At 39.2% G+C, this 57,671-nt stretch carries 67 protein-coding genes, 1 pseudogene and 2 other annotated features (2 of these 70 cut by a window edge); of the genes and pseudogenes, 3 read left to right on the top strand and 65 right to left on the bottom strand.

Annotation, left to right across the window (positions count from 1 at the left end; translation table 11 throughout):
- From infA to ACQKII_RS15310, 60 genes and pseudogenes are all read right to left on the bottom strand, one after another.
- On the bottom strand, positions 1-32 hold the beginning of the coding sequence (gene infA / locus ACQKII_RS15605; protein WP_004233690.1) for a translation initiation factor IF-1. It extends 187 nt beyond the left edge of the window; the window shows 32 of its 219 coding nt (coding positions 1-32); its start codon is at positions 30-32; its stop codon lies off the left edge, out of view.
- Positions 33-120: 88 nt separating this feature from the next.
- A pseudogene (locus ACQKII_RS15600) lies at positions 121-198 on the bottom strand (type I methionyl aminopeptidase); the annotation flags it as partial.
- A gap of 249 nt (positions 199-447) precedes the next feature.
- Entirely contained in the window at positions 448-1,101 is a 654-nt protein-coding gene (locus ACQKII_RS15595; RefSeq protein WP_427460739.1) for an adenylate kinase, read from the bottom strand.
- 68 nt (positions 1,102-1,169) lie between these two features.
- Positions 1,170-2,465 carry a preprotein translocase subunit SecY gene (secY, locus tag ACQKII_RS15590; protein ID WP_427460737.1) on the bottom strand — a complete coding sequence of 432 codons (1,296 nt, stop codon included), beginning with the start codon at positions 2,463-2,465 and terminating at the stop codon, positions 1,170-1,172.
- Positions 2,465-2,905, bottom strand: a complete 441-nt coding sequence (rplO, locus tag ACQKII_RS15585; RefSeq protein ID WP_010860592.1) for a 50S ribosomal protein L15 — start codon at positions 2,903-2,905, stop codon at positions 2,465-2,467. The genes secY and rplO overlap by 1 nt, the downstream gene beginning before the upstream one ends.
- 34 nt (positions 2,906-2,939) lie before the next feature.
- Positions 2,940-3,122, bottom strand: coding sequence for a 50S ribosomal protein L30 (rpmD, locus tag ACQKII_RS15580; RefSeq protein ID WP_010860593.1), 183 nt, complete (start codon positions 3,120-3,122; stop codon positions 2,940-2,942).
- Positions 3,123-3,135: 13 nt separating this feature from the next.
- Positions 3,136-3,639, bottom strand: a complete 504-nt coding sequence (gene rpsE / locus ACQKII_RS15575) for a 30S ribosomal protein S5 (RefSeq protein ID WP_008181711.1) — start codon at positions 3,637-3,639, stop codon at positions 3,136-3,138.
- A gap of 21 nt (positions 3,640-3,660) precedes the next feature.
- Positions 3,661-4,020: a 50S ribosomal protein L18 gene (rplR, locus tag ACQKII_RS15570; RefSeq protein WP_427460736.1), complete on the bottom strand. Its 360-nt coding sequence runs from the start codon at positions 4,018-4,020 to the stop codon at positions 3,661-3,663.
- A gap of 32 nt (positions 4,021-4,052) precedes the next feature.
- Positions 4,053-4,592: a 50S ribosomal protein L6 gene (gene rplF / locus ACQKII_RS15565; protein WP_427460734.1), complete on the bottom strand. Its 540-nt coding sequence runs from the start codon at positions 4,590-4,592 to the stop codon at positions 4,053-4,055.
- Between the two features lie 30 nt (positions 4,593-4,622).
- Positions 4,623-5,021 (bottom strand): 30S ribosomal protein S8, encoded by a 399-nt coding sequence (gene rpsH, locus ACQKII_RS15560; protein WP_008181717.1) that lies wholly within the window; start codon positions 5,019-5,021, stop codon positions 4,623-4,625.
- 29 nt (positions 5,022-5,050) lie between these two features.
- Entirely contained in the window at positions 5,051-5,236 is a 186-nt protein-coding gene (locus tag ACQKII_RS15555; RefSeq protein ID WP_004233656.1) for a type Z 30S ribosomal protein S14, read from the bottom strand.
- 22 nt (positions 5,237-5,258) lie between these two features.
- Positions 5,259-5,798, bottom strand: coding sequence for a 50S ribosomal protein L5 (rplE, locus tag ACQKII_RS15550; RefSeq protein WP_427460732.1), 540 nt, complete (start codon positions 5,796-5,798; stop codon positions 5,259-5,261).
- Positions 5,799-5,827: 29 nt separating this feature from the next.
- Positions 5,828-6,136 carry a 50S ribosomal protein L24 gene (gene rplX / locus ACQKII_RS15545; protein WP_427460730.1) on the bottom strand — a complete coding sequence of 103 codons (309 nt, stop codon included), beginning with the start codon at positions 6,134-6,136 and terminating at the stop codon, positions 5,828-5,830.
- Between the two features lie 35 nt (positions 6,137-6,171).
- Complete coding sequence (gene rplN / locus ACQKII_RS15540) at positions 6,172-6,540, bottom strand: 50S ribosomal protein L14 (RefSeq protein ID WP_004233650.1); 369 nt, start codon at positions 6,538-6,540, stop codon at positions 6,172-6,174.
- Between the two features lie 43 nt (positions 6,541-6,583).
- A complete protein-coding gene (gene rpsQ / locus ACQKII_RS15535; RefSeq protein ID WP_024364366.1) occupies positions 6,584-6,847 on the bottom strand; it encodes a 30S ribosomal protein S17 in 264 nt (87 codons plus the stop codon).
- A gap of 18 nt (positions 6,848-6,865) precedes the next feature.
- On the bottom strand, positions 6,866-7,066 hold the full coding sequence (gene rpmC, locus ACQKII_RS15530; RefSeq protein ID WP_010860598.1) for a 50S ribosomal protein L29: 201 nt from the start codon (positions 7,064-7,066) through the stop codon (positions 6,866-6,868).
- Entirely contained in the window at positions 7,056-7,490 is a 435-nt protein-coding gene (gene rplP / locus ACQKII_RS15525) for a 50S ribosomal protein L16 (protein ID WP_053596061.1), read from the bottom strand. The genes rpmC and rplP overlap by 11 nt, the downstream gene beginning before the upstream one ends.
- Before the next feature lies 1 nt (position 7,491).
- Entirely contained in the window at positions 7,492-8,145 is a 654-nt protein-coding gene (rpsC, locus tag ACQKII_RS15520; protein WP_427460728.1) for a 30S ribosomal protein S3, read from the bottom strand.
- Positions 8,146-8,148: 3 nt separating this feature from the next.
- Entirely contained in the window at positions 8,149-8,493 is a 345-nt protein-coding gene (rplV, locus tag ACQKII_RS15515; protein WP_219361374.1) for a 50S ribosomal protein L22, read from the bottom strand.
- Between the two features lie 22 nt (positions 8,494-8,515).
- Positions 8,516-8,794, bottom strand: coding sequence for a 30S ribosomal protein S19 (gene rpsS, locus ACQKII_RS15510; protein WP_010860601.1), 279 nt, complete (start codon positions 8,792-8,794; stop codon positions 8,516-8,518).
- A gap of 60 nt (positions 8,795-8,854) precedes the next feature.
- Entirely contained in the window at positions 8,855-9,685 is an 831-nt protein-coding gene (gene rplB, locus ACQKII_RS15505) for a 50S ribosomal protein L2 (protein ID WP_427460725.1), read from the bottom strand.
- Between the two features lie 47 nt (positions 9,686-9,732).
- Positions 9,733-10,017 carry a 50S ribosomal protein L23 gene (gene rplW, locus ACQKII_RS15500; protein ID WP_054767903.1) on the bottom strand — a complete coding sequence of 95 codons (285 nt, stop codon included), beginning with the start codon at positions 10,015-10,017 and terminating at the stop codon, positions 9,733-9,735.
- Complete coding sequence (gene rplD / locus ACQKII_RS15495; RefSeq protein ID WP_427460723.1) at positions 10,017-10,640, bottom strand: 50S ribosomal protein L4; 624 nt, start codon at positions 10,638-10,640, stop codon at positions 10,017-10,019. The genes rplW and rplD overlap by 1 nt, the downstream gene beginning before the upstream one ends.
- Positions 10,641-10,666: 26 nt before the next feature.
- The gene (gene rplC, locus ACQKII_RS15490) at positions 10,667-11,296 is read right to left on the bottom strand and encodes a 50S ribosomal protein L3 (RefSeq protein ID WP_427460721.1); all 630 of its coding nucleotides are present in this window, start codon (positions 11,294-11,296) and stop codon (positions 10,667-10,669) included.
- A gap of 46 nt (positions 11,297-11,342) precedes the next feature.
- Complete coding sequence (rpsJ, locus tag ACQKII_RS15485; protein WP_004233624.1) at positions 11,343-11,651, bottom strand: 30S ribosomal protein S10; 309 nt, start codon at positions 11,649-11,651, stop codon at positions 11,343-11,345.
- A 487-nt stretch (positions 11,652-12,138) separates the two neighbouring features.
- A complete protein-coding gene (locus tag ACQKII_RS15480) occupies positions 12,139-14,118 on the bottom strand; it encodes an FtsX-like permease family protein (RefSeq protein WP_427460719.1) in 1,980 nt (659 codons plus the stop codon).
- Entirely contained in the window at positions 14,108-14,869 is a 762-nt protein-coding gene (locus tag ACQKII_RS15475; protein ID WP_427460716.1) for an ABC transporter ATP-binding protein, read from the bottom strand. The genes ACQKII_RS15480 and ACQKII_RS15475 overlap by 11 nt, the downstream gene beginning before the upstream one ends.
- Positions 14,870-14,965: 96 nt before the next feature.
- Positions 14,966-15,982 (bottom strand): sensor histidine kinase, encoded by a 1,017-nt coding sequence (locus ACQKII_RS15470; RefSeq protein ID WP_427460714.1) that lies wholly within the window; start codon positions 15,980-15,982, stop codon positions 14,966-14,968.
- A 6-nt stretch (positions 15,983-15,988) separates the two neighbouring features.
- Positions 15,989-16,672 carry a response regulator gene (locus ACQKII_RS15465; protein ID WP_427460766.1) on the bottom strand — a complete coding sequence of 228 codons (684 nt, stop codon included), beginning with the start codon at positions 16,670-16,672 and terminating at the stop codon, positions 15,989-15,991.
- A gap of 100 nt (positions 16,673-16,772) precedes the next feature.
- Positions 16,773-17,960 carry an elongation factor Tu gene (gene tuf / locus ACQKII_RS15460; protein ID WP_427460712.1) on the bottom strand — a complete coding sequence of 396 codons (1,188 nt, stop codon included), beginning with the start codon at positions 17,958-17,960 and terminating at the stop codon, positions 16,773-16,775.
- 136 nt (positions 17,961-18,096) lie between these two features.
- Positions 18,097-20,175 (bottom strand): elongation factor G, encoded by a 2,079-nt coding sequence (gene fusA, locus ACQKII_RS15455; protein ID WP_427460710.1) that lies wholly within the window; start codon positions 20,173-20,175, stop codon positions 18,097-18,099.
- 80 nt (positions 20,176-20,255) lie between these two features.
- Positions 20,256-20,726 (bottom strand): 30S ribosomal protein S7, encoded by a 471-nt coding sequence (gene rpsG / locus ACQKII_RS15450; protein ID WP_010860612.1) that lies wholly within the window; start codon positions 20,724-20,726, stop codon positions 20,256-20,258.
- A gap of 150 nt (positions 20,727-20,876) precedes the next feature.
- Complete coding sequence (gene rpsL / locus ACQKII_RS15445; protein WP_010860613.1) at positions 20,877-21,296, bottom strand: 30S ribosomal protein S12; 420 nt, start codon at positions 21,294-21,296, stop codon at positions 20,877-20,879.
- 98 nt (positions 21,297-21,394) lie between these two features.
- Positions 21,395-21,643: a ribosomal L7Ae/L30e/S12e/Gadd45 family protein gene (locus ACQKII_RS15440; RefSeq protein ID WP_427460708.1), complete on the bottom strand. Its 249-nt coding sequence runs from the start codon at positions 21,641-21,643 to the stop codon at positions 21,395-21,397.
- A gap of 138 nt (positions 21,644-21,781) precedes the next feature.
- The gene (gene rpoC / locus ACQKII_RS15435; protein ID WP_427460706.1) at positions 21,782-25,468 is read right to left on the bottom strand and encodes a DNA-directed RNA polymerase subunit beta'; all 3,687 of its coding nucleotides are present in this window, start codon (positions 25,466-25,468) and stop codon (positions 21,782-21,784) included.
- Positions 25,469-25,636: 168 nt separating this feature from the next.
- Positions 25,637-29,212, bottom strand: coding sequence for a DNA-directed RNA polymerase subunit beta (gene rpoB, locus ACQKII_RS15430; protein ID WP_427460704.1), 3,576 nt, complete (start codon positions 29,210-29,212; stop codon positions 25,637-25,639).
- Positions 29,213-29,453: 241 nt separating this feature from the next.
- Positions 29,454-30,056, bottom strand: coding sequence for a class I SAM-dependent methyltransferase (locus ACQKII_RS15425; RefSeq protein ID WP_427460702.1), 603 nt, complete (start codon positions 30,054-30,056; stop codon positions 29,454-29,456).
- 76 nt (positions 30,057-30,132) lie between these two features.
- Entirely contained in the window at positions 30,133-30,492 is a 360-nt protein-coding gene (gene rplL, locus ACQKII_RS15420) for a 50S ribosomal protein L7/L12 (RefSeq protein WP_427460700.1), read from the bottom strand.
- Between the two features lie 73 nt (positions 30,493-30,565).
- Positions 30,566-31,066: a 50S ribosomal protein L10 gene (gene rplJ, locus ACQKII_RS15415; protein ID WP_427460698.1), complete on the bottom strand. Its 501-nt coding sequence runs from the start codon at positions 31,064-31,066 to the stop codon at positions 30,566-30,568.
- 32 nt (positions 31,067-31,098) lie between these two features.
- Positions 31,099-31,245: a sequence feature (ribosomal protein L10 leader region), on the bottom strand.
- Between the two features lie 102 nt (positions 31,246-31,347).
- Positions 31,348-32,046, bottom strand: coding sequence for a 50S ribosomal protein L1 (gene rplA / locus ACQKII_RS15410; RefSeq protein ID WP_427460696.1), 699 nt, complete (start codon positions 32,044-32,046; stop codon positions 31,348-31,350).
- A gap of 119 nt (positions 32,047-32,165) precedes the next feature.
- Positions 32,166-32,591: a 50S ribosomal protein L11 gene (rplK, locus tag ACQKII_RS15405; protein ID WP_004233593.1), complete on the bottom strand. Its 426-nt coding sequence runs from the start codon at positions 32,589-32,591 to the stop codon at positions 32,166-32,168.
- Between the two features lie 235 nt (positions 32,592-32,826).
- Positions 32,827-33,360 (bottom strand): transcription termination/antitermination protein NusG, encoded by a 534-nt coding sequence (gene nusG, locus ACQKII_RS15400; protein WP_427460694.1) that lies wholly within the window; start codon positions 33,358-33,360, stop codon positions 32,827-32,829.
- 312 nt (positions 33,361-33,672) lie between these two features.
- Positions 33,673-33,858: a preprotein translocase subunit SecE gene (gene secE / locus ACQKII_RS15395; protein ID WP_010860622.1), complete on the bottom strand. Its 186-nt coding sequence runs from the start codon at positions 33,856-33,858 to the stop codon at positions 33,673-33,675.
- Positions 33,859-33,905: 47 nt separating this feature from the next.
- The gene (rpmG, locus tag ACQKII_RS15390) at positions 33,906-34,052 is read right to left on the bottom strand and encodes a 50S ribosomal protein L33 (RefSeq protein ID WP_427460692.1); all 147 of its coding nucleotides are present in this window, start codon (positions 34,050-34,052) and stop codon (positions 33,906-33,908) included.
- A gap of 76 nt (positions 34,053-34,128) precedes the next feature.
- Positions 34,129-34,776, bottom strand: a complete 648-nt coding sequence (gene sigH / locus ACQKII_RS15385; protein ID WP_143996799.1) for an RNA polymerase sporulation sigma factor SigH — start codon at positions 34,774-34,776, stop codon at positions 34,129-34,131.
- Positions 34,777-34,844: 68 nt separating this feature from the next.
- Entirely contained in the window at positions 34,845-35,357 is a 513-nt protein-coding gene (locus ACQKII_RS15380; protein ID WP_427460690.1) for an NYN domain-containing protein, read from the bottom strand.
- Positions 35,358-35,359: 2 nt separating this feature from the next.
- Positions 35,360-36,112, bottom strand: a complete 753-nt coding sequence (gene rlmB, locus ACQKII_RS15375; protein ID WP_427460688.1) for a 23S rRNA (guanosine(2251)-2'-O)-methyltransferase RlmB — start codon at positions 36,110-36,112, stop codon at positions 35,360-35,362.
- Positions 36,112-36,531: a Mini-ribonuclease 3 gene (locus ACQKII_RS15370; RefSeq protein ID WP_427460686.1), complete on the bottom strand. Its 420-nt coding sequence runs from the start codon at positions 36,529-36,531 to the stop codon at positions 36,112-36,114. The genes rlmB and ACQKII_RS15370 overlap by 1 nt, the downstream gene beginning before the upstream one ends.
- A gap of 5 nt (positions 36,532-36,536) precedes the next feature.
- Positions 36,537-37,937 carry a cysteine--tRNA ligase gene (gene cysS, locus ACQKII_RS15365; RefSeq protein ID WP_427460684.1) on the bottom strand — a complete coding sequence of 467 codons (1,401 nt, stop codon included), beginning with the start codon at positions 37,935-37,937 and terminating at the stop codon, positions 36,537-36,539.
- The gene (epsC, locus tag ACQKII_RS15360; protein WP_427460682.1) at positions 37,934-38,584 is read right to left on the bottom strand and encodes a serine O-acetyltransferase EpsC; all 651 of its coding nucleotides are present in this window, start codon (positions 38,582-38,584) and stop codon (positions 37,934-37,936) included. The genes cysS and epsC overlap by 4 nt, the downstream gene beginning before the upstream one ends.
- A 113-nt stretch (positions 38,585-38,697) precedes the next feature.
- Positions 38,698-38,916, bottom strand: a binding site (T-box leader).
- An 84-nt stretch (positions 38,917-39,000) separates the two neighbouring features.
- Complete coding sequence (gene gltX, locus ACQKII_RS15355; protein ID WP_427460680.1) at positions 39,001-40,461, bottom strand: glutamate--tRNA ligase; 1,461 nt, start codon at positions 40,459-40,461, stop codon at positions 39,001-39,003.
- Between the two features lie 123 nt (positions 40,462-40,584).
- Positions 40,585-41,061 carry a 2-C-methyl-D-erythritol 2,4-cyclodiphosphate synthase gene (gene ispF / locus ACQKII_RS15350; protein ID WP_427460679.1) on the bottom strand — a complete coding sequence of 159 codons (477 nt, stop codon included), beginning with the start codon at positions 41,059-41,061 and terminating at the stop codon, positions 40,585-40,587.
- 315 nt (positions 41,062-41,376) lie between these two features.
- Complete coding sequence (gene ispD / locus ACQKII_RS15345; protein WP_427460764.1) at positions 41,377-42,069, bottom strand: 2-C-methyl-D-erythritol 4-phosphate cytidylyltransferase; 693 nt, start codon at positions 42,067-42,069, stop codon at positions 41,377-41,379.
- 12 nt (positions 42,070-42,081) lie between these two features.
- On the bottom strand, positions 42,082-43,176 hold the full coding sequence (locus tag ACQKII_RS15340) for a PIN/TRAM domain-containing protein (protein WP_427460677.1): 1,095 nt from the start codon (positions 43,174-43,176) through the stop codon (positions 42,082-42,084).
- Between the two features lie 239 nt (positions 43,177-43,415).
- A complete protein-coding gene (radA, locus tag ACQKII_RS15335) occupies positions 43,416-44,792 on the bottom strand; it encodes a DNA repair protein RadA (protein ID WP_427460675.1) in 1,377 nt (458 codons plus the stop codon).
- Positions 44,793-44,933: 141 nt separating this feature from the next.
- On the bottom strand, positions 44,934-47,378 hold the full coding sequence (locus tag ACQKII_RS15330) for an ATP-dependent Clp protease ATP-binding subunit (RefSeq protein ID WP_427460673.1): 2,445 nt from the start codon (positions 47,376-47,378) through the stop codon (positions 44,934-44,936).
- Positions 47,368-48,477 (bottom strand): protein arginine kinase, encoded by a 1,110-nt coding sequence (locus ACQKII_RS15325; RefSeq protein WP_427460671.1) that lies wholly within the window; start codon positions 48,475-48,477, stop codon positions 47,368-47,370. The genes ACQKII_RS15330 and ACQKII_RS15325 overlap by 11 nt, the downstream gene beginning before the upstream one ends.
- Positions 48,474-49,019, bottom strand: a complete 546-nt coding sequence (locus ACQKII_RS15320; RefSeq protein WP_427460669.1) for a UvrB/UvrC motif-containing protein — start codon at positions 49,017-49,019, stop codon at positions 48,474-48,476. The genes ACQKII_RS15325 and ACQKII_RS15320 overlap by 4 nt, the downstream gene beginning before the upstream one ends.
- Positions 49,020-49,032: 13 nt before the next feature.
- A complete protein-coding gene (locus ACQKII_RS15315) occupies positions 49,033-49,503 on the bottom strand; it encodes a CtsR family transcriptional regulator (RefSeq protein ID WP_143996786.1) in 471 nt (156 codons plus the stop codon).
- Between the two features lie 359 nt (positions 49,504-49,862).
- Positions 49,863-50,168 carry a DUF4870 domain-containing protein gene (locus ACQKII_RS15310; RefSeq protein WP_427460667.1) on the bottom strand — a complete coding sequence of 102 codons (306 nt, stop codon included), beginning with the start codon at positions 50,166-50,168 and terminating at the stop codon, positions 49,863-49,865.
- Between the two features lie 126 nt (positions 50,169-50,294).
- Between ACQKII_RS15310 and ACQKII_RS15305 the strand changes: the two genes are divergently transcribed.
- Both ACQKII_RS15305 and corA read left to right on the top strand, forming a co-directional pair.
- Positions 50,295-50,981, top strand: a complete 687-nt coding sequence (locus tag ACQKII_RS15305; protein ID WP_427460665.1) for a class I SAM-dependent methyltransferase — start codon at positions 50,295-50,297, stop codon at positions 50,979-50,981.
- A 212-nt stretch (positions 50,982-51,193) separates the two neighbouring features.
- The gene (corA, locus tag ACQKII_RS15300; RefSeq protein ID WP_427460663.1) at positions 51,194-52,156 is read left to right on the top strand and encodes a magnesium/cobalt transporter CorA; all 963 of its coding nucleotides are present in this window, start codon (positions 51,194-51,196) and stop codon (positions 52,154-52,156) included.
- Between the two features lie 157 nt (positions 52,157-52,313).
- Here corA and ACQKII_RS15295 read toward each other — a convergent pair whose 3' ends face one another.
- A complete protein-coding gene (locus ACQKII_RS15295) occupies positions 52,314-52,523 on the bottom strand; it encodes a hypothetical protein (RefSeq protein WP_427460661.1) in 210 nt (69 codons plus the stop codon).
- Between the two features lie 317 nt (positions 52,524-52,840).
- On the opposite strand from ACQKII_RS15295, the gene ACQKII_RS15290 reads away from it, so the two are divergent.
- Positions 52,841-54,151 (top strand): protoglobin domain-containing protein, encoded by a 1,311-nt coding sequence (locus ACQKII_RS15290; RefSeq protein ID WP_427460659.1) that lies wholly within the window; start codon positions 52,841-52,843, stop codon positions 54,149-54,151.
- Between the two features lie 79 nt (positions 54,152-54,230).
- Here ACQKII_RS15290 and ACQKII_RS15285 read toward each other — a convergent pair whose 3' ends face one another.
- From ACQKII_RS15285 to ACQKII_RS15270, 4 genes are all read right to left on the bottom strand, one after another.
- Positions 54,231-54,710 carry an acyl-CoA thioesterase gene (locus ACQKII_RS15285; protein ID WP_427460657.1) on the bottom strand — a complete coding sequence of 160 codons (480 nt, stop codon included), beginning with the start codon at positions 54,708-54,710 and terminating at the stop codon, positions 54,231-54,233.
- A 68-nt stretch (positions 54,711-54,778) separates the two neighbouring features.
- Positions 54,779-56,206: an aldehyde dehydrogenase family protein gene (locus tag ACQKII_RS15280; RefSeq protein WP_427460655.1), complete on the bottom strand. Its 1,428-nt coding sequence runs from the start codon at positions 56,204-56,206 to the stop codon at positions 54,779-54,781.
- 43 nt (positions 56,207-56,249) lie between these two features.
- Positions 56,250-57,218 carry a DUF4003 family protein gene (locus ACQKII_RS15275; protein ID WP_427460653.1) on the bottom strand — a complete coding sequence of 323 codons (969 nt, stop codon included), beginning with the start codon at positions 57,216-57,218 and terminating at the stop codon, positions 56,250-56,252.
- 382 nt (positions 57,219-57,600) lie between these two features.
- On the bottom strand, positions 57,601-57,671 hold the final stretch of the coding sequence (locus ACQKII_RS15270; RefSeq protein ID WP_427460651.1) for a DUF779 domain-containing protein. The gene runs 292 nt beyond the window's last position; the window shows 71 of its 363 coding nt (coding positions 293-363); its start codon lies beyond the right edge, outside the window — the gene reads right to left on this strand; it ends in the stop codon at positions 57,601-57,603.

Genomic DNA, 57,671 nt, shown 5'->3' with positions numbered 1-57,671 from the left:
CCTTCGACTTCAATTACATCATCTTTCGCCATCTACTCTGTCTCCTCTCTATATGCAAATTAAAGTTCTCATCGTTACATCAAACGGATATATCTGCTGCAACTATAGAAGCAACCTCGTTTCAACATATGTTTGGATTGTATGAGAGATGTTTGAAAGACGCTCGTCTGGTTTCGCTTCACACAATCCACGGAATAGACAGAACCAGTAAGAGCACTGAATCTTCCATGTTTACACGAATACCGGAATGTCTTGGATGAGATATTCATACCCGTTACACAGATGCTTCCACGAAACCCATTATACCCTCTCAAAAGTAATGTTGCACTTTTTAAAAGAAATATATACCGGGCACAATATGCTTTTGCAACTCTCAAAAAAATTATGTTTCGTTGTTGCTTCCGCATGCCTCCCGCGGAAGCAGTACTCTGCGCCCGGAGCCGGGTATCAGCTGCGGCTGCTCCGTAATAGAGCATCAAGATCAGCAAACACTTTATTAATATCTTGCTGTCCATCTATATTTGTTAACACACCTTTTGCTTCATAGAAGTCAAGTAAAGGTTGTGCTTGATTCATATTTACTTCCAGACGGTTTGTAACCGTTTCAGGATTATCATCCGCACGTGTATAAAGCTCGCCACCATCTTTATCACATTTTCCTTCCTCAGCTGGAGGATTGAAAATTAGGTGATAAGAAGTTCCGCAAGTTTTACAAATACGACGACCTGTTAAACGAGCAATTAGCTCCTCTTTTTCAACTTGAATGTTTAACGTATGCTCAATCGCTTTGCCCAGATCAGCAAGAATGCTATCTAAAGCTTCAGCTTGAGGAACAGTACGTGGGAAACCATCTAATAAGAATCCCTTTTCACAATCAGGTTTAGCAAGTCGCTCACGAACAATACCAATCGTCACTTCATCAGGTACTAGTGCACCTTGATCCATAAACGATTTAGCCTGTAAGCCTAGTTCTGTACCATCTTTAATAGCAGTACGGAACATATCGCCTGTAGAAATATGAGGAATCGCGTACTTCTCAACAATTTTATCTGCCTGTGTACCTTTACCAGCACCTGGCAGACCCATTAAAATGATATTCATACGGAAATATTCCTCCCACAAAGTTTGCTGATTTCAGGAAACGAGCAAACGTTCCCTAAAAACCAACGTTATTTCATAAAGCCTTTGTAGTGACGTTTAACAAGTTGAGACTCTAGCTGTTTCATCGTTTCTAGCGCTACGCCGACTACGATAATTATACTAGTACCACCGATTTGCACTGATGCAGGTAGATTCATAAAGTTTATGAATATAATCGGCATTACAGAAATAACAGTTAAGAAAATCGCTCCGACAAATGTCAAACGATATAACACACTTGTTAAATACGTTTGAGTGTTTTCACCCGGACGAATACCTGGAATGTAAGCACCCTGTTTTTTCAAGTTATCTGCCACATTTTCTGGGTTCACTTGTACGAACGCATAGAAATATGTGAACGCGATGATCAATGCAACGTAAACAATCATCCCAACAGGTTTTGTATTATCAAACGTGCTTTCAATGAATGTTGTCACAGCATTTTCACCAAAGAACGGAACTAACGTACGAGGTGTCATAATAAACGCTGATGCAAAGATTACCGGAATAACCCCTGCAGCATTTACTTTTAACGGTAAGTGCGTTTGTTGACCACCTGTTTGTTGATTACGTCCAGTAACTCGTTTAGCATATTGAATTGGAATTTTACGTAGTGCTTGTTGCACATAGATAACACCAACTACAATAGCAAGTAAGATTAAAACAAGTAATGCAAGGACAATGATGTTAATAAACAGTTCATCACCTGCACCCTCGATTTGTTGTGCGTAAATTTGGTTTGCTGCTGTAGGTAATGCGGCAACGATACCTGCGAAGATAACAACGGAAATACCATTACCTACACCATGAGCAGTAATTTGTTCAGCAAGCCATACAAGGAATGCTGTACCCGCTGTCAATACGATTGAAATTGTAACATATGTTAAAATTCCTTCTTCTTTAATCAATGATCCGCCATACATTTTATTGAAACCAAATGACATCGCGAATGATTGGATAAAAGCAAGAACAATAGTAAAGTAACGAGTAAATTGTGCAAGTTTACGTCTTCCGACTTCACCTTGCTTTGCCCACTCAGCAAATTTCGGTACTACGTCCATTTGCAATAACTGAACAATGATTGAAGCTGTGATGTAAGGCATAATCCCCATCGCAAAGATAGAGAAGTTGCTCAGAGCACCACCGCCGAAAGTATTGAGGAAACCAACGAGGTTAAACTCATCAGTTGCCTTTAATACATTAGCGTCAACGTTCGGTACTGGAACGAAAGTTCCAATACGAAAAACGATTAACATTAAAAGAGTGAAAATGATTTTATTTCTTATATCTCGAACACGCATAAAGTTAGAGATTGTCTGAAACATTAAATCACCTCAGTAGTTCCGCCGGCATTTTCAATTGCTTCTTTAGCCGAAGCTGAGAATTTATGAGCTTTTACTGTAAGCTTTTTGTTAAGAGTTCCGTTTCCAAGAACTTTAATTCCAGCTTTTTCATTGCTCACTAAACCTGTTTCAAGTAATAATGCAGTTGTTACTTCTGCACCATCTTCGAAACGATTTAATGTGTCAAGATTAACGATCGCGTACTCTTTACGGTTAATGTTAGTAAAGCCGCGTTTCGGTAAACGACGGAATAAAGGGTTTTGACCACCTTCGAATCCTGGGCGTACACCGCCGCCAGAACGAGAGTTTTGACCTTTATGACCTCTACCTGCAGTTTTACCGTTACCAGAACCGATACCGCGACCTACGCGGTTACGTACTTTACGGGAACCTTCTGCTGGTTTTAACTCATGAAGTTTCATATTGGATGGCACCTCCTTGTTCGTTAATTAAAAATTAGTTTTCTTTTACAGTAACTAAGTGAGCTACTACATCAAGCATACCGCGAGTTGCTGCATTATCAGCTTTCTCTACAGTTTGGTTTAATTTACGTAAACCTAAAGCTTCAATAGTTTTGCGTTGTGCTGGTTTAGAACCAATCACAGATTTTGTAAGGGTAATTTCTAATTTGTTAGCCATTATTATTCCCCCCTTATCCTAATATTTCTTCCACTGATTTACCACGTAATTTTGCTACGTCCTCTACGCGTTTTAATTCAGTTAAACCTTGAACAGTTGCACGAACCATGTTGATTGGTGTATTTGATCCAAGTGATTTTGAAAGAATATCAGTAATACCAGCTAGTTCTAGTACAGCACGTACTGGACCACCAGCGATAACCCCTGTACCAGGAGCAGCAGGTTTGATTAGGATTTCTCCCGCACCGAAGCGACCAAGCACTAAGTGTGGAGTTGTTCCACCAACACGTGGCACTTCTACTAAGTTTTTCTTCGCATCTTCAACAGCTTTACGGATAGCATCTGGAACCTCTTGAGCTTTACCAGTACCAAAACCTACATGACCGTTTCTATCGCCAACAACAACTAGTGCTGTGAAGCGGAAGCGACGTCCACCTTTAACAACTTTTGCAACACGGTTAATAGTAACTACGCGTTCTTCAAGTTCTCCAAGTTTGTTTGCGTCAATTCGACTCATGAAATGTGTCCCTCCTTCTTATTAAAATTCTAAACCGTTCTCACGTGCAGCTTCAGCTAAAGCTTTCACACGTCCATGATATAAGTAACCACCACGGTCAAAAACTATAGCAGTAATATTTTTTTCCGCAGCGCGTTTCGCGATTGTTTCACCGATTTTTGATGCAGCTTCTACGTTGCTACCAACACCTTCAAAACCATTTTCTTGAGAAGATGCGCTAACAATAGTTACGCCTGCTACGTCATCGATAAGTTGAGCGTAGATGTTCTTGTTAGAACGGAATACGTTTAAGCGAGGAAGCTCAGCAGTACCCGAAATTTTAGAACGAACTCGCGCATGACGTTTTTTACGAACTTGATTTTTATCCTGTTTCGTAATCACAAGGGTCACTCCTTTCTAATGCTTAAGCAGCATTATTTACCTGTTTTACCTTCTTTACGACGAACGTATTCGCCTTCGTAACGGATACCTTTACCTTTGTAAGGCTCTGGTGGACGAACGTCACGGATGTTAGATGCAAGAGCGCCAACGCGTTCTTTGCTAATACCTTTAACGATGATTTTAGTATTAGTAGGAACTTCTACTTCTAGACCATCTTCAGGTGTGAACTCAACTGGGTGAGAGTAACCTACGTTAAGAACAAGTTTTTTCCCTTGTAATTGCGCACGGTAACCTACACCGATTAGTTCTAATGATTTTTCGAAACCTGCAGAAACACCAGTAATCATGTTCGCTAAAAGCGCACGAGTTGTACCGTGGTTTGTGCGGTGTTCTTTTGAATCAGAAGGACGAGATACAGAGATCGCATTACCTTCTTGCTCAATTTTCATATCTTGGTGGAAAGAACGAACAAGTTCGCCTTTAGGACCTTTAACAGTAACAGTGTTGTCAGCTGCAACAGTAACAGTTACGTTAGCTGGTACCTCGATAATTTTTTTACCTACACGAGACATTTAGTTGCACCTCCATTCATTTATAGCTAATTACCAAACGTATGCTAGAACTTCGCCGCCAACTTGTTTAGCGCGAGCTTCTTTATCTGTTAATAAACCTTGTGAAGTTGACACTAAAGCGATACCAAGACCGTTCAGTACTTTAGGAACTTCATTTGTTTTAGCATATACACGTAGACCTGGTTTAGAAATACGTTTTAAGCCAGTGATAACGCGTTCGTTATCTTTACCGTATTTTAAGAAGATACGGATAATTCCTTGCTTGTTGTCTTCCACGTATTCTACGTCACGTACGAAACCTTCACGCTTTAAAATTTCAGCGATTTCTTTTTTCACGTTGGAAGCCGGTACTTCTAACTTCTCGTGACGAACCATGTTCGCATTACGAATGCGAGTCAGCATATCTGCAATCGGATCAGTCATTGTCATTACATTTACCTCCTTCCCAAATTAGGGGATTACCAGCTGGCTTTTTTCACGCCAGGAATTTGTCCCTTATATGCAAGTTCTCGGAAACAAATACGGCAAAGTTTGAATTTGCGATATACAGAGTGTGGACGGCCACAGCGTTCACAACGTGTATATTCTTGCACTTTAAACTTTTGCTTACGTTGTTGTTTAACGATCATAGATTTTTTAGCCACGTTTTCGCCCTCCTTGTTTAAATTACTTTTGGAACGGCATACCGAATTGTGTCAATAACTCGCGAGATTCTTCGTCAGAGTTCGCTGTCGTTACGATCACGATGTCCATACCGCGTACTTTTGAAACTTTATCGTAATCGATTTCTGGGAAAATTAGTTGCTCTTTAACACCTAAAGTGTAGTTACCGCGACCATCGAATGCTTTTTTAGAAACACCACGGAAGTCACGTACACGAGGAAGTGAAATTGAAATTAATTTGTCCAAGAATTCATACATACGCTCACCGCGTAATGTAACTTTAGCACCGATAGGCATACCTTCACGTAAACGGAAACCAGCGATCGATTTTTTCGCTTTAGTTACAACTGGTTTTTGACCAGTGATAATTGTTAATTCTTCTACAGCTGCATCTAATGCTTTTGAGTTTTGAACAGCGTCACCAACACCCATGTTGATAACGATTTTGTCAACTTTCGGCAATTGCATAACTGATTTATAACCAAACTTGCTCATAAGAGCAGGTGAAACTTCATTTAAATATTTTTCTTTTAGGCGGCTCATGTGTGTACCTCCCTTCTTTTATTTACTAATTAGTCGATTACTGCACCTGTTTTTTTTGCAACACGAACTTTTTTACCGTTTTCGATTTTATAACCTACACGAGTCGGCTCGCCAGATTTAGGATCGATTAGCATTACGTTCGAAACGTGAATTGCAGCCTCTTGGCTTACAATCCCACCTTGTGGATTCAATTGATTAGGTTTAACGTGTTTTTTCACGATATTTACACCTTCAACAAGAACGCGATCTTGTTTAGGGAAAGCAGCTAGGATTACTCCTTCTTTGCCTTTGTCCTTACCAGTGATAACCTTAACCTTGTCACCTTTTTTTACATGCATGCTGTCGCACCTCCTTGATTGGCACTATCATGAAATTAAAGAACTTCTGGAGCTAGAGAAACGATTTTCATGAAGTTGCTGTCACGTAATTCACGTGCAACAGGTCCGAAAATACGAGTTCCGCGTGGTGATTTATCATCACGAATAATTACACAAGCATTTTCATCAAATTTGATGTACGTACCGTCTTTACGACGAACGCCTGATTTAGTACGAACGATAACAGCTTTAACAACGTCACCCTTCTTGACAACGCCACCTGGTGTTGCTTTCTTAACTGTACAAACAACGATATCACCGATGTTAGCAGTTTTACGGCCAGAGCCACCAAGCACTTTAATTGTAAGAACTTCACGTGCACCTGAGTTGTCAGCAACTTTCATACGACTTTCTTGTTGGATCACTTAGGTTACCTCCCTTCGGAAATTGGTTGTTCCGAAATAGTTATTAAATAATAACCGCTTTTTCTACAACTTCAACTAGACGGAATCGTTTAGTAGCTGATAGCGGGCGAGTCTCCATGATACGTACGATATCACCGATTTTCGCTTGGTTTTGCTCATCATGAGCCTTAAACTTTTTAGAGTATTTTACACGTTTACCATAAAGCTTATGCTTTTTGTGAGTTTCAACTAAAACAGAAATAGTTTTGTCCATTTTATCTGAAACTACGCGGCCCGTGTAAACTTTGCGTTGATTACGCTCAGTCATACTTGAAAACCTCCTTTATCAGTTATTTTCACTGATTTCTCTTTCACGAATAACAGTTTTCATACGCGCGATTGCTTTACGCACTTCGCGAATACGAGCTGTGTTTTCTAATTGACCAGTCGCCAATTGGAAGCGAAGGTTGAAAAGCTCTTCTTTCAGTGATTTCACTTTTAATTCAATTTCAGAAGTGGCAAGGTCACGGATTTCATTAGCTTTCATTAGATTCACCACCAGTTTCTTGACGTTTTACGATCTTACATTTCACAGGAAGCTTATGTGATGCTAAACGAAGTGCTTCACGTGCGATCTCTTCAGATACACCAGCAATTTCGAACATTACTTTTCCTGGTTTTACTACTGCTACCCAACCTTCAGGAGAACCTTTACCAGAACCCATGCGGACTTCTAGAGGTTTTTTAGTGTAAGGTTTATGTGGGAAGATTTTAATCCAAACTTTACCGCCACGTTTCATGTAACGAGTCATCGCGATACGAGCAGCTTCGATTTGACGGTTAGTAATCCAGCTAGCAGTTTGAGCTTGTAAGCCCCACTCGCCGAATGATACTTCTTTACCGCCTTTCGCTTCGCCACGCATGTTTCCGCGGTGTTCACGACGGTATTTTACGCGTTTAGGCAATAACATATTATTTGCCTCCTTCCACAGATTTCTTCGTAGGAAGAACTTCACCACGGTAGATCCATACTTTAACGCCTAATTTACCGTAAGTAGTGTCAGCTTCTGCGTGTGCATAATCAATGTCAGCACGTAGAGTATGAAGTGGAACAGTTCCTTCGCTATAGTGTTCAGCACGCGCGATATCAGCGCCACCTAAACGACCAGATACTTGTGTTTTAATTCCTTTTGCACCAGCACGGATTGTGCGTTGGATCGCTTGCTTTTGCGCACGACGGAATGATACACGGTTTTCTAATTGACGAGCGATGTTTTCAGCTACTAGACGAGCGTCAAGATCAGCACGTTTAATTTCGATGATGTTGATGTGTACACGTTTACCAGTTAAATCGCCAAGGTATTTACGAAGATTTTCAACTTCAGTACCACCTTTACCGATTACCATACCTGGTTTCGCAGTGTGAATTGTAATGTTTACACGGTTTGCAGCACGTTCGATTTCAACTTTAGAAACTGAAGCGTCTTTAAGAGCCGTTTCAATATATTTACGCACTTTGATGTCTTCGTGAAGTAGAGTTGCATAGTCTTTTTCAGCGTACCATTTTGACTCCCAGTCACGAATAATACCAATGCGCAGTCCTATTGGATGTACTTTTTGACCCACGGATTAGCCCTCCTTCTTCTCAGATACCACTAGAGTAATGTGGCTTGTGCGTTTGTTAATTGCGCTTGCACGTCCTTGTGCACGTGGACGGAAACGTTTTAATGTTGGACCTTCATCAACGAATACTTCAGAAACTACTAAAGAGTTGATGTCAAGATCGTAGTTGTGCTCAGCATTAGCAACTGCAGATTTTAATACTTTCTCAACGACTGGAGACGCCGCTTTTGGAGTATGACGTAAAATCGCAACTGCTTCACCAACTTGCTTACCTCGGATTAAGTCTACAACTAGACGTACTTTACGAGGAGCAATGCGTATTGTGCGAGCGATAGCTTTAGCTTGTGTCATTAGGATTTACCTCCTCTCAAAATTAGCGTCTTGTTTTCTTGTCGTCTGCACCGTGACCTTTGTAAGTACGTGTCGGTGCGAATTCACCAAGTTTGTGACCTACCATATCTTCTGTTACGTATACAGGAACATGTTTACGTCCATCATATACAGCAATCGTTAAACCGATGAAAGTCGGGAAAATTGTAGAACGGCGAGACCAAGTTTTGATAACTTGTTTTTTCTCAGAAGCCTCTTGTGCTTCCACTTTTTTCATTAAGTGGTCATCGACAAAAGGTCCTTTTTTCAAGCTGCGACCCATGTAGGAACCTCCCTCTGTGATTCCACCACGGCTCTCACATAGAACCGTAGTTTAACCACTTTATTTTTTACGACTACGGATGATGAATTTATCCGATTTGTTTTTCTTCTTGCGAGTTTTGTAACCAAGTGTTGGTTTACCCCAAGGAGTCATTGGTGATTTACGTCCGATTGGAGAACGTCCTTCACCACCACCGTGTGGGTGATCGTTAGGGTTCATTACAGAACCACGAACAGTTGGGCGTTTACCTAACCAACGAGAACGACCAGCTTTACCGATGTTTACAAGTTCGTGTTGTTCGTTACCAACTTGACCGATTGTAGCGCGGCAAGTAGCAAGAATTAAACGTACTTCACCTGATTGAAGACGTACGATAACGTATTTATCTTCACGACCAAGTACTTGAGCTGAAGTACCAGCTGAACGTACTAATTGGCCACCTTTACCAGGTTTTAACTCGATGTTATGGATTGTTGTACCCATTGGAATGTTTGCTAATGGTAATGCATTACCTGCTTTAATATCAGCATCTGGACCAGATACGATTGTTTGACCAACCTCTAGACCTTTTGGTGCTAAGATGTAAGCTTTTGCTCCATCAGCGTAGTTGATTAATGCGATATTCGCAGAGCGGTTTGGATCATATTCAATAGTAGCAACTTTTGCCGGAATGCCATCTTTAATTCGTTTGAAATCGATGACACGGTATTGCTTCTTATGACCACCACCGTGATGACGAACAGTGATTTTACCTTGGTTGTTACGACCAGCTTTGCGTTTAATTGGTGCAAGCAACGATTTCTCAGGCTTGTTAGTTGTAATTTCCGCAAAGTCTAATGACGTCATATTACGACGCCCATTAGTGGTAGGTTTATACTTTTTAATCGCCATGTGTTTTCCCTCCTTCTTGATTGTTCAAATCATATATCCCTAAAGGATTACATTTCGAATAATTCGATGTCTTTGCTGTCCGCAGTTAATTTAACAATCGCTTTACGACGTTTGTTAGTGTAACCACCATAACGGCCAACGCGTTTGAATTTACCTTTGTAGTTAAGAACGTTTACTTTCTCAACTTCTACACCAAAGATTTCTTCTACAGCGTCTTTTACTTGAGTTTTGTTAGCGCGAGTGTCTACTTCGAAAGTATACTTTTTCTCTGCCATAAGTTCTGAAGAACGCTCAGTAATGACCGGACGTTTTAAAATATCACGTGCTTCCATTATCCAAGCACCTCCTCAACTTTTTCTACTGCAGCTTTAGTGAATACAACTTTTTCATGACCTAAAAGATCAAGAACGTTGATTCCGTTTGCAGTTAAAACTGTTATACCAGGGATGTTACGAGCAGATAGTGCTACGTTTTCATCTAGGTCAGCAGTTACGAATAAAGATTTTTTCTCTAAAGAAAGATCTTTAAGGATTTTTGTGAATTCTTTTGTTTTTGGTGCTGCTAGTGTAAGAGCATCAAGAACTAAGAAGTTTTGTTCTACAACTTTAGCTGATAAAGCCGATTTAAGAGCTAAGCGACGAACTTTTTTAGGTAATTTATAAGAGTAGCTACGTGGAGTTGGACCGAATACGATACCACCGCCGCGCCATTGTGGAGAACGGATAGAACCTTGACGAGCACGACCAGTTCCTTTTTGACGCCATGGTTTACGACCACCACCAGCAACTTCAGAACGGTTTTTAACCTTATGATTACCTTGACGAAGAGAAGCGCGTTGTGCAACTACTGCGTCGAATAATACTGCTTCATTTGGCTCGATTCCGAAGATCGCTTCGTTTAACTCGATTTCACCAACTGAAGCACCTGTTTGACTAAGTACAGATACTTTTGTCATTCCTGTTTCCTCCTTTCTCGAAGTGATTAGTTAGCTTTAATTGCAGTTTTAACTGTAATTAGAGCTTTTTTAGAACCAGGAACATTACCTTTAACAAGTAGTAGGTTACGTTCCGCATCAACTTTCACGATTTCTAAGTTTTGGATTGTAACTACTGTGCCACCCATTTGACCAGGTAATTTCTTTTGTTTAAATACGCGGTTCGGAGCAACTGGACCCATTGAACCAGGACGACGGTGGTAACGAGAACCGTGGGCCATAGGACCACGAGATTGTCCGTGGCGTTTGATAACACCTTGGAAACCTTTACCTTTAGTAACGCCTGTTACATCAATTGCATCGCCTTCTGCGAAAATTTCTACTTTGACTTCTTGACCAACTTCGTATTCTTCAACGTTCACGTTGCGGAATTCACGAATGAAGCGCTTAGGAGCAGTATTCGCTTTTGCTACGTGACCTTGTTCTGGTTTGTTAGAAAGCTTCACTCGCTTATCTTCAAAACCAACTTGGATAGCTTCGTAGCCATCTGTATCAACAGTTTTCTTTTGAAGAACTACGTTTGGAGCAGCTTCGATAACTGTTACCGGGATTAAATCGCCGTTTTCAGCGAAAACTTGAGTCATACCAATTTTTCTACCTAAGATTCCTTTAGCCATTTGTCACACCTCCTGTAAGTTTAAAAAAGTTATATTGTTTTTACCATTAAAGTTTGATTTCGATATCAACGCCAGATGGTAAATCAAGTTTCATTAACGCATCAACAGTTTGTGGTGTTGGGTTAACGATATCGATCAGACGTTTATGCGTACGCATTTCGAATTGTTCACGAGAATCTTTGTACTTGTGAACAGCACGAAGAATTGTGTACACAGACTTCTCAGTTGGAAGTGGAATCGGACCTGATACACTTGCACCTGAACGTTTTGCAGTTTCCACAATTTTCTCAGCAGACTGATCTAAAATACGGTGATCATACGCTTTTAAACGGATACGAATCTTTTGTTTTGCCATTATTTTCCCTCCTTCTCGCCTATTTTCTAGACATTCTCCACGAAAATTTTCCCACACACCGCCATGGCAAAGCGGCCGGGTGTGTCGGCAACCTCTCGTTTCATCGCAGTCAAAGACCAACATTCAACATTATATACAATAAAAAAAGAATAAGCAAGTCTTTTCGCTAAATTCTTTTAAATGTTGTAGATATTCTTAACTACTAATATTTCTCGCTTATTTAAGCCGTTTACTAGTATATAAAATTTCTACGGACATTGCAACACTTAAGGCTATACTACAACTTATTCGGACATTTCAAACAATTAAACACTACCAAATATCTATGAGTAGTTTCTATAAAGACTCATGAAGTTGCTTACACAATCCTATATGTAGTGGTGTTGTGCATTGTTATTTATACTTGCTGAATCAGCTTTACTGCTACGTTAATAAAAAACAGTATGGAGCACCATACTGTTTTTGGAGTTTCTTCATATATATCTATTTATAAAGACTCTCGAATAACTTTTTTATAATAGCCGACAGAAAGTACAGCGAAGATAGCATATAACGCTATATAGCAACTCATAGCAATCCACAAAGGTGCTGTTAACTCTGAGCCGAATAAAAACCATCCTGACTTAACAGCAAAGTAACTATGCAGTAGCCCTATTATTAACGGAACACCAAAGTTAAAGGCTTGCTTCATATAAATACCCTTCATAATATCTTTTTCAGCGAAACCAATCTTTCTTAGTATCGTGTAAGAACCTCGCTCCTCTTCCGCCTCAGACATTTGCTTAAAGTACAAAATGCTACCCGTTGTCATTAAAAATGCTAAGCCTAAAAATGCTGTTGTAAATATCGTTATTCCCAAGGTTTCGATATTCTCTTTACGCTCACTCTCATAAGATGCTTGTATATAACTTTTCGTCTCACCTTCACTATCTATAGAAGGAATAACACCTGCACCCGATTGTATATATAATTTTTCAGCTAAAGCTAAATCTGTTTTTGATTTTAACATGATGGAAGTTTGTTTATGCCATAGTGTTTCATTCGATATTGCAGCTAACCTTTCAAACAATGTGTCTGTTACTACAAAAATTGGTCCTCCGCCACCAGCAGTCACAATACCACTGATAATACTTTCATTTTGTACATCTATGACATGAAGTGTTTCCTCGTGTTCGCCCACAGTTACTACAACGTCTCGATCCTTTTCCATCGGGAACATTTCAGCCATATAACCACCGTAATTCGTTAGAATAATATCATTTCCTGATATAGATGCATTGGATATACTTTGTTGATAATCAGAAAGTGGGATTGTATAGATAGTACCTTTCATATTATAAAATGGACTATCTTGTTGATCCTCTGGTAATAATTGCGCCACTGAAGCTGTAACAGCCTGTAAACGGTAATCAATTCTTTTATAAGCAATATTATTTTGCTCTAACTTTTGTAAGAATTCCTGCCCTTTATCTTCAAGTAAAATATAATCAGCCGGTACTTGGCTGTATGACGATGCTTCAGTCGAGTAGTATGAAATATAAGATAAAGTTGTAATCCCAAGTGATACGCCTGTTAAAACAGTAATAAGTGTCAATGATTTTGCGTTACTTTTCATGCGGTGCATAATTGGTGTTAATGCTAATACATCATGCACAGATAAATGCCCATTCTTCTTTAGTCGGACTGAATTCATGATAAACGCCACGGAAAAGCGGAATACAAGGAATGTCCCACCTATTGTTGACGCTAAAATAATAATCATATTGACAAATAGATTGCCAGCAGACTCTATATCGAATAGTTTTGTTGATGCATAATATCCATATGCTATTAACACCAGCCCTAAAAAGCCAATCATCATTTGTAATGGACTAAAACGTTTTACACGCTCGTCTGCTTGTTTAGATGCACTAAACAATGATAGCAATGATACACGATGAATCATCCACGCCATCTGCACTAGTACAATGACTAAAAGAATAGCGAATACTGAAATAGACTGCTGTAAAGCTTCTGTACTGAATGTCATTGTCACAAGCACTTCTTTCTCTAGTACACGCAGTAATACCATCGCGAAGAAACGTGAGCTGAAAAAGCCCGCCAGCATTCCTAAAACGATTGCTCCAACAAATAAGAGAATACTTTCTACCGCCAGCAAACGCACTATAAGGCCCTTGGTCATACCAATTAGCTGATATAAGCCGACTTCCTTACTGCGACGCTTCATAAATAAATGGTTAGCATATAACACGAAGAACAAAATTATAAAATATAGAATATAAGTCGCAGCTTCAAAACCTGCTGTTGCTGTACCACTCTTCTGTACAGTAGCTAACACCTCAGCATTATTTTGCAATGTCACAAAAGAAAAATACAGTGTGACACTAAAAATAAGCGCGAAGAAATATAAGTAATAATGCTTCATGTTTTTCTTCATGCTACGGAACACGAGTTTACTAAGACTCATAACCGTCACCACCTAGCACACTTTGCGTATGCATGATTTCCTGGAAAAACGACTGTCTTGTCTTATCACCTTTATATAGCTCACTATAAATGAGTCCATCCTTTAAAAACAAAACACGTGTACAAAAGCTTGCTGCTACCGCATCGTGAGTTACCATCATAATCGTCGCTTTTTTCGCTTCATTAATACTTTGTAAGTTTTTCAGGAGCGCTGTAGCTGATTTTGAATCGAGCGCACCTGTTGGTTCATCTGCAAACACAAGTGATGGATTTGTGATAAGCGCACGTGCCGCAGATGTACGTTGCTTCTGCCCACCTGAGATTTCATTCGGATATTTATTTAAAATATCTGTAATACCCAGTAAGTGTGTCAGCTCTTTCACACGACTCTCCGCAACGGTCTTTGGTAACTTGCCAATCGCTAAAGGCAGTAATATATTTTCTTTCACTGTTAACGTATCAAGTAAATTATAATCTTGGAAGATGAAGCCCAACTGCTCACGGCGGAAATTGGCCAACGCCTTTTCCTTCATACCACGTAAGCTTTGACCATTTATTTCAATTACACCCTCAGTCGCAAAGTCGATCGAACACAAAACATTTAACAGTGTCGTCTTGCCTGAACCGGAGGGACCCATAATGCCTACAAATTCACCTTTATTAACTTCTAAATCAATGCCTTTCAATACTTCCTGAGCCGTTGATTTTTTACCATACACTTTTTTTACTTTACGTCCAATTAAAACAGCCACTTAGTCGCGCCCCTTTCTATAGTCTAAGTGTATCCTCTCTCGTTAATCATTTCGTGCGTTTTACATGACAATATAAAAAGGTAGGTGACAATTTCGTCATCTACCTGTTAGTTTGACATATTGGTTTTGCAAGGGGAATCGTAATGTAAATATTGAACCTTCATCAACCCTCGACTGCACGCGTATACGAACGCCAATTTTCAGCGCAACGTTATGTGCCAAGTATAAGCCCATACCCGTAGACTGTGCAGACTCTCTACCAGCTGTCCCCGTATACGACTTTTGAAAGATACGCGGTAAATCCTCCTTACGGATACCAATACCTTCATCTTTTATATGTAACAATATCGCGCCATTTGTATCTACTTCAGTAAATATCAAAATCTCAGTATTTATAGGACTATATTTAATGGCATTTGATAGGATTTGCCGTACAATAAATGCTAACCATTTACCGTCTGTCATTACCGTCTCCGATAACTCTGACACGTCAAAACCAATTCCCTTCTCCAAACACCATGGTTGCATGGCACGAATCTCTTTATAAACAACAGTACGAAGCTCAATTTTTGTCATATAATTATCTTTTTCAATTGAAGCAAGACGAGTTTGATGTAGCTGCTGATCGACTAATAAATGCAGTCTAAGCCACTCATGTTCAAGTTTTCGACGTAATACTAAATTTTCTATTTGAGACAACATTAGATTAATTGATGTTAAAGGTGCCTTTACTTCATGTACCCATGCTAGAAGCTCGTCTGAATACTCCTGTAAGTGTACCTTTGTCTTGTTCAGCTCCATATCTTTTGCATAAAACACATCTTCAAGCTTCTTAAAATATACATCTTGAAATGGTGATAAATCCATATTGTTGCTATGAACGTCATCTAGTTGCCCATCAACATTTCCCAGGAAATTCCTCAGCTGTCCTACTTCTACAATATAGCGCCATAGCAAAAAGATAGAAAAACTAATAAGCATAAAAATATTAACATACGTAATCGAAACACTCACTAAACCAACATCTAAAGAAAATAGTACGTTCAGACTAACTGAGATAAAGACATAAAACCCAATCCATGCTAGTCGTTCTTTAAAAAATAATAGAAGCATCCACACTCACGTCCCCTGCGTTACTGCTATATAGCCAAGCCCTTTTTTTGTTAAAATCACTTCTTGCAATCCAATATCTTCAAGCTTAGTGCGTAGACGATTTACATTCACAGACAATGTATTATCGTTAACAAAACGCTCATCATCCCATAGTTTTCTCATTAGGTCATCTCTCGAAACAATTTGATTAGCTTTTTCCACTAAAATGCGTAATATAAAGAGTTCATTTTTGGTCAATGACACCAATTGTCCTTCATACATAATTTCGCTTCTTGCATAATCGATAACTGCGCCATTAAAACGTGTGACTTCCAACTTTTCTTCTACATAATCATACGTGCGACGTAAAATCGCCTGCACCTTTGCGAGTAATACTTCCATATGAAATGGCTTTTGTATAAAATCATCGGCCCCCATTTGCATTGCCATCACCATATCCATCGGGTGATCACGTGAAGATAGAAAGAGAATAGGCACCTTCGAAATATGTCTTATTTCACGACACCAATGAAAACCATCATAAGCAGGTAGTTGTATATCAATTAATACGAGTTGTGGCTTCTCCTCTATAAAATCATCCATCACCTTTTGAAAATCACTTGGACCTACAACTTGTAGTGACCATTGTGCAAAACGATCTTTAATCATTTCAAAAATTGATGGATCATCTTCTATCAATAAAACTTTCATCTCCATACACAAGCGCCCCTTCCTCTTCTAATTTTAACATAAAAAACCAATCTGTAAGCGTCCCTACAGATTGGTTTAGAAAAATTAGCTTGCGCTAAAATTATTTTTGGATAGTAGCTACTACGCCAGCGCCTACAGTACGGCCACCCTCACGGATAGAGAATTTAGTACCTTCTTCAAGAGCGATTGGAGCGATAAGTTCTACAGTCATTTCGATGTTATCACCAGGCATTACCATTTCAACGCCTTCTGGTAAGTTACAGATACCTGTTACGTCAGTTGTACGGAAGTAGAACTGAGGACGGTAGTTAGAGAAGAATGGAGTATGACGGCCACCCTCTTCTTTAGATAAAACGTAAACTTCAGCTTTGAAGTTTGTGTGTGGAGTAATTGAGCCTGGTTTAGCTAATACTTGACCACGTTGGATATCTTCACGAGCTACACCACGAAGTAAAGCACCGATGTTGTCACCAGCTTCAGCGTAGTCTAATAATTTACGGAACATTTCTACACCTGTTACAGTTGTAGATTTAGCTTCTTCGTTAATACCAACGATTTCAATTACGTCGCCGACTTTAACTACACCACGTTCAACACGGCCAGTTGCTACTGTACCACGACCAGTGATAGAGAATACGTCCTCTACTGGCATCATGAATGGTTTGTCAGTTTGACGTTCTGGAGTTGGGATATAAGAATCTACAGCTTCCATTAATTCAACGATTTTTTCTTCCCATTCTGCTTCGCCTTCAAGAGCTTTAAGAGCAGAACCTTTGATTACAGGAATATCGTCGCCTGGGAAGTCATATTCAGATAGTAGGTCACGGATTTCCATTTCTACTAATTCTAATAATTCTTCGTCATCAACCATATCACATTTGTTCATGAATACTACTAAGTATGGAACACCAACTTGACGAGATAAAAGGATGTGTTCACGAGTTTGTGGCATTGGGCCATCAGCAGCAGATACTACTAAGATACCGCCATCCATTTGTGCAGCACCAGTGATCATGTTTTTAACATAGTCAGCATGTCCTGGGCAGTCAACGTGTGCATAGTGACGAGTTTCTGTTTCGTATTCTACGTGAGAAGTATTGATTGTGATACCACGTTCTTTTTCTTCTGGTGCGTTATCGATGTCAGCGTAAGATTTAGCTGTACCACCCATTTTTTTTGAAAGAACTGTAGCGATTGCAGCAGTTAGAGTAGTTTTACCATGGTCAACGTGTCCGATTGTACCAATGTTAGCATGCGTTTTTGAACGGTCAAATTTTTCTTTAGCCATTAGAGATTGCCTCCTCAAAATTATATGTTTTATTTTTGGAATTTATAGAATGAATGCTGATAGAGAACGGGCCCATCCCCTATCCTGCAATCATAGCTTACAAATTAGTTATACTTTATGCAAGATGAAAATTCAATTATTCACCTTTATTTTTTTTAATGATTTCTGCAGCAATTGATTTTGGTACTTCTTCATAATGATCAAACGTCATTGAGAATACACCGCGACCTTGTGTAGCAGAACGTAAAGTTGTAGCATATCCGAACATTTCAGATAGTGGAACCATAGAACGTACTACTTGAGAGTTACCGCGAGCATCCATACCCTCAACGCGTCCGCGACGAGAAGTAATGTTACCCATGATATCGCCAAGATATTCTTCTGGAATTACAACTTCAACTTTCATCATTGGTTCTAAGATAACAGCGTCACATTGTTTCGCAGCTTCTTTAAGAGCCATAGATGCAGCAATTTTGAACGCCATCTCATTCGAGTCAACGTCATGGTAAGAACCGAATACTAATTTCGCTTTAATGTCGATTAGTGGGTATCCAGCAACTACACCGCGGTCAAGAGAGTCACGAAGACCCGCTTCTACTGCAGGAATGTATTCACGAGGTACTACACCACCAACGATAGCATTTTCGAATTCAAAGCCTTTACCTTCTTCATTTGGAGAAAACTCAATTGTAACGTCTCCGTATTGTCCACGACCACCAGATTGGCGAGTGAATTTACCTTGAACTTTTGCAGAGCCACGGAATGTTTCACGGTAAGATACCATTGGAGCACCTACGTTAGCTTCTACTTTGAATTCACGGCGCATACGGTCAACTAAGATATCAAGGTGAAGCTCACCCATACCAGAGATGATTGTTTGTCCTGTTTCAGTGTCAGTATGAGCACGGAAAGTTGGATCTTCTTCTTGAAGTTTTTGTAAAGCTTGACCCATTTTATCTTGGTCAGCTTTTGATTTTGGTTCTACAGAAAGAGAAATTACTGGCTCAGGGAATTCCATTGATTCAAGAATAACTAGGCTTTTCTCGTCACATAGAGTGTCACCAGTAGTAGTATCTTTAAGACCTACTGCTGCTGCAATGTCCCCAGCGAATACTTTAGAGATTTCTTCACGAGAGTTAGCGTGCATTTGTAGGATACGACCTACGCGTTCACGTTTACCTTTAGAAGAGTTTTGTACGTATGAACCTGAATCTAATGTTCCAGAGTACACACGGAAGAAAGTTAATTTACCTACGAATGGGTCAGTCATAACTTTGAATGCAAGAGCTGAGAATGGCTCTTCATCAGAAGGATGACGTTCTAATTCCTCTTCACCATCAATATCAGTACCTTTGATTGCTGGTACATCTAATGGAGATGGTAAGTAATCGATAACTGCATTTAACATTGGGCGTACGCCTTTGTGTTTGAATGCTGTACCACAGATTACTGGGTAAAATTCTACTGCGATTGTAGCACGACGGATAGCCGCTTTCAGTTCAGCAACAGAAATTTCTTCGCCTTCTAAATATTTTTCCATGATTTCTTCATCAACACTTGCAACAGCATCGATTAATTTTTCACGGTATTCTTCAGCTTGTGCGCGGTGTTCTTCAGGAATTTCACCTTCAGTTACTGCGGTACCTTTTTCGTCGCCGTAGAAAGTAGCTTTCATTTCAACTAAGTCGATGATTGCAGAGAACTCATCTTCAGCGCCGATTGGTAATTGAACAGGGTGAGCGTTTGCTTGTAAACGATCATGAAGAGTTCCTACAGAATATAAGAAATCTGCTCCTGTTTTATCCATTTTGTTAATGAATACGATACGTGGAACACCGTATGTTGTAGCTTGACGCCATACAGTTTCAGTTTGAGGCTCAACACCAGATTGAGCATCTAGTACTGTTACAGCACCGTCAAGTACGCGTAAAGAACGTTCTACTTCTACAGTGAAGTCTACGTGTCCAGGAGTATCGATGATGTTTACACGGTGGCCTTCCCATTGGGCTGTTGTTGCAGCAGAAGTGATTGTGATACCACGTTCTTGCTCTTGCTCCATCCAGTCCATTTGAGAAGCGCCTTCATGAGTTTCACCGATTTTGTGAATCTTACCAGTGTAATAAAGGATACGCTCAGTTGTTGTTGTTTTACCAGCATCAATGTGAGCCATGATCCCAATATTACGAGTATTCTCAAGTGAGAATTCGCGTTTCATAGGAAATTTCTCCTTCCATATTGGGGTAAAGACTGTATAAAAGACCTTGTGTTAGCCAATTAGCTAACACATAGGTTAAATTACCAGCGGTAGTGAGCGAATGCTTTGTTCGCTTCTGCCATTTTGTGCATATCTTCACGTTTCTTAACTGATGCACCAGTGTTGTTTGAAGCATCTAGGATTTCGTTAGCTAAACGTTCTTCCATAGTTTTTTCACCACGAAGACGAGAATAGTTAACTAGGTAACGAAGACCTAAAGTTGTACGACGTTCTGGACGTACTTCAACCGGCACTTGGTAGTTAGAACCACCAACACGGCGAGCGCGTACTTCAAGAACTGGCATTACGTTGTTTAGAGCAGCTTCGAATACTTCAATTGGATTTTCACCAGAACGTTCTTTAACAATTTCGAACGCACCGTATAAAATCTTTTGAGAAGTACCTCTTTTACCATCAACCATCATTTTATTGATTAAACGAGTTACTAGTTTTGAACTATAAATTGGATCTGGTAACACGTCACGTTTGGAAACAGGACCTTTACGAGGCATGTGTTTTCCTCCTTTCGAATAGTTATCGATTTATTTTATAAAGTTGGCCTTGTCGTATTTGTCGGTCAAATAGCTAATCTGCTAGCAAGATTTGATATTTGTGACAACTAGTATGAGGCTCATTATTGAATAACGTTATCTAACGTTAAATTATTTTTTTTCTTTAGGGCGTTTTGTTCCGTATTTAGAACGTGATTGTAAACGACCGTTTACACCAGCTGTATCTAAAGCTCCACGTACGATATGGTAACGAACACCCGCTAAGTCTTTTACGCGTCCGCCACGGATAAGAACAACACTGTGCTCTTGTAAGTTGTGGCCTTCACCTGGGATATAAGCTGTAACCTCAATTTGGTTAGTTAAACGTACACGAGCGTATTTACGTAACGCTGAGTTTGGTTTACGAGGTGTCATTGTACCAACACGAGTACAAACACCGCGTTTTTGTGGTGATTTAACATCAGTTAAAGATTTTTTAAATGAGTTATATCCTTTGTTTAACGCTGGTGATTTTGATTTCGTGATTTTAGATTGACGAGGCTTACGTACTAATTGGTTAATTGTAGGCATCGGTATTTCCTCCCTTCATTTATTCCTTGTTAATACCACACATCCAGGTGGTTCATTTTTTGGGTAAAAACAAAGTCTTTGTGTTTTATACACAAAAACTACTCTACAGCAATAGCAATAACCGCTGCTCCAACGTGGATTCCACAGGCCTTGCCCAGTTCCCTTTTGGACTCAACAAGAATAACTGGCACACCGACTTCTCTCGCGAAAGTAATGGCCAAATCGGTTACCCAATTGTCTGCATCAAGTGCCACAAAAAGTTCTTTCACTGAACCATCGCGCATTGCTTTTACTGCTTGCTTTGTACCTATGATTGTTTTACTAGCCCTTACTTTATCATAAGACATTTGCATATCCTCCGAAGTATAGACAGTTAACTATCAACCTTCAATATATTATCATTACCAATTCCTACTGTCAACTAATATCTTTAAAAAGTCCGAAGAGATGGGTTTTCATCATCTCTTCGGAGCTCATTTTAATAGTTATTCAGCAGAAATAGTTTCTTCTAAATCAAGCTCATCTTTTTCAATGCGGATTTGACGGTAACGTTGCATACCAGTACCTGCCGGAACAAGTTTACCGATAATTACGTTCTCTTTTAATCCTAGAAGTTCGTCACGTTTACCTTTAATTGCAGCATCTGTTAATACACGAGTTGTTTCTTGGAATGATGCAGCAGATAAGAACGATTCTGTTTCAAGTGAAGCTTTTGTAATACCAAGAATTACAGGGCGGCAAGTTGCAGGGTTTTTGCCGTTCATAACAGCATCTGCATTTGCTTCTGAGAATTGGTGAATGTCTAGTAATGAGCCTGGTAGTAATTCTGTATCACCAGCTTCAATTACACGTACTTTACGAAGCATTTGACGTACCATTACTTCGATATGTTTGTCTCCAATTTCTACCCCTTGCATACGGTATACTTTTTGTACTTCTTTTAACAGATACACTTGAACTGTTGAAACGTCTTTAACTTTTAATAATTGTTTTGGATCGATAGAACCTTCTGTCAATACCTGACCACGTTCTACAAAGTCGCCCTCTTGTACTTTCAGACGCGCATTGTAAGGTGCTGGGTATTTACGTGTTTCTACATCACCTTCAATTGTAATTTCTTTTAGACCTTCACGGATTTCAGTGATGTCTGACACTGTACCTGCGATATCAGAAATAACTGATTGACCTTTAGGATTACGTGCTTCAAAAATCTCTTGGATACGTGGAAGACCTTGTGTAATATCATCCCCAGCAACTCCACCTGTATGGAATGTACGCATTGTTAACTGTGTACCTGGTTCACCGATTGATTGAGCCGCAATAATACCAACTGCTTCCCCAACTTCAACCTCTTCACCTGTTGCTAAGTTCATGCCGTAACATTTTTTACATACGCCATGTTTTGTATTACATGTAAATGCAGAACGAATTGTTACTTCTTCAATACCTAACTCAGTAATGATACGAGCGATATCTTGGTCGATTAATCCGTCTTTTGCTAAAATCACTTCGCCTGTTTCTGGATGATAGATTGTTTTCTTCGTATGACGGCCAACAATACGTTCGTCTAACGCTTCAATTAACTCTGTACCTTCCATTAACGCACCAATTGTTAAACCACGGTCAGTTCCACAATCATCTTCACGAACGATAACATCTTGTGCTACGTCTACTAGACGACGAGTTAAGTAACCTGAATCGGCAGTTTTTAGGGCTGTATCGGCAAGACCTTTACGAGCACCATGCGTAGAGATGAAGTATTCCAATACTGTTAAACCTTCACGGAATGAAGATTTGATTGGAAGTTCGATGATACGACCAGCCGGGTTGGCCATCAGACCACGCATACCAGCTAACTGTGTAAAGTTAGATGCGTTACCACGGGCACCTGAGTCAGACATCATGAAGATTGGATTTGTTTTCTCAAGTGATTTCATTAGTTTTGATTGGATTTCATCTTTCGCAGCACTCCAACTAGAGATAACGCGATCATAACGCTCTTCCTCCGTGATGAAACCACGACGGAATTGTGCTTGAACTTTATCTACTTTGTCTTGTGCTATTGCTAAAATATCACCTTTATCCGGTAAAACCACGATGTCAGATACACCAACAGTAATACCAGCTCTAGTAGAATATTTGAAACCTAGATTTTTCATACGGTCAAGCATTTTAGACGTTTCTGTAATATGGAAACGTTTGAATACTTCAGCAATAATGTTCCCTAAGAACTTTTTACGGAATGGATTTACAACTGGTACTGATGCAAAGTATTTGCGAAGGACAGCTGTTCGTTGTGCCTCTATTTTTTCCTTTTCATCAAGTTCATTGTAAGCCGCATCTGCTTCAAGTTCTTTTAACGTTTCTTCATCAATTGTTAAGTTGGCGAAGTATTTTGCTGGTGTTTCTTGCTCTAAATTGAATGAAGTTGGTTCATTGATGAACGGGAATGATTCAGGCAAGATTTCGTTAAAGATTACTTTACCAACAGTTGTTAATAAGAACATATTATTTTGTTCTTCAGTAAATGTTGGATTGTTTAGAGAACTTGCTTTTATCGCAATACGTGTATGCAAGTGTACATGACCTGTATCATACGCGATTAGCACTTCATTTGGTCCATAGAAAATTGAACCTTCACCACGAGAATCTTCACGCTCAAGTGTTAGATAATAGTTACCTAATACCATATCTTGAGACGGTGTTACAACTGGTTTACCGTCTTTCGGGTTCAGGATATTTTGTGCAGCAAGCATTAGAAGACGAGCTTCTGCCTGTGCTTCTGCTGATAAAGGAACGTGAACCGCCATTTGGTCACCATCGAAGTCAGCGTTATAAGCTGTACATACTAATGGGTGAAGACGAATGGCACGCCCTTCAACTAATGTTGGTTCAAACGCTTGGATACCAAGACGGTGAAGCGTCGGTGCACGGTTAAGTAATACCGGATGCTCACGAATTACGTCTTCTAAAACGTCCCATACATCGTTGTTTAAACGTTCAATTTTACGCTTAGCAGATTTAATGTTATGTGCAAGACCACGTTCTACTAACTCTTTCATTACGAAAGGTTTAAATAGCTCAATTGCCATTTCTTTTGGTAGACCACATTGATACATTTTTAAGTTTGGACCTACTACGATAACCGAACGACCAGAGTAGTCAACTCGTTTACCAAGTAAGTTTTGACGGAAACGACCTTGTTTACCTTTCAGCATGTGTGAAAGTGATTTTAACGGACGGTTACCTGGACCTGTTACCGGACGACCACGACGACCGTTATCGATTAATGCATCGACAGCTTCTTGTAACATACGTTTTTCGTTTTGAACGATGATGCTTGGTGCACCAAGGTCTAGTAAACGTTTTAAACGGTTGTTACGGTTGATCACACGACGGTAAAGATCATTTAAGTCAGATGTTGCAAAACGACCACCGTCTAATTGCACCATTGGACGAAGCTCTGGTGGAATAACTGGTAGTACATCTAAAATCATCCACTCAGGAGAGTTACCTGAGTTACGGAACGATTCTACAACTTCAAGACGTTTAATCGCACGTGTACGACGTTGACCCTGTGCAGATTTCAACTCTTCTTTTAAAGAATATGTTTCATCTTCAAGATCAATTTTAGCAAGAAGCTTTTTGATTGCTTCTGCACCCATCGCTGCTTCAAATGTGCTTCCGAATTTTTCACGGTATGCACGGTACTCTTTTTCAGAAAGTAATTGCTTGCTTTCTAAGTTTGTAGCACCTGGTTCAATCACAACGTAAGATGCGAAGTAAATCACTTCTTCTAAAGCACGTGGAGACATATCTAAGATAAGACCCATACGGCTTGGAATACCTTTGAAGTACCAAATGTGAGAAACCGGGGCTGCTAATTCGATGTGCCCCATACGTTCACGACGAACTTTTGCACGTGTTACTTCAACACCACAACGGTCACAAACAACGCCTTTATAACGAACACGTTTGTATTTACCACAGTGACATTCCCAGTCTTTGGTTGGACCAAAAATACGTTCACAGAATAAACCATCTTTTTCTGGTTTTAATGTACGGTAGTTAATTGTTTCAGGTTTTTTGACTTCACCGTATGACCAAGAACGAATCTTGTCAGGAGAAGCTAAACCAATTTTCATATATTCAAATTCATTAACGTCTATCAAGGAGCCTACCTCCCTTTAGTATAGGTCTTTATAAAGACTCTTTTACGCAGCTCGACAATCGTTTGCAAAAAATGTACTTCTTTGACAAAAGATTAAAAATAGATTGTTTTACAAGTAAATAAAAGCCGGACAGGGCATCAAATCCTGCCCGGCTCTGAATAGTGTTAATTATTCAAATGACTCCACTGGCTCTTCTTCTTTATCTGGCTGTGGTGCAATGTTAAGTGCATCAGCTGGTTGAAGATCTTCTTCTTCGTCTAAATCGCGAAGCTCTACTTCTTCATCATTGATCGTTAGCATTTTCACATCCATACCAAGAGATTGAAGTTCTTTGATCAATACTTTGAATGATTCTGGAACACCTGGCTCTGGTACACTTTCACCTTTAACGATGGCTTCGTATGTTTTCACACGACCAACCACGTCATCGGATTTAACTGTTAAGATTTCTTGAAGTGTGTACGCGGCACCATATGCTTCAAGTGCCCATACCTCCATCTCACCAAAGCGTTGTCCACCGAACTGTGCTTTACCACCAAGTGGTTGTTGCGTAACAAGTGAGTAAGGACCAGTTGAACGAGCGTGAAGTTTATCATCAACCATGTGCGCAAGTTTGATCATGTACATAATACCAACAGATACACGGTTATCAAATGGCTCACCTGAACGTCCATCATACAGGATTGTTTTACCATCACGATTCATCCCTGCTTCTTCCATTGTTTCCCAAACATCTTCCTCGTTGGCACCATCAAATACTGGTGTTGCCATATGAATACCTAAGTAACGAGAAGCCATACCTAAATGTAGCTCTAAAACTTGTCCGATATTCATACGAGAAGGTACGCCTAGTGGGTTTAACATGATATCTACAGGAGTGCCGTCTGGCATAAATGGCATATCCTCTTCCGGTAAAATACGAGAGATAACCCCTTTGTTACCATGACGTCCGGCCATTTTGTCCCCAACGCGAATCTTACGTTTTTGAACAATGTAAGCACGAACTAATTGGTTAACACCTGGTGGTAACTCATCGCCATCTTCACGGTTAAATACTTTCACGTCAAGAATAATACCACCCGCACCATGTGGTACGCGTAATGAAGTATCACGAACTTCACGTGCTTTTTCACCAAAGATTGCGTGTAATAAACGTTCTTCAGCAGTTAATTCTGTAACCCCTTTAGGCGTTACTTTACCAACAAGAATATCACCGTCACGAACTTCCGCACCAATACGGATGATTCCACGTTCGTCTAAGTTACGAAGTGCATCTTCTCCGACGTTTGGAATATCGCGTGTAATCTCTTCAGGTCCTAATTTTGTATCGCGAGACTCTGATTCGTATTCTTCAATATGAACTGAAGTATACACATCGTCTTTTACAAGGCGTTCACTCATGATAACAGCATCCTCATAGTTGTAGCCGTTCCAAGTCATGAATGCAACAAGAACGTTACGACCAAGAGCTAGTTCACCTTTTTCCATAGATGGACCGTCTGCTAAAATATCACGAGGTTTCACACGTTCGCCAACTTTTACAAGTGGACGTTGGTTATATGAAGTACCTTGATTTGAACGAATGAATTTTTGTAATTTATATTTCGTTAAATCGCCTTTAACCTCTTTACCGTCAATTGTTTCAATACGGCGTATGCGGATTGAGCGAGCTTCAACATGCTCTACAATACCATCATATTTCGCTACAACTGCCGCACCAGAGTCACGAGCATCTACGTGTTCCATTCCAGTACCAACGAATGGTGCTTCTGGATTTAATAGAGGAACCGCTTGACGTTGCATGTTGGCACCCATAAGCGCACGGTTAGAGTCATCGTTTTCTAAGAATGGGATACACGCTGTCGCAGCAGAAACTACTTGTTTAGGAGATACGTCCATGTAGTCCATTTGTGACTTATTAAATACTGTATTATCTCCACGGAAACGACCTACTATTTCGTCATTTGTAAATGTACCATCTGGGTTTAATAACGAGTTCGCTTGTGCTACGTAGTAGTTATCTTCTTCGTCAGCTGTTAAATAATCGATTTGGTCCGTTACTTTACCAGTTTCATGGTCAATACGACGATAAGGTGTTTCAATGAATCCAAATTTATTTACTTTGGCAAATGAAGATAGTGAGTTGATTAACCCAATGTTTGGACCCTCTGGTGTCTCGATTGGACACATACGACCATAGTGAGAGTAATGAACGTCACGTACTTCGAAGCCTGCACGCTCACGTGTTAAACCACCCGGTCCTAATGCAGATAGACGACGTTTATGCGTTAACTCTGCTAATGGATTTGTTTGGTCCATGAATTGAGATAATTGAGAGCTACCAAAGAACTCTTTAATAGACGCAATAACAGGACGAATATTGATTAATTGTTGTGGTACGATGGCAGCTGTGTCGTTAATAGACATACGCTCACGTACTACACGTTCCATACGAGATAAACCGATACGGAATTGGTTTTGTAATAGTTCACCAACAGAGCGTAGACGACGGTTACCTAAATGGTCAATATCATCTGTTGCTCCTACTTGGTAAAGTAGGTTGAAGAAGTAACTTACTGAAGAAAGCACGTCAGCAGGTGTAACGTTTTTTACTTCTTCATCAATGTACGCATTACTAATTACATTGATTTCTTTTTGTGCTTCATCTTTTGGCGCATAAATTTTAATAGATTGGATTGTTACATCATCCTCAAGTACACCACCGACTTGTGATAAAGTGCGGTAGCCAATACCTTTTGAAGAATCCTCTAGGTACGGTAAGATTTTATCTAATGTACGACGATCAAGCACTGTACCTTTTTCTACTAAAATTTCGCCTGTTTCTGGATCTACAAGCGTCTCTGCAATCGTTTGGTTGAATAAACGATTTTTTATATGAAGCTTTTTATTCATTTTGTAACGACCAACATTCGCTAAATCATAGCGTTTTGCGTCGAAGAAACGAGAGTATAATAAGCTCTTTGCACTTTCGACTGTTGGTGGTTCGCCAGGACGTAAACGCTCATAGATTTCTAAAAGTGCTTTTTCTGTACTTTCAGAGTTATCTTTTTCAAGCGTATTACGTAAATACTCGTTATCACCGATAATATCGATAATTTCTTGATCTGAACCGAAACCTAATGCACGAAGTAACACTGTCGCTGGTAGTTTACGTGTACGGTCAATGCGCACGTATACTACGTCCTTTGCGTCAGTTTCATATTCTAACCAAGCACCGCGATTCGGAATAACTGTAGCTCCGAAGCCTTTTTTACCGTTTTTATCAGTTTTATCATGAAAATACACACTTGGTGAACGAACTAATTGTGAAACGATAACGCGTTCAGCACCATTGATAATGAACGTACCTGTTTCTGTCATTAGTGGGAAATCACCCATGAATACATCTTGTTCTTTCACTTCGTCTGTTTCTTTGTTGTAAAGACGTACTTTCACACGTAATGGAGCCGCGTAAGTAACATCTCGCTCTTTACACTCATCCACATCATACTTAGGATCACCTAATGTATAATCGATGAATTCTAATGAAAGATTACCTGTAAAGTCCTCGATCGGCGAAATGTCACGGAACATTTCACGTAAACCTTCTTCAAGGAACCACTCGTAAGACGCCGTTTGAATCTCAATCAGATTTGGAAGCTCAAGCACCTCTTTAATACGCGCAAAGCTTCTACGCTGGCGGTGTTGTCCGTACTGAACTAGTTGACCTGTCAACTCATTCACCCCTCAATAAAGCGATATTAGGTCTTTGCAAAATCCTACAAATAGTGTATGATTTCGAAAGACAAAAAGAAAACGAGTCTTCAAAAAGATCTCATTTTCGGTTAACTAAACTTATCTTGGCAAGTATACCCACATAAAACCAATCTTATACAAAAGGGCACACGACCTCAAAATAATATTTTTGCATTGTATCATATTATCATAGCCATTTTGTCAAGTCAATATTTTATACATATTTCATTTATTTTTTTGCACGTATGATCCAGTATCCTTTTTTCTTCTCGACAACATCGACTTCTAAAAATTTCTCTTCTAAGTAACTTATCGTTGATGGAGCACCCTGCTTCTTCTGAATCACTACCCACAGTTCTCCAGATGTCACTAGCTTATCGTAAGCACCATCGTAAAAACGGAAAATTGTATCTTTTCCTGCACGAATTGGAGGGTTGGTTAAAATAGCCGCAGCCTTCGCATCATTATCCACCATCGATAGTCCGTCACTTACAAATATTCGTACATTTTGAACTCCGTTTACTTGCGCATTTTTTTGCGAAAGCGCAACTGCACGTTCGTTAATATCCATCATAAAAATAGTCCGTTCCGGATTTGCTTTGGCAATAGACAATCCAATTGGTCCATACCCACAACCCACATCAAAAACCGCACCGTCAATTTCAGGCATTTCAAATGTGTCAATTAATACACGGGATCCAAAATCTACTTCGCTTTTACTAAATACACCCGCATCCGTTTCAAAAGAAAACGTATGCCCAAGTAACTTAAATGTCCAGTGACGTGGTTTACTCTCAGTTTGAGGTTTACTCGTATAATAGTGATCCGACATTTACATGCCTCCTCAGAATGAAGAAAAAGCTCGCCACAAATGACGAGCTTTCTTTTTGTATGAAAGTAATACGAGATTACTTAACTTCTACAGATGCGCCAACTTCTTCAAGTTTAGCTTTGATTTGTTCAGCTTCATCTTTAGAAATGCCTTCTTTAAGAGCTTTAGGAGCGTTATCTACAACTTCTTTAGCTTCTTTAAGACCTAAACCAGTGATTTCACGAACCGCTTTGATTACTTTAATTTTTTCTGCACCAGCAGATGCTAATACTACGTCGAATTCTGTTTTTTCTTCAGCTGCAGCAGCACCGCCAGCAACTACTGCTACTGGAGCAGCAGCTGTTACACCGAATTCTTCTTCAATAGCTTTTACTAAATCGTTTAATTCAAGAACTGTCATAGCTTTGATAGCTTCTAAAATTTGCTCTTTGTTCATTTTAATTTCCTCCTAATTGGATAATGTTTTAGTTTTTTGCGGTCAAGCCGCGGAAGTTATGCTACGTAAGAAATTACGCGCCTTGTTCTTCTTTTTGTTCTGCAACAGCTTTTGTTGCAAGTGCGAAGTTGCGCACTGGAGCTTGAAGTACAGATAAAAGCATTGAAAGAAGACCTTCGCGTGATGGAAGTTCTGCAAGTGCTTTAACATCTTCAACAGAAGAGATTGTACCTTCAATAATACCTGCTTTAATTTCTAAAGCTTCGTTTTTCTTAGCGAACTCGTTGATGATTTTAGCAGGAGCTACAACATCTTCAGTTGAGAACGCGATTGCGTTAGGACCAGTTAATACTTCGTTGATTCCTTCAACGCCAGCAGCTTCAGCAGCACGACGAGTTAAAGTGTTTTTGTAAACTTTGAACTCAACGCCAGCTTCACGAAGTTGTTTACGAAGTTCAGTTACTTGTGTAACGTTAAGACCACGATAATCCACTACTACTACAGAAGCAGCGCTTTGGAATTTTTCAGTGATTTCTTGCACTTGTGATTGTTTGTTTTCGATTGCTTTGTTCATGATGACACCTCCTATTAGAATGGGTCATTTATACCGACAAAAGAAAAGCCTCTGAGTCATATAGACACAGAGGCTGAAAGTCATCATCTTTAAAATAAGAATCCGAATTCCGATGTCCTCGGTAGGATCATTAAGTGACAAGTCACTCCTACTGTCTACGGTACAAATGGATGATTCACAACAGCACCCATCTTACCAAAGATAAGGATTGCTGTCAACCGTTATATCAAATAATATTCAAACGTGCTTTGGAAGCAACGGTTGAATAAATATAGAAGATATTATTTTACTACTACGCTAGCAGCGTCGACTTTAACAGCTGGACCCATTGTAGTTGTAACGTTTACAGATTTCATGTAAGTACCTTTAGATGCAGCAGGTTTTGCTTTTTGAACAACGTCAAATACAGTTAAGAAGTTTTCTACAAGTTTTTCTGTAGAGAAAGATGCTTTCCCGATTGGCGCGTGGATGATACCAGCTTTATCAGCACGGTATTCAACTTTACCAGCTTTAATTTCAGCGATAGCTTTCGTTACATCGAAAGTAACTGTACCAGTTTTAGGGTTTGGCATTAAACCTTTAGGTCCTAATACACGACCAAGCTTACCAACTTCACCCATCATGTCAGGAGTTGCAACGATTACATCGAAATCGAACCAACCTTGTTGGATTTTTTGGATGTATTCTGCATCGCCTACATAATCAGCACCAGCTGCTTCTGCCTCTTTAAGTTTTTCACCTTTAGCGAATACTAATACGCGTTGAGTTTTACCAGTACCGTTTGGAAGCACTACTGCGCCACGGATTTGTTGGTCATTTTTACGAGTATCGATTCCTAAACGGAAAGCGACTTCTACAGTAGCGTCGAAGTTTACTGTGCTAGTTTTTTGAGCAAGTTCAATTGCTTCTTGTGCGCCGTATACTGTGTTACGGTCGATTAATTTCGCTGCATCTTGCATTTTTTTACCTTTTTTAGCCATTATATAATTCCTCCTTGATTGTGGTTATAGCGGATTTTACCTCCCACGAATAAAGGTTGCGCGTTCACAAAGAAACTCCGCAACCTTCCAAAAACAAATACATCATCAAGTAACTGGGATTAGTCTTCGATAACAATACCCATGCTTCGTGCAGTACCTTCAACCATTAACATAGCAGCTTCTACTGAAGCAGCGTTAAGGTCTGGCATTTTAGTTTCAGCGATTTCGCGAACTTTATCACGTTTAACCGTCGCCACTTTTTTACGATTTGGTTCACCTGATCCAGATTGGATACCAGCTGCTACTTTAAGTAAAACTGCTGCAGGTGGAGTTTTTGTAATGAAAGTAAATGAACGGTCCTCGAATACTGAAATTTCTACTGGAATAATAAGACCAGCTTGATCTGCAGTACGCGCATTGAATTCTTTACAGAATCCCATGATGTTCACACCCGCTTGACCTAATGCAGGACCAACCGGCGGAGCTGGGTTTGCTTTACCAGCAGGGATTTGAAGTTTAACAACTTTAATAACTTTTTTAGCCACGAGACACACCTCCTTAAGTCCGTGATGTGGTAATTGGGTTGCCCCTCCCACTCAATATCTGTCTGTCAGCTAATTGCCGATAACATTAAAATTATCATTGCAGACGTCAAACCAAAGTATGACAGTCTGACCTTTGAAATGATACCACTTTTATTTTTTTTAAGCAAGTAGTAATTAACAAAATCTGCGACATATGCCACAGGTTCAGTTCATTCCGTTATTAACTACCCAGTAGTTATAATTTTTTTATTTGCTCAAAATCTAGTTCCATTATTGTTTCGCGACCAAACATATCGACAGATACTTTCACTTTTCCTTTTTCAGTGTCAATTTCTTCAACACGTCCTTGGAAGTGCGCAAAAGGTCCCTCTAATACTTCAACTGCCTCACCTACAGAAATATCGATTTCTACAACTTTATCAGTCATACCCATTTGTTGTAGTAGACGATCTGCTTCCTCTGGTAATAAAGGTGTTGGTTTTGCACCGCCACCTGAAGAACCGATAAAGCCTGTTACACCCGGCGTATTACGCACAACATACCAAGAATCATCTGTCATGATTAGTTCTACTAGAACATAACCCGGAAAAACCTTGCGCATCATTGTACGCTTTTTCCCATCCTTCATTTCTGTTTCTTCATGTTCTGGAACAATGACACGGAAGATTTTGTCTTGCATGCCCATTGTTTCAACACGTTTCTCTAGGTTTGCTTTTACACGGTTCTCATACCCTGAATACGTATGAACAACATACCAATTTTTCTCCATAACTACTAGGACTACTCGTCCGTCCCTCCCTTACAAATAAAAGTGAAAATGATTGTGTTATGCTAATTGCACTCTTTACTCTTTTCACAATATCCCCATTAGAAAAACATAGCTTTCGCTAATAGCAAGCGAAAGCTCGATGATATATACCTTAATAAGTATAGTCATCTAATCTACCCCAATTAATAGCGAGTAGCACACTTATCATAATGAGAACATTTTACTGCCGTTTACTTCATAAAACAAACGAAAAAACCCGTTATAGTAATGGACGGGCTATTTTCAAAAGTATTAACATGCTCTTTTACTAAATTATAACTCTAAGTACCAGCGGAATAATGATGAAATGCCTAAGTCTACTAACACAAAAAATAAAGCCATAATTACTACAGTCGAAATTACGACTACTGTATATTTCGTCAGTTCTTTACTTTTTGGCCAGCTTGTTTTTCTCATTTCCGACATTACGTCGCTGAAAAATCCTTTAATCTTGCCCATTCTAGCCTAACCTCCGAATCAATCGTATCTGTCTATTTATAAATCATTTATCGCGTTTGTTTATGCACTGTATGTTCATTGCAATGCGAGCAAAATTTCTTTAATTCGAGGCGTACAGTCGATCCTTCCTTAGCAGGAAGCGTGTAATTTCTCGAGCCGCATTTATCACAATTAAGCACGACTTTCTTTGCCATTTAATCACCTTTTCGGCACTTTGTCTTTTAAAGACTAACACCTATATTTGTCAATGTCAACACGGGTAGGCACCCTCTATAATATTTCTTCTAGAACTAGATGTCGCTCTAATTTTCGCTTTACTCGTTGCAATGCATTGTCTATAGACTTCACATGGCGATTCAATTTTGCAGAAATTTCATGGTAGGATTGTCCGTCTAAGTAAAGAGCTAAAACTTGTAGCTCCAACTCACTTAAAATCTCACCCATCTTTTCTTCTAAATAACCAAACTCTTCTCTATGAATCATTAACTCTTCTGGATCATCCATAATAGCACCTGTTAGCACATCCATCAGGGTGCGGTCTGATTCTTCGTCAAAAATTGGCTTGTCCAAAGAAACATAGGAATTAAGTGGAATATGCTTTTGTCTTGTTGCCGTTTTAATCGCCGTAATAATTTGTCTTGTAATACACAATTCTGCAAAAGCGCGAAAAGAGGCAAGTTTATCCCCTTTAAAATCACGAATCGCTTTATATAAGCCAATCATGCCTTCTTGCACAATATCTTCTTTATCCGCACCAATTAAAAAATAAGATCTCGCCTTTGCCCTTACTAACAAACGGTATTTTGTAATTAAAAAATCCAACGCATCTGTATTACCTTGATGCACCATTTCAATAAGTTCTTCATCATTGAATCGTTCAAAATCTTGTGTCACTTGTACAATACTATTTTTAAACATGGTATCACCTCAGCTACAACAGATAATTAGGAACAGTATAACGGAATTGGAAAATACGCGTCAATCAATCATTTTAAACCGCGACGCCATTTTTCGAAGGCCAATGCAACATCTGGCTTTAATTCTATACGAGAAGGCGGCTTGCTATCTTGCTTACGTTTTACATCATGAGAAATTTTATGTTGAATAATCCCCATATCAATCTCAAGCTCCCTTGCCGATTTACGAAGAGCACCATTACCAAAAATCACATTTTGCTCTGCCATATCGGAGGTTGCTACATGAATCTGTACATGTCTTGCTTTTAATTCCTGTGTCATCTTTTCAATACGCTCATCTGCTGTTTCATTTTTCCGTGTATAAATGATTTCGATATCGTTTTCTATATACGATTGCTCCACACCTGGTACAAGATGCGCGTCAAAAACGACAATCACTCGCCACCCCATAGCTGCCTTATATTCAGCCATAAGTTCAATCAATCGCTTACGTGCATCCTCAAAATTTGTGTCACGTAATGGACGTAGCTCTTTCCAGGCACCAATCATATTATATCCGTCGACAAGCAAAATGTTTTTCATCGTCAGTCATTCGCTTCTTGACGTTTACGGTACACTTCGTACATTAAAAGCGCAGCGGCTACAGAAGCATTTAATGATGTGACATGCCCAACCATCGGCAAATGATATAAAAAGTCACATTTCTCTTTTAATAAGCGACCCATTCCTTTCCCTTCACTACCAATAATGATAGCAAGTGGTAATGTCGCATCCATTTTACGATAATCTACAGAGCCTTTCGCGTCTGTACCCGCAATCCATACGCCGCGATCTTTTAACTCATCAACCGTTTGCGCAAGGTTATTAACTCGCACAACAGGTACATGTTCAATGGCACCCGTTGAAGCTTTTGCAACAACAGCTGTCAAACTGACTGAGCGGCGCTTAGGAATAATAATACCATGCACACCAATTGCATCTGCAGTTCGCATAATAGAGCCTAAGTTATGCGGGTCTTCTAATTCATCTAAAATTAAGAAAAATGGATCCTCTTGTTTTTTTTCTGCTGCTAAGAATAAGTCGTCTAGTTCAGCATAACTATATGCGGCAACAGAAGCAACAATTCCTTGGTGATTTGCATCTGATAATTGATCTACCTTTTTTTTCGGTACAAATTGAACTATGATTCCACGTTCATGCGCTAAATCTAGTAGTTCACCTACTCCAGATTTTTTTACACCTTCTGCAATCCATACCTTATTCATATCGCGGCCTGAACGAAGTGCTTCTAACACTGGGTTTTTACCGGCAATAATTTCACCATTTTGTTCTGCCATTATTTCGACACTCCTTTTGATTCCTCGATTATTTGAATAGCGTATGCAATGATTTCATCTACGCGTTCTATTTCATGTAATAAATAGAGACTACCAAGCACAGCCTCAAAGCCTGAGCTATTACGGTATGTTTGTACATCTGTATTTTTTGGCACAGAGCCAGATTTAGCATTGCGCCCTCGACGGAACACAGCCAATTCCTGCTCTGTTAAAAAGTTTTCATCCATCATGCGATGCACAATCATAGACTGTGCCTTCGCAGATACATAATGCGTTGCTTCTTTGTGAAGTGTATTTGGTTTTACGCGACCCGCACGCAGTAAATGCTCACGAATCTGCTGTTCTAAAACCGCATCTCCCATATATGCGAGGGCTAATGCATTTAATTGCTTCACATCTTCATTTCGGAGTTTATCCAAGTTCTTTACCCTCGTTTCCATCTAGTTCCTTGGCGAGTATCTTCTAAAATGATACCTTGCGCTTGCAAATGGTCACGGATTTCATCTGAACGGGCAAAATCGCGGTTTTTACGTGCATCTACGCGCTCTTGTAAAAGTGCTTCGATTTCTTCGTCTAAAAGTTCAGCTTCTTTTGCAAACTCAATACCTAAGACGTCACCAACTACCTCAAAAGTTTCAGTAAAACTAGTCAATACTTTCTCATCAGTATTCGTTTCATTCAAGTAAATATTGGCGATTCGCGCTAGTTCAAATAATACTGAAATTGCATTGGCTGTATTAAAATCATCGTCCATCGCTTCTTCAAATTGAATTTTTTGTTCAGCTATTTTTTCTAGCCATTCCTCTGAATTATCGCCAAGACTAGCAGTTGCCGTTAAGCGATGTTTGACATTATTGTAAGCTGTACGAATACGCTCTAGGCCAGTAGCTGCTGCATCTACTAAATCTTTCGCAAAGTTAATTGGATGGCGGTAGTGTACAGATAGCATAAAGAAACGTAACACTTGTGGGTCAATCTGTTTACGAATATCGTTTACAAGTACAAAATTTCCAAGGGATTTTGACATTTTTTCATTATCAATATTAATATACCCATTATGCATCCAGTAACGCGCAAATGTTTTGTCATTATGTGCTTCTGATTGGGCAATTTCATTTTCATGATGTGGGAATGTTAAATCTTGACCACCTGCATGAATATCAATTGTATCACCTAGATGCTCGCGTGCCATAACGGAGCACTCAATATGCCAACCTGGTCGTCCTTTGCCCCAAGGACTTTCCCAGTAAATTTCGTCAGGCTTAGCCGCTTTCCATAAAGCGAAATCTAACGCATCGTCTTTCTTCTCACCAGCTTCAATGCGAGCGCCAATCTTTAAATCGTCCACAGATTGATGTGATAGCTTGCCGTAACCGTCAAATTTACGTGTTCGATAATAAACATCTCCTGCTGACTCATAAGCATAGCCCTTATCGATTAAAACTTTTATGAAATCAATAATGTCTCCCATATGTTCTGTAACACGAGGGTGCACATCTGCTTTTTTGCAACCTAATGCTGTAACGTCTTCAAAATACGCTGCAATAAAACGTTCTGTTAGCTCATGAACTTCCTCGCCAAGCTCGTTGGCGGCTTTAATAATTTTGTCGTCAACATCCGTGAAATTTGAAACAAATTTCACTTCATAGCCCTTGTATTGAAAATATCGACGTACAGTATCATAAACAATTACAGGACGAGAATTCCCAATATGAATATAGTTATAGACTGTCGGACCGCACACGTACATTTTAACTTTGCCTTCTTCTAACGGTACGAAAGTTTCTTTTTGTCTTTTTAATGAGTTGAAAATTTGGATACTCATTGCTTTTCTCTCTCCTTTTGTAAGTGTCCGATTTCTTCTTGCAATGCTGCTATTTGCTTCTCGAAACCTTGACAACGTTCCTCTACAGGGTCAGGAATATTTTGATGGTCTAGTTTTTTCTCTAAACGAACACCATCTTTCATCACAATTTTACCAGGAATACCAACAACTGTGGCATTCGGCGGCACCTCTTTTAACACAACTGATCCTGCACCAATTTTACTATTCTCACCAATTGTAATCGAACCTAATACTTTTGCACCTGTTGCCACTAGTACATTATCCTGTAATGTCGGATGGCGTTTCCCTTTTTCTTTCCCTGTACCACCTAGTGTGACACCTTGATAAAGCGTAACATTATCACCAATCTCACAGGTTTCACCTATAACAACCCCCATACCATGGTCTATAAAGAAGCGACGGCCAATTTTTGCTCCGGGATGAATTTCAATTCCTGTAAAGAAGCGACTTATTTGTGAAATCGAACGTGCAATAAAGTAAAAACGTTTTTTAAAGAACCAGTGTGCCATACGATGCGCCCACGTAGCATGTAAACCTGAATATGTTAATACAACTTCCAGCACACTGCGTGCCGCTGGATCATTTTCAAAAATCGTTTCTACATCTTCCTTCATTCTTTTAAACATAAAAAACTCCCCCTTTTCAATTTTGATCTGTCTTACTCCCTTAGCAATTTAAACACTCCATTGCGCCCTTTGGAACAACGAAAAAAACGTCCCTATCATTCCTATTAAGGAATGACAGAGACGCTAAATTTGCGCGGTTCCACTCTGATTGAAGGCAAAGGCCCTCCACTCTGGACGTTCTGTAACGGGAACGAATCGATAAAGCCTACTTAACGTTCAGCTCTATACTCAAAGGTGCATTTCGGTTTCGCCTTGGCTCAGACCACTTTCAGCCGGTGATGGTCTTCTCTTTAGAGCATGCGCCACGTACTTCTCCTTATCAACACTTTAAAATATTAGATTAACCTTAATATATGCGAATTTTTAAAAGTTAAATTCATTTTACATGGAAGAAACCAATTGTCAATAAAATTCTATTATTGCGCGTATTTTTCTACGCGAGCAATCGTTTTTTCTTTACCAATTAGGCAAATTGCATTTGGCAATTCAGGACCATGTGTTTCACCAGTAGTGACAACACGGATTGGCATAAATAAGTTTTTGCCTTTATGGCCTGTTTCTTTTTGTACAGCTTTAATAGCTGCTTTTACAGTTTCTGGTGTAAACTCTTCTAAACCTTCAAGCTGTACTTTAAATGCTGCCATTACTTCTGGTACTTGCTCACCAGCTAAGACTTCATTCGCTTCTTCATCATATTCAATATGGTCGTTGAAGAATAGGCTAGATAATTCCACAATTTCCGCACCGAAGCTCATTTGTTCATGATAAAGTGCAATTAAATCAGTCGCCCAAACACGCTCTTCTGCTGTTAATTCTTCAGGCAATAAGCCAGCTTTTTGTAAGTGTGGTAAAGATAATGTCACCACTTCTTCTAATGATAATTTTTTGATGTACTGATTATTCATCCAAGTTAACTTTTGCTTATCGAACATAGATGGTGATTTTGACAATCGTTTTTCATCAAACATTTCGATTAATTGTTCTTTCGAGAAAATCTCTTCTTCCCCTTCTGGAGACCAGCCTAATAATGCAAAGAAGTTAAACATGGCTTCTGGAAGGTAACCAAGATCTTTATATTGCGTTACGAATTGAATAATTGATTCATCACGTTTTGATAATTTTTTGCGATTTTCGTTAATGATTAATGTCATATGACCGAAGCATGGATATTCCCACCCGAACGCATTGAAAATCATCAATTGCTTAGGTGTGTTTGATAAATGCTCTTCACCACGGAAAACGTGTGAGATTTCCATAAAGTGATCATCTAATACTACCGCGTAATTGTATGTCGGAATACCATTCGCTTTTACTAGTACCCAGTCACCGATATCCTTTGATTCGAATGATACTTGTCCACGTACTAAATCATCGAATTCATATGTTACGTTTTCAGGTACACGCATACGAATTGTGTATGGTTCACCAGCTGCTTCTTTAGCCGCTACTTCTTCAGCTGATAAATGACGGCAAGTCCCATCATAAGTTGGAGCTGCAACGCCACGAGCCTTTTGTTCTTCACGAGATGCTTCTAGTTTTTCTGATGAACAGAAACATTTATAAGCTAAACCTTGATCTAATAGCTTTTGTGCATGCTCTTTATAAATATCTAGACGCTCCATTTGACGATAAGGCGCATATGGACCCCCAATATCGATAGATTCATCATATTCAATGCCTAACCACTTTAAGTTATCTAGCTGAGATGCCTCTCCGCCTTCTACATTACGCTCAATATCCGTATCCTCGATACGTACGATGAATTTACCATTGTGATGTCTTGCATATAAATAGTTGAATAACGCTGTACGCGCCCCACCAATATGTAAGAAACCTGTTGGTGATGGTGCATAACGAACGCGAACTTCTTTGGTCATAATTAAAAGCCTCCTAAATGTTCGTCTGAAAAAATTCCGACCTTTTTAACTTTGTTCATTTTACCACTGTAGTATAGGAAATAAAAGTAGTGCGTGTTTAGGAATATAGCACACGCCTTCATTTTATTTTTTAATTAATAAAATGGTTGCCATAGAGGCGATACCTTCTTCACGGCCTGTAAAACCTAATCGCTCAGTCGTCGTTGCCTTAACATTCACCTGCGAAGGTTCTGCATGAAGTAATTCGGCAATACGATTTTGCATTTGTTCTATATATGGTGCCATTTTCGGACGCTGCGCCATAATTGTGCAGTCTACATTCCCTAACACATAACCTCTATCCTCAACAATTTTCCAAATATGCTCAAGCAATTTTGCTGAATCTGCATCCTTAAATGCTGGATCAGTATCAGGGAAATGACGGCCAATGTCCCCCTCACCGATTGCACCAAGTGCCGCATCTGTTACCGTGTGTAATAATACGTCTGCATCTGAATGGCCAACTAATCCCTTTTCATGTGGAATAGTTATACCACCTATAATTAATGGGCGCCCTTCTTCAAATGCATGTACATCAAACCCTTGTCCTATTCGAAACATACAATTCTGCTACTACAACACAGATGATTGTAGCAGCGCTCACCTTCTTCCGTTTTTATATTTTATCTGAATAATCATACCCTCACATTTTAACATATTTCCTAGGAAATTTTGTTGTCAGCCTATACGATCAGTTCTATATTGCAATTGTTTCTTTTACTAGATAAAAAACCAATTTAGGAGATACAGTATAGCAGGTAGATTAAGAATTCAAATTTTATGAAATACATCTCAATTCATGTCGTATATGCCATGAATGTTTATACTAAAAAATCTCATCAGCTAATCAGCCTGACGAGATTTTATATTTATTCTTTAAAACGTTTCTAATGCACGTTTACGTAAAATGGCTTCACCAAAAACTAAATCTTCTTTCGTTGTCATCTTCACATTTTCATAACTGCTTTCCACGATGTGCACTACATGACCGAGACGTTCGACTAACATTGCTTCATCCGTACCAAGGAAACCTATTTTTTCCGCGACATCTTCCGCTTCCGCAATTAAATCAAATTGGAAGGCTTGGGGTGTTTGAATCATCCAGAGACTTTCACGGTCTACCGTCTCCTCAATGACTCCATTACGTACCTTTTTCATTGTATCCTTCGCACGTACCCCCGCAATGGCAGCTCCAAAATCGTGTGCACTCTGTACAAGATTTGCAATAATATCATGTCTAATAAAAGGCCGTGCAGCATCATGTACAAGAACAATATCAACTTGCTCCATTTCCTTCATACAGGAATGGACCGAATGTTGACGCTCAGCCCCACCATCAGGTAAACCCTTAACCTTAGAGATGCCAAATGTCACGAGCATTTCTTGAATGATTGCTCGTTCTTCTGGCTTTACTGCAAGCCAGATGCCTGTACACTGTTCGTCTTGCTCAAATACTTCTAATGTGTGTATTAAAATAGGTTTCTCTAAGAGCTTTAAAAACAATTTATTTTGTCCTGCACCCATTCGCTTTCCGCTACCAGCAGCAGGTAATACTACTTCATATTGCAACTTTCCCACTTCCTAATCATCCTTTGGCTTGGCAAAGATCATACGACCAGCTGATGTTTGCAGAACACTCGTTACTGTTACTGTAATTGCCTGTCCTATATAGCTTCGACCACCTTCTACGACAATCATCGTACCATCATCTAAATAAGCGACGCCTTGGTTATGCTCTTTTCCGTCCTTAATAACAACTACTTGCATATCCTCACCTGGAATAACAACTGGCTTCACTGCATTCGCTAAATCATTAATATTTAAAACTTTCACTTGGTGTAACTCACACACTTTGTTAAGGTTGAAGTCATTTGTAACGATTTGTGTACCATTACCCATTTTCTTTGCAAGTCGCACAAGCTTTAAGTCCACTTCCTGTACATCTTCAAAGTCTTCTTCCGTAATCTCGACCTTCGTCATGCGTTCATCTTGCAGCTTTTTTAAAATATCTAAACCGCGGCGACCTCTTGTTCGTTTTAGCGTATCCGAAGAATCTGCTATATGTTGTAGCTCCGTTAACACAAACTGTGGCACAACTAATATCCCTTCAATAAAGCCTGTTTCAGAAATATCTGCAATGCGCCCATCGATAATAACACTTGTATCTAAAAGCTTATAGCTACCTCGTATTTCTTGTACACCAACACCCTCATTCGCTTTCTTTTTGGCATTATTACCGCGCAATGTAAACAACTGCAGTAGTTCATCGCGTTTTTTAAACCCTACACGGAAGCCTAAATATCCAAGTACAAATGACAGGACTATTGGTACAACCTCCGTAATGACCGGTAATTTTACAAATTGTACACTATCAATCGCAAAGCCTAAAAAATAAGCGACAATGAGTCCGATAATCAGCCCGAGTGTACCAAATAATAAGTCACCAACGGGTACTTTAAACAGCACCTCTTCCATCCAGCTAATCAGCCGTACAAAATAATCAGAAAATGCAAACGATAATGTAAATAGTAAAAGTGCCCCTAAAGCTACTGATACGTAAGGATTATCAAGCCAAGGATTAGAAGATAAATGAAGCAATTCGTATAATGGCGGTAAGAAAACAAAGCCTAAAGCTCCTCCGATTAGTAAAAAGGCAATTTGAATAAACTTTTTCACAAGCTGTCACCTCCCATTCTTATATTTGATTATACATAGTTTACTGTAGAAAATCTTTCCTGAGCCCATTAAAATATCTTTAATTTCACCTTCCATCACTGAAGATTTTGAAGTCTACCGAAAGATATAAAGTCTTCCGATAGTTTTTATTGGTTTTTGTAGGACATTTAACTGAAGCGATTGATGAATCGATGAAGTAAAAGTGCATGTCGGCGCATTGTCCAACATGCACAATTTCTTTATACCTCTCTGAAGCATGCATGCAATGCATCTTTTATCGTTTCAACACCGACAACTTCAATACCTTGCGGGAAATCCCATCCACCGATATTAGAAGTAGGGATGAATACACGTTTAAAACCGAGTTTTGCTGCTTCTATAACGCGCTGTTCGATACGAGATACACGGCGGACCTCCCCGGTTAGGCCTACTTCCCCAATAAAACAATCTGTCCCCCTGACTGCTTGATCCTTAAAACTTGAAACAATACTCGTCAACACAGCAAGGTCAATCGCTGGCTCATCAAGCTTCACCCCGCCAGCAACTTTAATATATGCATCTTGCGCTTGCAGCATGAGCCCCATCCGCTTTTCAAGTACTGCCATGAGTAATTGTACGCGGTTCTGATCCACCCCAGTTGCCATGCGTTTTGGGTAATTAAAGCTTGTTGGTGTCACAAGTGATTGAATTTCTACTAAAATTGGGCGCGTTCCTTCCATTGATGCCACAATTGTTGAACCCGCCGCACCTTGCGAACGTTCCTGTAAAAATAGCTCAGACGGATTTAATACTTCCTTTAAGCCTCCTTGTAGCATTTCGAAAATAGCAATTTCATTTGTAGAGCCAAAGCGATTTTTCTGACTTCGTAAAATACGGTGATTATGATGACGTTCGCCCTCAAAATATAACACTGTATCAACCATATGCTCTAATATACGTGGACCAGCAATTTGCCCCTCTTTCGTCACATGACCTACTAAGAAAATTGCAATGCCTTTTGTTTTCGCAATACGCATCAACTCTGCTGTACATTCACGTACTTGTGACACGCTACCAGGCGCACTTGTCACTTCTGGATGGAAAACGGTTTGAATAGAATCCACAATAACAAACTTCGGCTGTACATCATCAATTGTTTGATTTAACAACTCTAAATTCGTCTCTGAATAAATATAAAGCTCCTGTGACATCACGCCTAAACGCTCAGCACGCAACTTCGTTTGACGAATCGATTCCTCACCAGAAATATAAAGCACACGATGCCCTTTATTCGACAACAGCGCTGACACCTGTAAGAGTAGTGTTGATTTCCCGATCCCAGGATCCCCACCAATCAATACAAGCGATCCAGGCACGATTCCACCACCCAAGACACGATTCAACTCGCCCATTTCTGTTGCCACACGAGATTCCTCCACCGTCTCTATCTGCATAATTGGTAACGCTTTTTGTGTAACAGTTGCAGAATGCTGAAAAGCTCCACGTGGCCCCTTCGCTACGACCTCAACCTCTTCCACCATCTTGTTCCATTCCCCACAACCTGGACATCTTCCCATCCATTTTGCAGATTCATAGCCACAACCCGAGCATACAAATTTTGTTTTTTTCTTTGCCATAATTGCTATCACCTCGAATATTTGTTCTTATTTCTATTTTACATAAAAAAAGACAGCTTAGCACTATGGCCTCGCTGCCTTTCCATAAAGTAAATTTTTAATCGATTACTGATGCTCTATTTGTTCTATAATTCAGTAGAATTATTTTGAAATCGAGACACCCTCTTTTTTCTTCACGACAAACTCATCGTTCACATAATCGATAATAACTTGATTTCCTTTTTCAACATTGCCTTTAAGAAGTTCTTCCGATAAACGGTCTTCCACTTGTTTTTGCAGTGCACGACGAATTGGACGGGCACCGTATTGTGGATCGTAACCTTCATCCGCAATTTTCTCAAGTGCTGAATCTGTTAACTCAAGCGAAATGTCTTGTTCTTTTAGACGTTTTGTTAAAGCGTTTGCCATCATCGATACGATTTCTTTTAAGTGTCCTTTTTCTAACGAGTGGAAGACAATCATTTCGTCAATACGGTTTAAGAATTCTGGACGGAATGCTTTTTTCAACTCTTCTAACATAGTGCCCTTCATATCTTTATGCTTCGACTCCGAACCACCTAAACTGAAACCTAGGTTTTTTTGATATTTTAATGCATCCGCACCAACGTTTGATGTCATAATGACCACCGTATTTCGGAAATCAACCACACGGCCTTTAGAATCTGTTAAACGGCCATCTTCTAGCACTTGTAATAATATATTGAAGACATCTGGATGTGCCTTTTCAATTTCATCAAGTAACACAACAGAATATGGTTTACGGCGAACTTTTTCTGTAAGCTGACCACCATCGTCAAAGCCGACATAGCCCGGAGGTGAACCAACTAAACGTGATGTCGAATGTTTCTCCATGTACTCTGACATGTCAACACGAATCATCGCATCTTCATCGCCAAACATTACTTCAGCAAGCGCTCTAGCTAGCTCTGTTTTACCGACACCTGTAGGACCAAGGAAAATGAATGAGCCGATTGGACGTTTCGGGTCCTTTAAGCCTGCTCTTGCACGACGAATTGCACGAGAGATTGCTTCTACTGCTTCGCTTTGACCAACAACGCGTTTGTGTAACTCCCCTTCAAGTTGTAAAAGCTTCGCCGATTCTTCATGTGCGATTTTCGCTACTGGTATTCCCGTCCACATCGATACAACCGCTGCCACATCGTCCACAGTTACCTTGGATTCAGCTTTACCCTGTTCTTCTTTCCACGTTTTGCGTGTTGTTTCAATTTCGTCTTTTAACTTCTGCTCTGTATCTCTTAAAGAAGCCGCTTTTTCAAATTCTTGACCAGAAACAGCTGCATTTTTTTCAGAACGAACATTTTCAAGCTTATCTTCCAGCGCCTTTAGATTTGGCGGAACTGCAAATGAACGTAAGCGTACTTTAGAACCTGCTTCATCAATTAAGTCAATTGCTTTATCTGGTAAGAAGCGATCCGAAATATAGCGATCACCCATTTTCGCTGCTGCCTCAATAGCTTCATCTGTAATTTTCACACGATGATGTGCCTCGTAACGATCTCGTAAACCATGGATGATTTGAATAGCCTCTTCAACAGTTGGCTCATCTACTTGAATTGGCTGGAAGCGACGCTCTAAAGCAGCATCCTTTTCAATATATTTACGGTACTCATCTAAAGTTGTTGCACCGATACATTGCAGTTCACCACGTGCTAATGATGGTTTTAAAATATTTGATGCATCAATTGCACCTTCCGCACCTCCAGCACCGATTAATGTATGCAATTCATCAATGAATAAAATGACATTACCTGCTTGGCGAATCTCATCCATTACTTTTTTTAGACGATCCTCAAATTCACCACGGTATTTTGTACCTGCAACAACTGTCCCCATATCAAGGGTCATTACACGTTTATCACGAAGGATTTCCGGCACCTCATTATTAATAATTTGCTGCGCTAAGCCTTCTGCAATGGCCGTTTTACCCACCCCTGGCTCACCAATTAAAACGGGGTTGTTTTTTGTACGGCGCGATAGTACTTCAATAACGCGTGTGATTTCTTTACTACGACCAATAACAGGGTCTAATGAACCTTCACGTGCGATTTGCGTTAAATCACGCGCTAGGCTATCTAATGTAGGTGTATTAGCGGCCTGTGCTGCTTGCTGACCAGATTGCGCATTGTCGTTATTACCAAGCAACAGTAATACTTGCTGACGCGCTTTGTTTAAACCGACACCCGCATTGTTTAAGACGCGAGCTGCCACACCTTCGCCTTCACGAATTAATGCTAATAGTAAATGCTCTGTACCGATATAGGAATGACCTAATTTACGTGATTCATCGACTGATAGTTCAATTACCTTTTTAGCACGAGGTGTATAGTGAACGATTGGACCAACATCCTCTGTACCTTTACCAACTAATTCTTCAATGCCAACTTCAATCATTTGAGGGCTAATATCAATGGCTTCTAATGCCTTCGCTGCAATACCCCCGCCTTCACGAATAAGCCCTAAAAGAATATGCTCAGTCCCTATTGATTCGTGTTTCCAACGAATCGCCTCTTCCTGTGCAAGCTGTAATACTTTTTGTGCGCGTTGTGTAAAACGATTAAACATCATATGAATCCTCTCCTTTTCCCCCTATAGTAGGCTTACTCAAAGTTTCTTGAAATAATGCCTCACGAAGCATCTTTGCTCGTACTCGGTCACGTTCGGACGGTGGTAGTGCCTCGCCTGCATAATGCTGTAAAAATCCAGGTTGCATACAGACAATACATTCATTTAAAGTTGCGGCCTTTATGCCATCAATCAACTGTAAATCCACTCCTAAACGTACATTTGATAAACAGGTAGCCGCTTCCTCACTCGTTAAAATGCGAGCATGAGTCAAGGTGCCTAAAGCACGATAAATACGATCTTCTAAAGCAAGTTCTGCCTTATCCATCAGCTTTCCCCTTGCCTGCCGTTCTTTTTGAATAATTTTTTCAGCTACACTTTGGATGTCTGCTAAAATATCATCTTCTGTTTTTCCAAGGGTAATCTGATTCGACACTTGGTAAACATTTCCTAGATTTTCGCTACCTTCTCCATATATTCCCCTAACCGTCATTCCTAATCGTGTCATGGCATTTATTATTTGATTCATCTGACCAGTTAATGTTAGGACCGGGAGATGCATCATGACAGAAGCCCGAAGTCCTGAACCAATATTCGTTGGGCAACTTGTTAAATAGCCAAAATCATCTCGAAATGCATAGGGTAGTGCCCCTTCTAAGGCACGATCAATTTTATTGGCCTGTTCGTATGCCTTTTGAAGTTGAAAACTTGCCGTCATACATTGAATGCGTAAATGGTCTTCTTCGTTCACCATGATGCTAATGGATTCATCCTCAGATAGAAGCATTGAGCCAACTAGCTCTTTTTTGGCTAACTGCGGACTAATTAAATGTTTTTCAACTAGGATTTGTCGTTGTAATGGTGTTAAATCTTTTATAGCAAAATAAGAGTACCTTTCAAGGAGTTTAGGACTGTCTTGAATAGCGTGTGTAACTGCTTGCTCCACCTGTAGTGCTTCATCCTCTGAGAACACGAGTGGGAAACGGTAACCATCTAAATTCCGAGCAAGCCGAATGCGTGTACTTATGACAATATCTGAATAATCATCTTCTATATGCATCCATACAGGTGTAGCACTCTCTAAAAATGGCTCAATCATCACGACACATCACCACCTTCGAATTGTAGCTGATTTTCAAGTTCCTTTGCCTCATCACGAAGCTTTGCAGCCTCTTCAAATTGTTCTTCGTCTACGGCATCTTTCATCCGTTTGCGAATATCTTCAATTTGTTTTTTTATGACATAGACATTGCTATGAGCACCCGGCATTTTGCCAATATGTTGAGGTCCGGCCTGAATACGGTTAAAGAGCTTTGGCAAATGCTCAGCAAAAGTGTCATAACAGCTAGGACAGCCGAATTTCCCCTCTTTCAAAAATCGCTTATACGTAAACCCACAGTGTGGGCACGTTTGTTGTTGGGGTGGTGCTTGTTGCTTTTCACCAACTTTTTGTTGCCACGTTGGTGAGCCGAACCAATTGGATAATAATTGTTGAATTGAAACTGGCTCTTGCTTAAACTCTGCATGAAATGGATGGAACTGCGAAGCGCAAACGTCACAATAATGATGCTCCACCTTCTGACTATTTTGAACTTGTGTTACAGTTACTGTCGCATTGCGCTGCTTGCAATGTTCGCATATCATTTCCATCACCTCTTTACTTTTGCTTTTCATATTTAATCGTTGTTAACATCGCACGTAAAATATTCGCACGAATGTTATCCCGTAAAGGTAGTTGTAAATCTAATGTTGAGCGATCAACTGCCGCTAACATTAATTTCGCTTCTCGTTTCGAAATTACCTGCTCATCAATTAAACGATAAACTACATCTTCAGCCACTGTTTGAGATGCTCCACCTTCAATATGAAAGAGTACATCATCAATCAAATCAATTTGTGAGTTTGCACGGACACGTAAAATTCGAATATATCCACCCCCGCCACGTTTACTTTCAACAAGGTAACCACGCTCAGCAGTAAATCTTGTATTAATTACATAATTTATTTGGGACGGTACACATTGAAATTTATCGGCAATTTCACTACGTTTAATTTCAATATGCCCTTCTCCACCTAATTCAAGTACTTGCTTTAAGTAGCCTTCTATGATGTCTGAAATATTACGCATTTTAGGAATACACCTCGCTAACTGCACTGACTTTGACTATCTTTGACTATCTTTGACTATATTATACAGAACGCTTGAAAATAATTGCAATTAATAAGCACATTGAAAAGTTGTAAGTATTATTTCGCACTAAATTAAGTACGATTTATCATCCGGCAATAGTGTGTCACTGGTCCATCCAGAGTTAGGAGATACGTTCTTTTCCAATGATCATCAAAGAAATTAAACCTCTCCGCTAAGTTTGTCACATAAAACAACATAGAAAAAAGTTAAAACGAGTTCATAATTATAGCCTACCCTTTTCAACGATAGAAAAAACGCAAGCATATGCATCTAGCATATACTTGCGTCTATAGAAATTATACCCAGCGACCAACAATCGGGTAGCGCCAAGGCTCATCAGATAATGCCTTCACAATACCGATAATTGGTACGACAAATAACATAATGATAAAAATCAGTAAGAAAGGTAAACCGATTAACACCACACTTAAAATACCTGCAATGGCAATCAATACCCACATCACAATTTGGAACAGCAAAGCTTGAATGGAAACTGCTTTTATTTCATCATCAGAACTAATTAAGAAAAAAATAATCGGTACTAACCATGGCGCAAAAAACGCACTTGCATGTATGATTACCTTAGACCATTTTGCCTCCATTTATATCAACCTTCCTTTTTTTATTTGTCTTTTTTATTTGTACTACTATTTACGGAACTATACCCTAAATAGTTTCACGCACATATTAAAATTTTTAAAAAATTTTTTTTGAAAGGTATGTGATTCATGATGGAATTTAATAACACACTCGCAAACGAATATGAAAAAGGTATTCGACGTACGTTACCAAGCTATGATGCAATGCTACGTTTAACACAAGCCTTTTATCGATCCAACCTGTCTGAGGAAGCTACGTTTTTAGTACTTGGCTCAGGAAGCGGCAATGAAATTTTACAGCTTGCCGAACAAAGACCTCACTGGTCCTTTGTCGGTGTAGATACTGCACAAGCAATGCTCCTAATTGCAGAAGAACGCTTAAAACTGTTACCAAATAATATTTCCTTATTTCAAGGCACTATACTAGAAACACCTCTACCAATAACAAAGTTTGATGCTGCCAGTTGTATATTAGTTCTGCATTTTATCGAAACTTATGAAGAGAAACTTGCAACATTAAAAGAAATTGCGAAGCATTTAAAACCTGGAGCACCCTTTGTCCTTGTATCTAAATACGGGCAGCTAAACTCAACTGAAACGGAGTTACAGTTTGATTTATGGCGTGCCTACTGGCTACAACATACAAAGCTTTCAGCCTCAGAATTGGCTAATATGGAGCAGTCCATACGTGCTCTATCATTTATGCAGGAAGAGGAAATTTTAACGCTGTTACAACAAGCAGGCTTTACACAACCGTCCAGATTTTTTGCAACAACATTATTTGCCGGTTGGGTATGCTATAAAGACATACTCTAATAGTTGAAGATTCTAGACACACAGGACGTCCTAGTGTTGACGTTCCGAAAAGATTTCATGTGCTCAACCTGCCGTGATATCCCATCAAATCTATGTGTGCCTGGATCAACCGGTTACTTATGAGCGCTATCTCCCCATTAGATGTCCCGCTTGCTATTAGTTTTGAAGTAGAGGGTTAGCGCCCGTTTATAAACAGAATAGAGGTGAATGCCGTGATTCGCACAATGGGCATTTCGAAAAATCAACAATTATTAAAGGGATTTCCGCTAGAAGATATTAAAAATAATCATTTTGAATGGTTCTGGGTTGATTTTAATTGCCCAACCATTGAGGAAGAGCTTTTACTCGATACTTTCTTTCATTTTCATCCATTAGCCATTGAAGATTGCTTAATGCGTTTGCAACGGCCAAAGCTCGATTTTTATGATGATTATCATTTTTTTGTAATTCATAGACTTAACGAGGAAACCCTAATAGCTGAGGAATTAAATATCTTTGTCTCTGATAAGTTTATCGTTACGTTCCACAAAAATGAGACACCAGAAATAGATAAGGTGCAAAAACTTTTAGAAGAGCAACCAAAGGATTGGGAGCGTGGCACTGTATTTCTAACCTACCAGACGATTGATAAAATTGTCGATAGCTATTTCCCACTTGTCTATAAAATTGAAGATCATCTAAATGCACTTGAAGATGAACTTACCTATCAAAGCAGTGTAAATGCCATGCAGATTGTATTTGAGTTCCGTAGTGATTTACTTCATTTACGAAGAACTATTTTACCCATGCGAGACCTACTATATCGGGTACTTAGCTCTTATCGTTTTGCACTAAAAAAATCTGAACGAGCCTATTTCGGTGATATTCACGATCATTTAATTAAACTGACAGAGATTGTTGAATCCAATCGTGAGCTTACAGCCGATATGCGCGATAACTATATGGCGATGAGCTCTAGTCGCATGAATGGAATTATGATGACGCTAACAATTGTTTCCACCATTTTTATTCCGCTAACATTTATTGCTGGTGTTTATGGGATGAATTTCGATATTATGCCAGAGCTCCATGGTCGATACAGCTACTTTATCGTCCTTGGTATTATGCTATTAATAGTCGCCTTTATGCTGTCATTTTTTAAATACAAAGGCTGGTTTAAGCTATTTAAACCCTAAAACAGTGGGCACCTTAAAAGTCCTTCAAATTGACGCCCCCTGCTGGGACTCGTGTTTCACTTTCCCATAGGAATCGCGGGTTTTTACCTTTATATTAAAAAAATAGTATGCTAGGAGTACTCCTAGCATACTATTTTTACATATTGGATCACTATGATTAATACGGCCCTCGATCATCCACTTTATTTTCCCCTTGTTGTGGAAATAAAAAATAGGCAAGTACCCCTGATACTAACGTTGCACCAATGGTAATTAAAAGTTGGTCTAAATCCGGTACTTCTGCATAATAGTTGTTTAACATATAAACTGATCCAATAGCGACAACCACCATGACAGGAATTACAAACTTAAAACGCTTCTTCTCCATGTAATGTCTCCTTTTTAACAAATATTATTTTGATATTTTCACATACAATTATTTATCAAACTAAACAGTTCGTATTTTACAGGTTTGTTATATGAAATTCAAACTGCTTTTTCTTCTATAAAAAATCTATTTCTTGACTTTTAAACGACAATCATTTGAAATTAATGCAAAAAATATAGAAATAAACTAAAATTTTAACCAAATTTGCTACTAAAAATAGTAGAATATATTAAATAGCATATATTTTGCAAATTTATATACCTAGCAATAGGAAGACACTTTACTTGATATATTTATTAAGAATGGAGCAGACAACCATGAGTTGGTTTACAAAAAAGAACAATTCTAGCTACTCAATTTTGTTATCGCCTGAGGAATATAAGCATGATGTACAATTAGATGTTTCTAGCCACCCAAACCTTCTAAAACAGTTGCAGTTATTAGATTTAACAACTGAAGATTTAGCCATTATTAAACAACTTCAACCTTTAGCTAAAGATTTAATCCCTAAAATGGTTGATCAATTTTATGAAGCCATTAGTTTAAGTCAAGATTTATTGAATATTATTCACAAAACTTCACAAATCGACCGTTTAAAAATTACATTACATAAACATTTAAGTGATATTTTCGAAAGTCATATTAATGACGCATACATTAACGAAAGAAAGTCAATAGCCGAGACACATGTGCGTATTGGTTTACAATCTAAATGGTACATAGCCTCTTTCCAATCATTAACTTCGACGTTTGCAAAGTTTGCAAATGAATTAGATATATCTAAGCATGATGCACTTCGTGCCATTAATGCTTTCTGCAAAATCATTAACTTTGAACAACAGCTTGTTATTGAAGCTTACGAAAAAGAGGAAGAACGCATTCGTTCAGCGACGGATGCAACAAAGCACTCACTTGTTACAACCATTCAAAGTACAGCAGAAGAGTTAAATGCTATTAGTGAGGAAACTGCTGCCTCTTTAATGGTTATTTCTGCACAAACAGATGATATTGCCGTAGCAACAAAACAAGGTTTGAGCTTCGTTGAAGATACAAAAGAAAAATCTAGTCGTGGTCAACAACAATTACAAGAGCAAAATGATTTAATACATGTCATTTTACAAAGTGTCAATAGCCTTGAAGTGACAATGAACCAATTACGTACATCTTCACAAAAGATTACTGAAATTGTAGGACTGGTTACAGGTATTGCAGATCAGACTAATCTATTAGCGTTAAATGCTTCCATTGAGGCCGCTCGTGCAGGTGAGCATGGAAAAGGTTTCGCTGTCGTGGCAGAGGAAGTTCGTAAACTTGCTGAAGAAACAAAAAATGCCGTACAGAACGTTTCGCATCTTATTAAAGAAACGGAAAGCAATATCGCAACTATGGCAAGCTCCGTTATCAATGTAGACCAAAAAATTCAACATAGTGTAGATACACAAACAAATTTATCAAAATCATTTAATGATATTGCAGATGCTGTTTCAGGTATTCAGCAGCAATATGTAAATACTGCACGAGATATTTCTACCATTTCAAATTTAATTACTGAGTTGTCACAAGGTGCTACACTTGTTTCCTCTTCTTCAGACTCATTGATTAATGTAGTAAATGAATTAAATATATAATGTCTTCTAATTCTATATGCTCTAATACGAGCTATATAAAAGGGAAATTGACACATTCGAGTCAATTTCCCTTATTGTTTTAATGTGCCAAAGCACGTTTTTGCTTACGATGTTCTCGCCGCGCAGGACCTGTTTCAAATAGACGTTTCTCAGCATCTGTTTCAGGAATAATGGCTGGAACGGCCTTTGGTTTACCTTTTTCATCGACCGCTACCATTGTTACAAAAGATTCCGTCGTTAACTTCTCTTTCCCTGTTTCAAAATTACGTGAAATCACCCGCACATAAACCTCCATTGAAGAACGTCCTGTAGAAGAAACAATGCTTTCAATTTCTAAAATATCCCCTACATGAGCTGAAGATAAAAAATCAACCGAATCAATTGAGGCTGTTACCACATGGCCTTTTGCATGTTTCATCGCTGTAATCGCAGCAATTTCATCAATATAAGCTAACACTCTTCCACCAAAAATGGAATTGTGATTATTTGTATCTGGCGGTAATACGAGACGCGTTTGAACCGTACGTGATTGGCTCATTGGTACAGCGTTATTTGTCATAGTTCTAATAACTTCCCTTCCTGTATGTTCTTCCGCCATAGTATCGTACAAAAAGATTTGATGCAAACCTAGAATGTTTTTTTCATCGCAATGAACTTCGTATCTGTCATTTCCTCAATTGCCCATTTTATACCCTCACGACCGTATCCACTCATTTTTACGCCACCATATGGCATATTATCAACCCTGAAAGTTGGTATGTCGTTAATAATAATAGCTCCTGCTTGTAATTCATCTGCTGCATGTAAAGCATCTGGCAGTACATTCGTATATATTCCTGCATTTAAGCCAAATTCCGACTCATTCACTAGTCGAATAGCGTCGTCTAATGTTTCATATGAAACAATTGAGACGATTGGTGCGAATGTTTCCTGACAAACTATTTTCATATCAGCTGTCACATGTGTCATAACGGTTGGTGTTAATGTGCGTTCCGTGAACGTTCCACCTGTGGCTACGATAGCTCCCTGTGCCTTGGCTTCTTCAATCCATGCGCGAATACGTTTTACCTCACCTGGATTAATCATAGCACTAACATCTGTATTTTTATTGAGTGGATCACCTACGACTAACTTTTCAGTTTCTTTTACAAATGCATTTGTAAATTCTTCAATAATAGAAGCATGCACATATATACGTTGTAACGAAATACAAACTTGTCCAGCAAAACTAAATGCGCCGCTGACACAACGCTTTATAATTTTTTCAATAGGTGTCGATGGCTCGACAATTACCGCAGCATTAGAACCAAGCTCTAATGTTACTTTTCGCAATCCTACTTTTTCTTTTATGCCCAGTCCAACCTTACCACTACCCGTGAATGTCACCTTCTTCACAAACGGATGTGTCACGAGTGTATCACTTAACTCTCCTCCACTACCTGTAACAATTTGTAACACACCATCTGGTAGACCCGCTTTTTTAAAAATTTCGGCCATCACAATCGCACTTAATGGTGTTTGTGTCGCTGGCTTTAACACTACTGTATTTCCTACTGCAAACGCAGGACCTAATTTATGTGCTACTAAGTTAAATGGAAAATTAAAAGGTGTAATGGCAGAAATAACACCTAATGGCTCGCGCTTAGTCCAGCCAATTCGATCGCCTGCTCCCGGTGCGGCGTCCATTGGTACAGTTTCACCCATTGCTTGCTTTGCTCCCTCAGCAGCGAATTGATATGTCGCGATTGTACGATCAATTTCAGCTGAGCCTGCCGATAAAGGTTTTCCTGCCTCATGTGCCAATATCTCTGCTAATTCTTCTTTACGACGTCGCATAATGTCGACCACTTTATATAAAATTTCGGCACGTTCGTAGGCTGTTGTCTTTTTGAACGCTAAAAATGCCTCTTGTGCACCCTCTATTGCTCGTTCAACCTCTTGAACGGATGCCTTTGCAACCTTTGCAATTATCTCACCGCTATAGGGTGATTTTAAGTCATACGATTCCTTCGTGTCTTGCCACTGGCCATTTACCCAAAGCATTGTTTCCTTCATCTTTCAAAAGCACCTCCGAAAAATAATACTCTTCATTAGTTTATCACGAAGAGCTCGTATTAGACGCCACAGCAGCTGCTGTTACTGCTGCCATCATCGCAGCCTGTTGCGCTTGTATTAAAAGCTCGATAGATGCCATTATGGACATAGATAATGACTGTTGTACCTTCGCCATATCATAAATAGCAATTTGTATTGCCATAAACAGCACAAATTCACGATGCCATTTTAATAATTTCATACCCTTTAATTCATGGTACAAATCAGCAATTTGCTGGATTTGCAGATTATTCACTTGAAGAATTGCTAAAAATCCAAGTAATGGATAGTGCATCGTTTTTACTTTTACATCTTGCTTTTTTAATATGTCACGAATATTAACAACGCTTGGCACAAGGTTACTATTGTATTGTGGAGATAAAAATGTTAGCACCTGAGATAGCCATTGTAATTCATTTCCTGCATTGAAATAATACGTGCGTAGCTCCTTATAATAACGATGCATTGTTTCCGCACGTAGGACAACGTCATCTGTTGGGCTACTTAGTAATACAGCATAAGGAATATCATCAAAAGAGGTTAAAAATCGATGATGTTTTCGAATCGCTTCATATAGAGCACGTGCTGTTTGTGCATGTGCTTGTTTCTCACTTTCAATTTTTGTTAAAAATTGAGCAGCTATAAAATTAAAATTCCCACTTTTAAATTTTTCTTCCTTTAGTATCTTTTCATTTATGAGTATATTTTTTACTGCCTGCTCGATATCATCTTGTTCCATTATGTTTGCAGCAATACTATATCCAATGTTTGCTCTTAGTGGAGACATCCATGACGTTTGCTTCTTTATCTCTTGTAATACTTCTTTATATTTTAGAGCATCAAAGGTTCTGCCTGTCGCTACAAATGTACTGGCAATAGCCAATATAATTTTACGATCGACCGACCATCCAGCTGCCTTCGCTATGTCCTCCACCGTTTGTGTAAATTGGTTTTCAATTATAACAAAATCCATCTTAAACACGCCCCTTTTTACTATTTACGTAATATTTCGTCGAAAAGATTCAATCATTTTGTAACAATTAACATAAAAAGTAAACTTAAATTAATGTATGTGACTAGGTTTTATATGGTTTAATAAAAATAAATCAGTAATTAATGGGGGATTATTATGATTGAAAGGACGACTAAAAAATCGTTATTCACTGAAACCTTACGAGATCGGTCGCAGCTTTTTTTAATATTACGTAGCGCTCAAAATAATATTAATTTACATAAACTTTTGCAGAAAAAATAGCCATAGAAAAACAGCGACAAAAAACATTGAAGTTCTTTTGCCGCTGTTTTTAAATTTTTATGCTATTGCTTTAGAGGGTCAATAAAACTTTTGCGAAACACTACTGAAACAAGCCCAATTCTTTTAACTCTTCTGTTGAAAAAGCTCTTGATCTTGTTAAAAACCGCTTAC

Source organism: Lysinibacillus sp. NPDC048646 (assembly GCF_050272295.1).
Taxonomy (GTDB): domain Bacteria; phylum Bacillota; class Bacilli; order Bacillales_A; family Planococcaceae; genus Lysinibacillus.
This window is presented reverse-complemented; position numbering and strand designations above follow the sequence as displayed.

Excerpts from the sequence above, each read along its gene's own strand:
- ACQKII_RS15285 (WP_427460657.1), bottom strand. The coding sequence starts at position 54,710 with ATGACAAATAACGCTGTACCAATGAGCCAATCACGTACGGTTCAAACG.
- ACQKII_RS15320 (WP_427460669.1), bottom strand. The coding sequence starts at position 49,019 with ATGATATGCGAACATTGCAAGCAGCGCAATGCGACAGTAACTGTAACA.
- rpsL (WP_010860613.1), bottom strand. The coding sequence starts at position 21,296 with ATGCCTACAATTAACCAATTAGTACGTAAGCCTCGTCAATCTAAAATC.
- rplX (WP_427460730.1), bottom strand. The coding sequence starts at position 6,136 with ATGCATGTAAAAAAAGGTGACAAGGTTAAGGTTATCACTGGTAAGGAC.
- sigH (WP_143996799.1), bottom strand. The coding sequence starts at position 34,776 with ATGTTTAAAAATAGTATTGTACAAGTGACACAAGATTTTGAACGATTC.
- ACQKII_RS15465 (WP_427460766.1), bottom strand. The coding sequence starts at position 16,672 with ATGAAAGTTTTATTGATAGAAGATGATCCATCAATTTTTGAAATGATT.
- rlmB (WP_427460688.1), bottom strand. The coding sequence starts at position 36,112 with ATGGCAGAACAAAATGGTGAAATTATTGCCGGTAAAAACCCAGTGTTA.
- ACQKII_RS15275 (WP_427460653.1), bottom strand. The coding sequence starts at position 57,218 with ATGGATTTTGTTATAATTGAAAACCAATTTACACAAACGGTGGAGGAC.
- rpmG (WP_427460692.1), bottom strand. The coding sequence starts at position 34,052 with ATGGCAAAGAAAGTCGTGCTTAATTGTGATAAATGCGGCTCGAGAAAT.
- ACQKII_RS15315 (WP_143996786.1), bottom strand. The coding sequence starts at position 49,503 with ATGCGTAATATTTCAGACATCATAGAAGGCTACTTAAAGCAAGTACTT.
- rpsS (WP_010860601.1), bottom strand. The coding sequence starts at position 8,794 with ATGGGTCGCAGCTTGAAAAAAGGACCTTTTGTCGATGACCACTTAATG.
- rplA (WP_427460696.1), bottom strand. The coding sequence starts at position 32,046 with ATGGCTAAAAAAGGTAAAAAAATGCAAGATGCAGCGAAATTAATCGAC.
- rplB (WP_427460725.1), bottom strand. The coding sequence starts at position 9,685 with ATGGCGATTAAAAAGTATAAACCTACCACTAATGGGCGTCGTAATATG.
- secE (WP_010860622.1), bottom strand. The coding sequence starts at position 33,858 with ATGGGCAAGATTAAAGGATTTTTCAGCGACGTAATGTCGGAAATGAGA.
- rplC (WP_427460721.1), bottom strand. The coding sequence starts at position 11,296 with ATGGCTAAAGGAATCTTAGGTAGAAAAATTGGTATGACTCAAGTTTTC.
- rplV (WP_219361374.1), bottom strand. The coding sequence starts at position 8,493 with ATGACACAAGCTAAAGCTATCGCTCGCACAATACGCATTGCTCCTCGT.
- ACQKII_RS15280 (WP_427460655.1), bottom strand. The coding sequence starts at position 56,206 with ATGAAGGAAACAATGCTTTGGGTAAATGGCCAGTGGCAAGACACGAAG.
- rpsE (WP_008181711.1), bottom strand. The coding sequence starts at position 3,639 with ATGAGTCGAATTGACGCAAACAAACTTGGAGAACTTGAAGAACGCGTA.
- rpsH (WP_008181717.1), bottom strand. The coding sequence starts at position 5,021 with ATGACAATGACTGATCCGATTGCAGATATGCTGACTCGCATTCGTAAT.
- ispF (WP_427460679.1), bottom strand. The coding sequence starts at position 41,061 with ATGTTTCGAATAGGACAAGGGTTTGATGTACATGCATTTGAAGAAGGG.
- ACQKII_RS15380 (WP_427460690.1), bottom strand. The coding sequence starts at position 35,357 with ATGAAAAACATTTTGCTTGTCGACGGATATAATATGATTGGTGCCTGG.
- secY (WP_427460737.1), bottom strand. The coding sequence starts at position 2,465 with ATGTTTCAGACAATCTCTAACTTTATGCGTGTTCGAGATATAAGAAAT.
- ACQKII_RS15310 (WP_427460667.1), bottom strand. The coding sequence starts at position 50,168 with ATGGAGGCAAAATGGTCTAAGGTAATCATACATGCAAGTGCGTTTTTT.
- rplE (WP_427460732.1), bottom strand. The coding sequence starts at position 5,798 with ATGAGCCGCCTAAAAGAAAAATATTTAAATGAAGTTTCACCTGCTCTT.
- rpsQ (WP_024364366.1), bottom strand. The coding sequence starts at position 6,847 with ATGACTGAGCGTAATCAACGCAAAGTTTACACGGGCCGCGTAGTTTCA.
- rpmC (WP_010860598.1), bottom strand. The coding sequence starts at position 7,066 with ATGAAAGCTAATGAAATCCGTGACCTTGCCACTTCTGAAATTGAATTA.
- cysS (WP_427460684.1), bottom strand. The coding sequence starts at position 37,937 with ATGAGTATCCAAATTTTCAACTCATTAAAAAGACAAAAAGAAACTTTC.
- ACQKII_RS15480 (WP_427460719.1), bottom strand. The coding sequence starts at position 14,118 with ATGAGTCTTAGTAAACTCGTGTTCCGTAGCATGAAGAAAAACATGAAG.
- radA (WP_427460675.1), bottom strand. The coding sequence starts at position 44,792 with ATGGCAAAGAAAAAAACAAAATTTGTATGCTCGGGTTGTGGCTATGAA.
- epsC (WP_427460682.1), bottom strand. The coding sequence starts at position 38,584 with ATGTTTAAAAGAATGAAGGAAGATGTAGAAACGATTTTTGAAAATGAT.
- rplW (WP_054767903.1), bottom strand. The coding sequence starts at position 10,017 with ATGGAAGCACGTGATATTTTAAAACGTCCGGTCATTACTGAGCGTTCT.
- ACQKII_RS15595 (WP_427460739.1), bottom strand. The coding sequence starts at position 1,101 with ATGAATATCATTTTAATGGGTCTGCCAGGTGCTGGTAAAGGTACACAG.
- rplL (WP_427460700.1), bottom strand. The coding sequence starts at position 30,492 with ATGAACAAAGAGCAAATTTTAGAAGCTATCAAAGCTATGACAGTTCTT.
- rplF (WP_427460734.1), bottom strand. The coding sequence starts at position 4,592 with ATGTCTCGTGTAGGTAAAAAAATTATCGAGGTACCAGCTAACGTAACT.
- ACQKII_RS15305 (WP_427460665.1), top strand. The coding sequence starts at position 50,295 with ATGATGGAATTTAATAACACACTCGCAAACGAATATGAAAAAGGTATT.
- ACQKII_RS15425 (WP_427460702.1), bottom strand. The coding sequence starts at position 30,056 with ATGTCGGATCACTATTATACGAGTAAACCTCAAACTGAGAGTAAACCA.
- nusG (WP_427460694.1), bottom strand. The coding sequence starts at position 33,360 with ATGGAGAAAAATTGGTATGTTGTTCATACGTATTCAGGGTATGAGAAC.
- rplJ (WP_427460698.1), bottom strand. The coding sequence starts at position 31,066 with ATGAACAAAGCAATCGAAAACAAACAATCACAAGTGCAAGAAATCACT.
- rplO (WP_010860592.1), bottom strand. The coding sequence starts at position 2,905 with ATGAAACTTCATGAGTTAAAACCAGCAGAAGGTTCCCGTAAAGTACGT.
- ACQKII_RS15330 (WP_427460673.1), bottom strand. The coding sequence starts at position 47,378 with ATGATGTTTAATCGTTTTACACAACGCGCACAAAAAGTATTACAGCTT.
- rpsG (WP_010860612.1), bottom strand. The coding sequence starts at position 20,726 with ATGCCTCGTAAAGGTCCTGTTTCCAAACGTGACGTGTTACCAGATCCA.
- rpsJ (WP_004233624.1), bottom strand. The coding sequence starts at position 11,651 with ATGGCAAAACAAAAGATTCGTATCCGTTTAAAAGCGTATGATCACCGT.
- ACQKII_RS15290 (WP_427460659.1), top strand. The coding sequence starts at position 52,841 with ATGAGTTGGTTTACAAAAAAGAACAATTCTAGCTACTCAATTTTGTTA.
- rplD (WP_427460723.1), bottom strand. The coding sequence starts at position 10,640 with ATGACAAAAGTATCTGTACTTAGTCAAACAGGTGCTTCAGTTGGTGAA.
- ACQKII_RS15295 (WP_427460661.1), bottom strand. The coding sequence starts at position 52,523 with ATGGAGAAGAAGCGTTTTAAGTTTGTAATTCCTGTCATGGTGGTTGTC.
- tuf (WP_427460712.1), bottom strand. The coding sequence starts at position 17,960 with ATGGCTAAAGAAAAATTTGACCGTTCAAAAACGCATGCTAACATTGGT.
- ACQKII_RS15440 (WP_427460708.1), bottom strand. The coding sequence starts at position 21,643 with ATGTCTTATGATAAAGTAAGGGCTAGTAAAACAATCATAGGTACAAAG.
- gltX (WP_427460680.1), bottom strand. The coding sequence starts at position 40,461 with ATGACCAAAGAAGTTCGCGTTCGTTATGCACCATCACCAACAGGTTTC.
- rpmD (WP_010860593.1), bottom strand. The coding sequence starts at position 3,122 with ATGGCTAACAAATTAGAAATTACCCTTACAAAATCTGTGATTGGTTCT.
- fusA (WP_427460710.1), bottom strand. The coding sequence starts at position 20,175 with ATGAAACGCGAATTCTCACTTGAGAATACTCGTAATATTGGGATCATG.
- ACQKII_RS15470 (WP_427460714.1), bottom strand. The coding sequence starts at position 15,982 with ATGCTTCTATTATTTTTTAAAGAACGACTAGCATGGATTGGGTTTTAT.
- rplP (WP_053596061.1), bottom strand. The coding sequence starts at position 7,490 with ATGTTATTGCCTAAACGCGTAAAATACCGTCGTGAACACCGCGGAAAC.